This window comes from Cellulomonas sp. GbtcB1, from assembly GCF_019091725.1.
GTDB lineage: Bacteria > Actinomycetota > Actinomycetes > Actinomycetales > Cellulomonadaceae > Cellulomonas.
This window is the reverse complement of record NZ_JAGXJG010000001.1, coordinates 129599-186923: the sequence shown is the minus strand read 5'-3', so window position 1 is coordinate 186923 and position 57325 is coordinate 129599. Positions and strand designations below refer to the sequence as shown.

The 57325-nt window shown below is 74.7% G+C and carries 49 protein-coding genes, 1 rRNA gene and 1 other annotated feature (2 of these 51 cut by a window edge); of the genes, 31 read left to right on the top strand and 19 right to left on the bottom strand.

Annotated elements, in window-relative coordinates; all coding sequences use genetic code 11:
- From KVT14_RS00845 to KVT14_RS00835, 3 genes are all read right to left on the bottom strand, one after another.
- A protein-coding gene (locus KVT14_RS00845; RefSeq protein ID WP_217613901.1) for a ubiquinol-cytochrome c reductase iron-sulfur subunit crosses the window boundary here: on the bottom strand, window positions 1–929 show its 5' portion. Its footprint begins 97 nt before the window's first position; the window shows 929 of its 1026 coding nt (coding positions 1–929); its start codon is at window positions 927–929; its stop codon lies off the left edge, out of view.
- Entirely contained in the window at window positions 926–1729 is an 804-nt protein-coding gene (locus KVT14_RS00840; RefSeq protein WP_147796450.1) for a c-type cytochrome, read from the bottom strand. The genes KVT14_RS00845 and KVT14_RS00840 overlap by 4 nt, the downstream gene beginning before the upstream one ends.
- A 64-nt stretch (window positions 1730–1793) precedes the next feature.
- A complete protein-coding gene (locus KVT14_RS00835; RefSeq protein ID WP_210417475.1) occupies window positions 1794–2441 on the bottom strand; it encodes a heme-copper oxidase subunit III in 648 nt (215 codons plus the stop codon).
- Between the two features lie 187 nt (window positions 2442–2628).
- Here KVT14_RS00835 and KVT14_RS00830 point away from each other — a divergent pair, with 187 nt between their 5' ends.
- Both KVT14_RS00830 and trpD read left to right on the top strand, forming a co-directional pair.
- A complete protein-coding gene (locus KVT14_RS00830) occupies window positions 2629–3051 on the top strand; it encodes a two-component system response regulator (protein ID WP_217613900.1) in 423 nt (140 codons plus the stop codon).
- The gene (trpD, locus tag KVT14_RS00825) at window positions 3048–4100 is read left to right on the top strand and encodes an anthranilate phosphoribosyltransferase (protein WP_217613899.1); all 1053 of its coding nucleotides are present in this window, start codon (window positions 3048–3050) and stop codon (window positions 4098–4100) included. Before KVT14_RS00830 ends, trpD begins: the two co-directional genes overlap by 4 nt.
- A 256-nt stretch (window positions 4101–4356) precedes the next feature.
- On the opposite strand, the gene KVT14_RS00820 is transcribed toward trpD, so the two are convergent.
- Entirely contained in the window at window positions 4357–4638 is a 282-nt protein-coding gene (locus tag KVT14_RS00820) for an Lrp/AsnC family transcriptional regulator (protein ID WP_217613898.1), read from the bottom strand.
- Between the two features lie 7 nt (window positions 4639–4645).
- Window positions 4646–6667 carry a DEDD exonuclease domain-containing protein gene (locus tag KVT14_RS00815; RefSeq protein WP_217613897.1) on the bottom strand — a complete coding sequence of 674 codons (2022 nt, stop codon included), beginning with the start codon at window positions 6665–6667 and terminating at the stop codon, window positions 4646–4648.
- Window positions 6668–6743: 76 nt separating this feature from the next.
- Here KVT14_RS00815 and KVT14_RS23085 point away from each other — a divergent pair, with 76 nt between their 5' ends.
- Window positions 6744–8057 carry an NYN domain-containing protein gene (locus tag KVT14_RS23085; protein ID WP_217613896.1) on the top strand — a complete coding sequence of 438 codons (1314 nt, stop codon included), beginning with the start codon at window positions 6744–6746 and terminating at the stop codon, window positions 8055–8057.
- A gap of 180 nt (window positions 8058–8237) precedes the next feature.
- On the opposite strand, the gene KVT14_RS00805 is transcribed toward KVT14_RS23085, so the two are convergent.
- Window positions 8238–10046 carry a long-chain fatty acid--CoA ligase gene (locus KVT14_RS00805; RefSeq protein WP_217613895.1) on the bottom strand — a complete coding sequence of 603 codons (1809 nt, stop codon included), beginning with the start codon at window positions 10044–10046 and terminating at the stop codon, window positions 8238–8240.
- A 275-nt stretch (window positions 10047–10321) separates the two neighbouring features.
- Here KVT14_RS00805 and KVT14_RS00800 point away from each other — a divergent pair, with 275 nt between their 5' ends.
- The gene (locus tag KVT14_RS00800; RefSeq protein WP_217613894.1) at window positions 10322–11266 is read left to right on the top strand and encodes an ROK family glucokinase; all 945 of its coding nucleotides are present in this window, start codon (window positions 10322–10324) and stop codon (window positions 11264–11266) included.
- A gap of 81 nt (window positions 11267–11347) precedes the next feature.
- On the opposite strand, the gene KVT14_RS00795 is transcribed toward KVT14_RS00800, so the two are convergent.
- Complete coding sequence (locus tag KVT14_RS00795; protein WP_217613893.1) at window positions 11348–11995, bottom strand: hypothetical protein; 648 nt, start codon at window positions 11993–11995, stop codon at window positions 11348–11350.
- A gap of 83 nt (window positions 11996–12078) precedes the next feature.
- Here KVT14_RS00795 and KVT14_RS00790 point away from each other — a divergent pair, with 83 nt between their 5' ends.
- The 3 genes from KVT14_RS00790 (at window position 12079) to KVT14_RS00780 (ending at window position 15578) form a co-directional block, all read left to right on the top strand.
- The gene (locus tag KVT14_RS00790) at window positions 12079–12870 is read left to right on the top strand and encodes a 1-acyl-sn-glycerol-3-phosphate acyltransferase (protein WP_240934046.1); all 792 of its coding nucleotides are present in this window, start codon (window positions 12079–12081) and stop codon (window positions 12868–12870) included.
- A 135-nt stretch (window positions 12871–13005) separates the two neighbouring features.
- A complete protein-coding gene (locus tag KVT14_RS00785; RefSeq protein WP_166940381.1) occupies window positions 13006–14226 on the top strand; it encodes a pyrophosphate--fructose-6-phosphate 1-phosphotransferase in 1221 nt (406 codons plus the stop codon).
- Window positions 14226–15578, top strand: coding sequence for a class II 3-deoxy-7-phosphoheptulonate synthase (locus KVT14_RS00780; RefSeq protein ID WP_217613892.1), 1353 nt, complete (start codon window positions 14226–14228; stop codon window positions 15576–15578). Before KVT14_RS00785 ends, KVT14_RS00780 begins: the two co-directional genes overlap by 1 nt.
- Window positions 15579–15648: 70 nt before the next feature.
- Here KVT14_RS00780 and KVT14_RS00775 read toward each other — a convergent pair whose 3' ends face one another.
- From KVT14_RS00775 to KVT14_RS00760, 4 genes are all read right to left on the bottom strand, one after another.
- Window positions 15649–16062: a VOC family protein gene (locus tag KVT14_RS00775; protein ID WP_217613891.1), complete on the bottom strand. Its 414-nt coding sequence runs from the start codon at window positions 16060–16062 to the stop codon at window positions 15649–15651.
- Between the two features lie 5 nt (window positions 16063–16067).
- Window positions 16068–16448 (bottom strand): helix-turn-helix transcriptional regulator, encoded by a 381-nt coding sequence (locus tag KVT14_RS00770; protein ID WP_217613990.1) that lies wholly within the window; start codon window positions 16446–16448, stop codon window positions 16068–16070.
- 85 nt (window positions 16449–16533) lie between these two features.
- Window positions 16534–18555, bottom strand: coding sequence for a Stk1 family PASTA domain-containing Ser/Thr kinase (pknB, locus tag KVT14_RS00765; RefSeq protein ID WP_254630129.1), 2022 nt, complete (start codon window positions 18553–18555; stop codon window positions 16534–16536).
- A 39-nt stretch (window positions 18556–18594) separates the two neighbouring features.
- Entirely contained in the window at window positions 18595–20010 is a 1416-nt protein-coding gene (locus KVT14_RS00760; protein ID WP_217613889.1) for a LysM peptidoglycan-binding domain-containing protein, read from the bottom strand.
- Between the two features lie 262 nt (window positions 20011–20272).
- Between KVT14_RS00760 and KVT14_RS00755 the strand changes: the two genes are divergently transcribed.
- Window positions 20273–20692 carry an Rv2175c family DNA-binding protein gene (locus tag KVT14_RS00755; protein ID WP_308160795.1) on the top strand — a complete coding sequence of 140 codons (420 nt, stop codon included), beginning with the start codon at window positions 20273–20275 and terminating at the stop codon, window positions 20690–20692.
- A 21-nt stretch (window positions 20693–20713) separates the two neighbouring features.
- On the opposite strand, the gene KVT14_RS00750 is transcribed toward KVT14_RS00755, so the two are convergent.
- Together KVT14_RS00750 and KVT14_RS00745 are read right to left on the bottom strand one after the other, a co-directional pair.
- Window positions 20714–21832, bottom strand: a complete 1119-nt coding sequence (locus KVT14_RS00750) for a polyprenyl synthetase family protein (protein WP_217613887.1) — start codon at window positions 21830–21832, stop codon at window positions 20714–20716.
- A 17-nt stretch (window positions 21833–21849) separates the two neighbouring features.
- Window positions 21850–22368, bottom strand: coding sequence for a hypothetical protein (locus tag KVT14_RS00745; protein ID WP_217613886.1), 519 nt, complete (start codon window positions 22366–22368; stop codon window positions 21850–21852).
- A gap of 127 nt (window positions 22369–22495) precedes the next feature.
- Here KVT14_RS00745 and KVT14_RS22160 point away from each other — a divergent pair, with 127 nt between their 5' ends.
- From KVT14_RS22160 to KVT14_RS00725, 4 genes are all read left to right on the top strand, one after another.
- A complete protein-coding gene (locus tag KVT14_RS22160; protein ID WP_254630128.1) occupies window positions 22496–23854 on the top strand; it encodes a DUF4192 domain-containing protein in 1359 nt (452 codons plus the stop codon).
- Between the two features lie 128 nt (window positions 23855–23982).
- The gene (locus KVT14_RS00735) at window positions 23983–24381 is read left to right on the top strand and encodes a universal stress protein (RefSeq protein WP_217613885.1); all 399 of its coding nucleotides are present in this window, start codon (window positions 23983–23985) and stop codon (window positions 24379–24381) included.
- 291 nt (window positions 24382–24672) lie between these two features.
- Entirely contained in the window at window positions 24673–26235 is a 1563-nt protein-coding gene (locus KVT14_RS00730) for an RNA polymerase sigma factor (protein WP_308160794.1), read from the top strand.
- Window positions 26236–26428: 193 nt separating this feature from the next.
- Window positions 26429–27478: an alcohol dehydrogenase catalytic domain-containing protein gene (locus KVT14_RS00725; protein WP_217613884.1), complete on the top strand. Its 1050-nt coding sequence runs from the start codon at window positions 26429–26431 to the stop codon at window positions 27476–27478.
- Window positions 27479–27585: 107 nt separating this feature from the next.
- Here the strand turns inward: KVT14_RS00725 and KVT14_RS00720 are convergent, their stop codons facing one another.
- A complete protein-coding gene (locus tag KVT14_RS00720; RefSeq protein ID WP_230323286.1) occupies window positions 27586–27813 on the bottom strand; it encodes a hypothetical protein in 228 nt (75 codons plus the stop codon).
- A gap of 207 nt (window positions 27814–28020) precedes the next feature.
- Between KVT14_RS00720 and KVT14_RS00715 the strand changes: the two genes are divergently transcribed.
- From KVT14_RS00715 to KVT14_RS00705, 3 genes are all read left to right on the top strand, one after another.
- Window positions 28021–30168 carry a type IIA DNA topoisomerase subunit B gene (locus KVT14_RS00715; RefSeq protein ID WP_217613883.1) on the top strand — a complete coding sequence of 716 codons (2148 nt, stop codon included), beginning with the start codon at window positions 28021–28023 and terminating at the stop codon, window positions 30166–30168.
- A 101-nt stretch (window positions 30169–30269) separates the two neighbouring features.
- Window positions 30270–31319, top strand: coding sequence for a GNAT family N-acetyltransferase (locus KVT14_RS00710; RefSeq protein WP_217613882.1), 1050 nt, complete (start codon window positions 30270–30272; stop codon window positions 31317–31319).
- Between the two features lie 44 nt (window positions 31320–31363).
- Window positions 31364–31837 (top strand): helix-turn-helix domain-containing protein, encoded by a 474-nt coding sequence (locus KVT14_RS00705; protein ID WP_217613881.1) that lies wholly within the window; start codon window positions 31364–31366, stop codon window positions 31835–31837.
- 227 nt (window positions 31838–32064) lie between these two features.
- On the opposite strand, the gene KVT14_RS00700 is transcribed toward KVT14_RS00705, so the two are convergent.
- Window positions 32065–34578 carry a DNA topoisomerase (ATP-hydrolyzing) subunit A gene (locus KVT14_RS00700; protein WP_217613880.1) on the bottom strand — a complete coding sequence of 838 codons (2514 nt, stop codon included), beginning with the start codon at window positions 34576–34578 and terminating at the stop codon, window positions 32065–32067.
- A gap of 114 nt (window positions 34579–34692) precedes the next feature.
- Here KVT14_RS00700 and KVT14_RS00695 point away from each other — a divergent pair, with 114 nt between their 5' ends.
- From KVT14_RS00695 to KVT14_RS00680, 4 genes are read left to right on the top strand one after another with little or no spacing between them, the layout of a single operon-like run.
- Complete coding sequence (locus KVT14_RS00695) at window positions 34693–37482, top strand: GNAT family N-acetyltransferase (protein WP_217613879.1); 2790 nt, start codon at window positions 34693–34695, stop codon at window positions 37480–37482.
- A 52-nt stretch (window positions 37483–37534) separates the two neighbouring features.
- Window positions 37535–38104 (top strand): DUF5998 family protein, encoded by a 570-nt coding sequence (locus KVT14_RS00690; protein ID WP_217613878.1) that lies wholly within the window; start codon window positions 37535–37537, stop codon window positions 38102–38104.
- Between the two features lie 2 nt (window positions 38105–38106).
- Window positions 38107–39285, top strand: coding sequence for an alkaline phosphatase family protein (locus tag KVT14_RS00685; protein WP_217613877.1), 1179 nt, complete (start codon window positions 38107–38109; stop codon window positions 39283–39285).
- Between the two features lie 59 nt (window positions 39286–39344).
- Entirely contained in the window at window positions 39345–40004 is a 660-nt protein-coding gene (locus tag KVT14_RS00680) for a thymidine kinase (protein WP_217613876.1), read from the top strand.
- Window positions 40005–40051: 47 nt separating this feature from the next.
- Here the strand turns inward: KVT14_RS00680 and sepH are convergent, their stop codons facing one another.
- A complete protein-coding gene (sepH, locus tag KVT14_RS00675; RefSeq protein ID WP_254630126.1) occupies window positions 40052–41185 on the bottom strand; it encodes a septation protein SepH in 1134 nt (377 codons plus the stop codon).
- Window positions 41186–41277: 92 nt separating this feature from the next.
- Between sepH and KVT14_RS00670 the strand changes: the two genes are divergently transcribed.
- The 3 genes from KVT14_RS00670 to KVT14_RS00660 all read left to right on the top strand — a co-directional run bounded on the left by KVT14_RS00670 (window position 41278) and on the right by KVT14_RS00660 (window position 43393).
- The gene (locus tag KVT14_RS00670; RefSeq protein WP_308160790.1) at window positions 41278–42072 is read left to right on the top strand and encodes a TRIC cation channel family protein; all 795 of its coding nucleotides are present in this window, start codon (window positions 41278–41280) and stop codon (window positions 42070–42072) included.
- A 37-nt stretch (window positions 42073–42109) separates the two neighbouring features.
- The gene (locus tag KVT14_RS00665; protein WP_308160789.1) at window positions 42110–42964 is read left to right on the top strand and encodes an inositol monophosphatase family protein; all 855 of its coding nucleotides are present in this window, start codon (window positions 42110–42112) and stop codon (window positions 42962–42964) included.
- A 129-nt stretch (window positions 42965–43093) separates the two neighbouring features.
- Complete coding sequence (locus KVT14_RS00660; protein WP_146835284.1) at window positions 43094–43393, top strand: DUF4193 domain-containing protein; 300 nt, start codon at window positions 43094–43096, stop codon at window positions 43391–43393.
- A gap of 111 nt (window positions 43394–43504) precedes the next feature.
- Here KVT14_RS00660 and KVT14_RS00655 read toward each other — a convergent pair whose 3' ends face one another.
- Window positions 43505–43978, bottom strand: a complete 474-nt coding sequence (locus KVT14_RS00655) for a DUF3093 domain-containing protein (RefSeq protein ID WP_217613999.1) — start codon at window positions 43976–43978, stop codon at window positions 43505–43507.
- A gap of 40 nt (window positions 43979–44018) precedes the next feature.
- Between KVT14_RS00655 and dut the strand changes: the two genes are divergently transcribed.
- The 4 genes from dut (at window position 44019) to KVT14_RS00635 (ending at window position 46596) form a co-directional block, all read left to right on the top strand.
- A complete protein-coding gene (gene dut, locus KVT14_RS00650; RefSeq protein ID WP_308160788.1) occupies window positions 44019–44567 on the top strand; it encodes a dUTP diphosphatase in 549 nt (182 codons plus the stop codon).
- Window positions 44568–44767: 200 nt separating this feature from the next.
- Window positions 44768–45430: a DUF3710 domain-containing protein gene (locus tag KVT14_RS00645; protein WP_217613986.1), complete on the top strand. Its 663-nt coding sequence runs from the start codon at window positions 44768–44770 to the stop codon at window positions 45428–45430.
- 10 nt (window positions 45431–45440) lie between these two features.
- Window positions 45441–45809: an OB-fold nucleic acid binding domain-containing protein gene (locus KVT14_RS00640; protein ID WP_147797223.1), complete on the top strand. Its 369-nt coding sequence runs from the start codon at window positions 45441–45443 to the stop codon at window positions 45807–45809.
- Window positions 45802–46596: a DUF3159 domain-containing protein gene (locus KVT14_RS00635; RefSeq protein WP_308160787.1), complete on the top strand. Its 795-nt coding sequence runs from the start codon at window positions 45802–45804 to the stop codon at window positions 46594–46596. The genes KVT14_RS00640 and KVT14_RS00635 overlap by 8 nt, the downstream gene beginning before the upstream one ends.
- On the opposite strand, the gene KVT14_RS00630 is transcribed toward KVT14_RS00635, so the two are convergent.
- Both KVT14_RS00630 and KVT14_RS00625 read right to left on the bottom strand, forming a co-directional pair.
- A complete protein-coding gene (locus KVT14_RS00630) occupies window positions 46505–47203 on the bottom strand; it encodes a TrkA family potassium uptake protein (RefSeq protein ID WP_217613872.1) in 699 nt (232 codons plus the stop codon). The two genes, KVT14_RS00635 and KVT14_RS00630, sit on opposite strands and share 92 nt — an antisense overlap.
- Entirely contained in the window at window positions 47200–47850 is a 651-nt protein-coding gene (locus tag KVT14_RS00625; RefSeq protein ID WP_217613984.1) for a TrkA family potassium uptake protein, read from the bottom strand. The genes KVT14_RS00630 and KVT14_RS00625 overlap by 4 nt, the downstream gene beginning before the upstream one ends.
- A gap of 115 nt (window positions 47851–47965) precedes the next feature.
- On the opposite strand from KVT14_RS00625, the gene KVT14_RS00620 reads away from it, so the two are divergent.
- From KVT14_RS00620 to KVT14_RS00600, 5 genes are all read left to right on the top strand, one after another.
- The gene (locus tag KVT14_RS00620) at window positions 47966–49969 is read left to right on the top strand and encodes an APC family permease (protein WP_217613871.1); all 2004 of its coding nucleotides are present in this window, start codon (window positions 47966–47968) and stop codon (window positions 49967–49969) included.
- Window positions 49959–51242, top strand: a complete 1284-nt coding sequence (locus KVT14_RS00615) for a class I SAM-dependent RNA methyltransferase (protein WP_217613870.1) — start codon at window positions 49959–49961, stop codon at window positions 51240–51242. The genes KVT14_RS00620 and KVT14_RS00615 overlap by 11 nt, the downstream gene beginning before the upstream one ends.
- Window positions 51243–51521: 279 nt before the next feature.
- Window positions 51522–51707, top strand: coding sequence for a translation initiation factor 2 (locus tag KVT14_RS00610; protein WP_217613869.1), 186 nt, complete (start codon window positions 51522–51524; stop codon window positions 51705–51707).
- Between the two features lie 217 nt (window positions 51708–51924).
- Window positions 51925–54735: an aconitate hydratase gene (locus tag KVT14_RS00605; RefSeq protein WP_308160786.1), complete on the top strand. Its 2811-nt coding sequence runs from the start codon at window positions 51925–51927 to the stop codon at window positions 54733–54735.
- A gap of 790 nt (window positions 54736–55525) precedes the next feature.
- Window positions 55526–57047 (top strand): 16S ribosomal RNA (locus KVT14_RS00600).
- Window positions 57048–57213: 166 nt separating this feature from the next.
- Window positions 57214–57325 (top strand) — a sequence feature (mutual gap in cmsearch alignment for this rRNA model is longer than 100) (it continues 2918 nt past the right edge of the window).

Below are 57325 nucleotides of genomic sequence, written 5' to 3'. Positions count from 1 at the left end.
GGCAGCGGGCGGTGCGCGGGGCCGAAGACCACCTTGGCGCCGTCGGCGGCGTCGAAGGTCGACTGGTGGCACGGGCACAGGATGTGGTGCGTCTGCTGCTCGTAGAGGGCGACGGGGCACCCGACGTGGGTGCAGATCTTGGAGAAGGCCAGGATGCCGTCGTAGCTCCAGCCCTCGCCCTGCTCGGACTTGATGTCGCGCGGGTCCATGCGGACCATCAGCACGACGGCCTTGGCCTTCTCGTTCAGCGGGTGCTCGGCGTCCTCGAGGCCCTCGGGGATCACGTGGAAGGCCGAGCCGATGGTGACGTCGGACGCCTTGATCGGGCGGCCGGACGGGTCGATCGTCAGGCGGGTGCCGCGGCGCCACATCGTCCGCTTGGACTGCGAGACGTCCCAGCCGCCGCCGAGGTTGCCGACCAGCGGCACGGCGATCGCCAGCGGGAACAGCGCCAGGGAGGTGACCATCGCGCCCTTCAGCACGCCGCGGCGGCCGATGGACGAGTCCTTGGCGCCCTCGCGCAGGGCCTCGACGGCCTTGACGCGGACGGACTCCGACGACGCGGTGGGGTGGCGGTCCTCGGCGCGCTCGTGGTCGTTCATGAGCGCCTTGGCCCAGTGCACGGCGGCGAGGCCGATGCCGGCCAGGCCGAGGAACAGGCCCAGGCCGAGCAGGAGGTTCGACAGCCGCATGGTGCCGACGGTCTCGCCCGGGGGCACCAGCGCGTACGCGACGATCGCGCCGATGGTGCCGAGGATCGAGATCGTGAAGAGGACGACGACCTGCCGCTCGGCGCGCTTCTGCGCCTTCGGGTCGGTGTCGCCCACACGCGCGCGGTGCTCGTGCAGGCCCGGGTCGTCGAACCGCTCGGGGAGCGGGCCGTCGCCGCGGGTCGTGACGTCCGTGGACGGGTCGTGGTGCGTGCTCACGAGGACTTGGCTCCGATCCAGACCGAGGCGCCGATCAGCAGGCCGATGCCGATGACCCAGGCCCACAGGCCCTCGCCGACCGGGCCAAGCGAACCGAGGGTCAGGCCGCCGGGCGACCCGTCGCGCTGCTCGTCGAGGTAGGCGATGATGTCGCGCTTCTCGTCCGGGGTGATGTTGGCGTCGTTGAACACCGGCATCGACTGCGGGCCGGTCAGCATCGCCTCGTAGATGTGCGTGGGGGACGTCTCGGTGAGCGCGGGCGCCCACTTGCCCTGCGACAGCGCGCCACCGGCGCCGACCGCGTTGTGGCACATGGCGCAGTTCGTTCGGAACAGGGCCATGCCGTTGGCGGCGTCGCCCTTGCTCGGGTCGACCTGCTCCTCCGACGGGATCGCCGGGCCGGCGCCCAGGGACGCGACGTACGCCGCGAGCTGCGCGATCTGCTCGTCGTCGAACTGGACGGGCTTGGCCTGGATCTGCGCGCCGTTCATCTGCGCGGGCATGCGACCGGTGCCGACCTGGAAGTCGACCGCGGCGGCACCCACGCCGATGAGGGACGGGCCGCCGGCGCCGCCGTCGACGGCCTCCCGGCCCTCGGCGGAGACGCCGTGGCAGGTGGCGCAGTTGGCCTGGAACAGCTTCTGACCGGCGGCGACGTCGCTCTCGCTGGCCGCAGCCTGCGCCGCGTCGGCGCTGGCGGGCTGGGCGATCGCGTACACCGCTCCGGTCAGCAGCAGCGCCAGCAGGAGCAGCACGACCGGCGCTGACCGGTGGTGCCTGCGGGCGGCGAGTGCCTTCACGGATGGATCCTCGTCTCGGGCGTGCGGGGGGCTCTACGGGGGGACTGCGGGTGGTGCGGGCTGGTCACTTGATGAGGTAGATGGTCGCGAACAGCGCGATCCACACCACGTCGACGAAGTGCCAGTAGTACGAGGTCACGATGGCGGTGGTCGCCTCGTGGTGGCCGAACCGCTTCGAGGTGAAGGAGCGGCCCAGCAGGAACAGGAAGGCGATGAGGCCGCCGACCACGTGCAGACCGTGGAAGCCGGTGGTCAGGTAGAACACCGAGCCGTACGGGCTGGAGGAGATGGTGAGGCCCTCGTGCACGAGCTCGGCGTACTCGAAGACCTGCCCGCCGATGAAGAAGGCGCCCATGATGTAGGTGAGCGTCATCCACTCGTTCATGCCCCAGCCGCGCACGTTGAGCAGCGAGCCGGAGCGGACCGGCTGGAACCGCTCGGCGGCCCAGACGCCCATCTGGCAGGTCACCGACGACAGCAGCAGCACCGTCGTGTTGATCGCCGCGAACGTGACGTTGAGCTTCTCCGTCTGGAGCGCCCACTCCTCCGGCACCGTCGCGCGGAGGGTGAAGTACATGGCGAACAGGCCCGCGAAGAACATGAGCTCCGAGGCCAGCCACACGATCGTCCCGACCGACACGGGGTTCGGTCGGTTGACGCTCACGTGGGGAGCGGAGGCGGGGGCAGCCGTTGCGGTCGTCACGCCTGTCAGTATGGCTTATGACGGCTGTGCGTGGGTCCTTAGTCCCCGTACGTCGCCGAGGTTTCTGTCACATCGTCACCTCGTTCCGCGCGTTCGTGGGCAGGTCGGAGCGTCGCGACCGGCGTGTCGGCCGTCGTGCCAAGATGCAGGGCAGGGACGCGCGCGACACGTCCCCCCGCACGAGCGAAGGACCACCATGGCCGCTGACGCCACCCCCGCCGCGCCCGCCGAGGGCCCGCGCATCCTGCTCTACAGCGACGACGTCGACACGCGCGCGCAGGTGCGCCTGGGCGTCGGCCGCCGGCTCGGCCGCGGCGCGCCGGACATCCGGTGGAGCGAGGTCGCGACGCCGGAGGCCGCGCTCCAGCAGGCGGAGACCGGGACCTACGACCTGCTCGTGCTCGACGGCGAGGCCGCGAAGGTCGGCGGCATGGCGCTCGCGCGCCAGGTCAAGGACGAGGTGTTCCGCTGCCCGCCGGTGCTGGTGCTGACCGGCCGGCCGCAGGACGCGTGGCTCGCCGCCTGGTCCGACGCGGACGGCGTCGTCTCCCAGCCCCTCGACCCGGTCGAGCTGCACGACGCCGTCGTGGGCCTGCTCGCCCGGACCCCCGCGGCATGACCGAGCAGGTCACCTGGTCCGACCTGCTCACCACGCTCGTCGAGGGCCGGGACCTCGACGAGGCTCAGACCGCCTGGGCCATGGACGAGATCATGTCCGGCTCCGCCTCGCCGGCCCGCGTGGCCGGCTTCCTCACCGCGCTGCGCGCCAAGGGGGAGACGGTCGCGGAGCTGACGGCCCTGGCCGACACGATGCTCGCGCACGCCCTGCGGTTCGAGGTGCCGGGGCGGGCGGTCGACATCGTCGGCACCGGCGGCGACCGGGCGCACACCGTGAACGTCTCCACCATGGCGTCCGTCGTCGTCGCGGGCACGGGCGTGCGCGTGGTCAAGCACGGCAACCGTGCCGCGTCGTCGTCCTCCGGGTCCGCCGACGTGCTCGAGGCCCTGGGCATCCGGCTCGACCAGACCCCCGAGCGCGTCGCGCAGCTCGCGTCCGAGGTCGGCATCACGTTCTGCTTCGCCCTGACCTTCCACCCCGCGATGCGGCACGTCGCGGTCGCGCGGCGGGACCTCGGCATCAAGACGGTGTTCAACTTCCTCGGCCCGCTCACCAACCCGGCGCAGCCGGCCGCCGCCGCGATCGGCGTGGCCGACGCGCGGATGGCGGGCCTCGTCGCGGGCGTGCTCGCGCGGCGCGGCACCGAGGCGCTGGTGTTCCGCGGCGACGACGGGCTCGACGAGCTCGCGCCGACCGGGACGTCGCACGTCTGGCACGTGGAGGGCGGCGTGGTGACGGAGCACGTGCTCGACCCCGTGGCCGACCTCGGGCTCGCGCCCGTGACGGTCGCGGACCTGCGCGGCGCGGACGCGGCGTTCAACGCGGGCGTGGCGCGGGCCGTGCTCGCGGGCGAGGCGGTGGCGTCGCGGGAGACCGTGCTGCTCAACGCGGCGGCGGCGCTGGTCGCCGACGGCAGCCTGCCCGGGACCGGGGCGTCCGGGGGCGACCTCGTGGCGCGGCTGCGCGCGGGGCTGTCGCACGCGGCGACGGCCGTGGACTCGGGCGCGGCGGCGGAGGTCCTGGAGCGCTGGCGCGCGGCCTCGGCCTGACGCGCAGGGCGCGGGCGGCCTGCGGCGGCCCGCGCACGGCGGCCTGCCTGCGGCGGCCCGCCAGCGCCGCGACGGCCTGCCCGCGCCGCGACGGCCTGCCCGCGAGTGCCTATCGGACACGTCGAGTGCACACTCGCGCGTCGGGGCTCGCCACGCTGCCCTCGCTGACCGAGCAGCCGACGCGCCGAGCGAGCATCCGTCGGCTACTCGCTCGGCGCGTCCGCTACCCGCTCGGCGTCCGGGCGGCGCCGGGCGATCAGTCCTCGATGCCGAGGGCGAAGGCCTGCTCGAGGTCGTGCTGCGAGTAGGTGCGGAACGCGATGAACGTCTGCGTGCGGACGACGCCGTCCACCTTGCTGACCTTGTCCGCGATGATGTCCGCCAGCTCCTCGTGCTCGCGGACGCGCACCATGGCGATGAGGTCGACGCCGCCCGTGACGGAGTAGACCTCGCTCACGCCCGGGATGTTGGCGATGGCGGCGGCGGCCTCGGGGATGCGGTCGGCGTCGGTGTCGATGTGCACGATGGCGGTCAGCATGACGCCATCATGCCGCGCCGGCGGCTCCCTCGGCGGGGTCCTCGGGCCCGTGCGTCGCCGCGCCGGTCCGGCGCGGTGCGTGCAGGTCGGCCGCGCGGGCCAGCCCGGGGAGGTCGCGGAGGTCCGGGAGGCGCGCGCCGAGCCCGGAGGCACCACCCAGGCCGAACCCCGCGCCCGCCTCGGCGGCCTCGGCCGTGAACCGGGCGTCGCGCTCCGCCCACCCCGGCGCCGCCGTGCCGTCCCCGGCCACGGCGTCCACCGCCTCGCCCAGCGCGGCGGCCGCCTCCCGCCCGGCCGCGACGGCGTCGGCGGGGTCGGTCCGCGCCTGCGCCGAGCGCACCGGGTAGGCCCACGGCTCGCTCACGCTCACGATCCGCACGCCCGGCCGGCCGAGCCACGCCAGCACGAGGTCGGCCTCCTCGGGGTGCCCGGCGGGTGCCGGCGCGACGGGCGGCGCGACGTGCTCGCCGGTCACCCGCAGCGACTCGACGGCGGGCATCGGGTCGCTGCCCCGCGGCACCAGCGCCGTCCCGGCGAGCCGCCCGTGCCGGACGAGCACGACCTCCCAGCCGCCCGAGTCCGTGCGCCGCGCCGCGACCAGCTCCGCGCACGCCGCGAGCGGCGCCAGGCGCTGGGACCGCGCCGAGCCGCGCAGGAACGCCGCGAGCCGGTCGCGGACCGTGACGGCCTCCTCGAACCGCTCCCGGCCCACGAGGGCGTCGATCCGGGCGGTGTGGGCGCCGACGACCGCCGCCGGGTCGGCCAGCATCGCGTCCCGGACGGCCGCGACGGTCTCCGCGTACTCCGCGGCGGCCTCCGGGCGCACGCACGGCGCGGGGCAGCGGCCGATCTCGGCGAGGTGGCACGCGCTGGCCCCGGGCGCCGGGACGAGCGGCAGCCGCGCGGTGCACCGCCGGATCGCGAACGCGTCGTGCAGCGCCTCGACCGCGGACTGCGCGGCCGCGCGCGACGCGAACGGTCCGATGTGCGTGGCGTCGTCGCGGACCTCGCGCACGACGGACAGCCGCGGGAACGCCTCGGCGGTGAGCCGGACCCACGGCATCCGCTCGGGGGAGCGGGACCGGCGGTTGTACCGGGGGTTGTGCTCGGCGATGAGCCGGAGCTCACGCACCTGCGCCTCCAGCGGCGTCGCGCACACGACGGGCGTGACCGCCTGCGCGATGCGCACCATCTCCCGCATCCGGGACCGCTTCTCGGCGGCCGTGAAGTACGACCGGACGCGCTTGCGGAGCGACGTCGAGGTGCCGACGTACAGCACCTCGTCCTTCGGCCCCCGGAACAGGTACACCCCGGGCAGGTCGGGCAGGCCGTCGGCGAGCGTGCGCTTGCGCCGCACGTCGGCCGGCACGGCGTCCGCGGCGGTGGCCAGGTCCTCCAGGTGCGTGATGCCGAGCGGCGCGAGCCGGCCGAGCAGGGCGTGCAGCACGTCGACGGTGGCGCGGGCGTCGGCGAGCGCGCGGTGCTCGGGGGTCGTCGTCGCGTGGAACAGGCCGGCCAGGGTGCTGAGCTTGTGGTTCGGGGCCTCGTCCCGGGTGACCACGCGGCGCGCCAGCCGGACGGTGTCGACGACGGGGAACCCCGGCCACGCGTGCCCGGTCTCCGCGGCGGCGGCCTTGAGGAAGCCGACGTCGAACGGCGCGTTGTGCGCGACGAGGACCGAGCCGCGGGCGAACTCGAGGAACGAGGGCAGCACCTCGGCGATCCGCGGGGCGCCGATCACCATGGCCGTCGTGATCCCGGTGAGCACCTGGATCTGCGCGGGCACCGGGCCGCCCGGGTCGACGAGCGTCTGGAACTCGCCCAGCACCTCGCCGCCCCGGACCTTGACCGCGCCGACCTCGGTGATGGCGGACGCGCCGGGCGCGGCGCCGGTGGTCTCCAGGTCGACCACGACGAACGTGACGTCGTGCAGCGGGGTGCCGATGTCGTCCAGGGTCACCTGCACGGGCCGGCCGGTCTGCGGCGCCGCGAGGTCGGGGCGGGGCGGGACGGGAGACCGGTGGACCATGCGCCGCACGCTAGCCGCGCCCTCCGACACGCCCCGGCGGTCCCGGCCCCACCTGCGGACCCGTAGGGTGACGCGCATGCCCGAGCCCGCTCCCGACGCCGTGCCCGCGGCCGTGCGCGCCGCGGTGCTGCCGCTGGCCGCGGAGGTGCTGGGGGCGCTCGACCCGGGCGCGGTCCCGGCGTCGCTCGCCGCCGTGCGCCGGTTCGCCCCGCGACGCCGGGTGACCGCCGGGGCCGGACCGCTGTGGCTCGCCGTCGAGCGCGACGACGCGTTCCGCGCCCGCGTCGCGCGGGCCTGGTCGCACGCGCACCCGGACCTGGCGGCCGACCTGCTCGCCGACCCGCCCGCGCCCGGCGTGCCCGAGGCCCGGCTCGACCTCGCGGTGGGCGCCGCGCTGCTGCGCCCCGACGGCTGGGAGGCGCGGCTCTCGGCGCTCGGCACGCCGCCCGCCGGCGACGACGAGCCGGCGCAGCCCGACGCCGATCACGCGCACCGCGCCCACCGCGCCGAGGCCGAGGTCCGCCGGCTGGCCGCCCGGCTGACCGCCGAGACCGAGCGCGCGGACTCCGCCGAGGCGGAGCTGGTCTCGCTGCGTCGCGAGCTGCGCCGGCTGCGCTCCGACGCCGACCGGTCGCGCTCCGAGGCCCGCCGCGCCGCGGAGCACGCCGCCGAGGTCGCGGCCGCCGCCGAGCGCGTGCACGCCGAGACCGCCAAGGTGCGCGCGTCGGCCGACGACGACCGGCGCCGCGCCGAGGACCTGGCGCGCGTCGCCCGGGAGGACGCCGCGGCGCTGCGGGAGCTCGCCCAGGTCCGGGTCCGGCTGCTGCTCGACACGCTCGTCGAGGCCGGGTCGGCGCTGCGCGAGGAGCTCGCGCTGCCGCCGGCCGGCCGCATGCCCGCCGACCTGGTCGCGCCGCCCGTGCCGGCGCCCGGGGGAGCGGGCCCGCGCCCGACGTCCCGCGGTCGGTTCGCCGACGACCCCGCGCTGCTCGACGACCTGCTCGCGATGCCGCGCGCGCACCTGCTGGTCGACGGCTACAACGTGTCCAAGCTGGCCTGGCCGGACCAGCCGCTGACCGAGCAGCGTCGCCGGCTGACCGAGCGCCTGGCGACGCTCGCGGGCCGTACGGGCGCCGAGGTGACGTGCTGCTTCGACGGCCGGGAGTCCGAGGCCTCCGGGCGGGCGCCAGCCGCCCCGCGCGGCGTGCGCGTGCTGTTCTCCCAGGGGGAGATCGCCGACGACCTGCTGCGCCGCCTCGTCCGCGCCGAGCCGCCGGGTCGGGTGGTGGTGGCCGTGACGAGCGACCGGGCGCTGGGCGCCGACCTGGAGGCCGCGGGCGCCCGCGTGCTCCCGTCCGCGACCCTGCTGGCCCGCCTCGGCCGGGTCTGACGGCGCCTGGCCCCGGCGCACGCGGAAGTGCCCGCGCTGCTGCCGGCCGTGCAGCCGCTTCGGCGCGCGCCCGATGCGCCGAGGTCGTCACACGTCGGCGAGGTCGTCACTCGTCTGCGCCGACCTCGCCCACGTGTGACGACCTCACCGACCTCACCGGCCCACCGGCCGGCCGCCCGCTCAGCCCGCCTGGTCGCCCGCGTAGATCGCCTCGACGTCCGTCGCGAAGTCCTTGAGGACGTGCGTCCGCCGGACGCTCAGCTTCGGCGTCAGGTACCCGCCCGCGATCGTGAGGTCCCGGTCGAGGATGCGGTACCGCCGGATGGACTCCGCCCGGGACACCGCGCGGTTGGCCCGCTCGACGCCCTCGTCGATCGACGCGAGCACGTCCGGGTGCGCGGCGGCGTCCGCCACGGACAGCTCCGGCAGGCCGTGCGCCGCGCACCAGCCCGGCAGCCCCTCGGCGTCGAGCGTCACCAGGGCCCCGATGAACGGCCGCCCGTCGCCGACGACGACCACCTGGCTGATCAGCGGGTGCGCGCGCAGCCGGTCCTCGAGCACCGCGGGGGCGACGTTCTTGCCGCCCGCGGTCACGATGATCTCCTTCTTGCGCCCGGTGATCCGCAGGTACCCGTCCTCGTCGAGCGACCCGAGGTCGCCGGTGCGGAACCAGCCGTCGTCGAACGCCTCGGCGGTCGCGACCGGGTTGCCGTGGTACCGCCCGAACACCTGGTGCCCGCGGACCTCGACCTCGCCGTCGGCGGCGATCCGGACGGCGGTGCCGGGCAGCGGCGGGCCGACGGTACCGATGCGGGTCTTGCCCGGCATGTTCACCGTGGCGGGCGCGGTGGTCTCGGTCAGGCCGTAGCCCTCGAGCACCCGGACGCCGATGCCGCGGAAGAAGTGCCCGAGCCGCTCGCCCAGCGGGGCGCCGCCGGAGATCGCCCACTCGATCTGCCCGCCCATCGCGGCGCGCAGCTTGTGGAACACCAGCCGGTCGGCGACGGCCCGCTGCGCCCGCAGCCCGAGGGACGGCCCGCCGGCGTCCAGCGCCTTCGAGTACGCGATCGCGGTGCGCGCGGCCCACTGGAAGATCTTCAGCTTCCCGCCGGCCGCGGCCTTCTGCTCCGCCGAGTTGTAGACCTTCTCGAACACCCGGGGCACCGAGAGGATGAACGTCGGCCGGAACTCGCCCAGGTCCTGCAGCAGCTGCTTGGTGTCCGGCGTGTGCCCGAGAACGGCGCCGGCGGGCATGCAGAGCACCTCGACGAACCGGGCGAACACGTGCGCCAGCGGCATGAACAGCAGCGTCCGCGCGCCGGGGGTCGCGACCACCTCGTGCAGGCCCTCGACGGCGTTGCGGGCGAGCACCGCGAAGTTGCCGTGGGTCAGCTCGACGCCCTTGGGGCGGCCGGTCGTCCCGGAGGTGTAGATGATCGTCGCGAGGTCGTCCCGGCCGGCGTGCCGGCGCAGCCGGTCCACCTCCGAGTCGGGCACCGCGGCGCCCTCGGCGGCCAGGGCGTCCACCGCGCCGCCGTCGATCACGAGCACGTCCTGCAGCAGCGGCGCCTCCGGGCGGACCTCGGCGACCGTGGCGGCGTGCTCCGCGGTCTCGACGACCAGCAGCGTCACAGCGGCGTCGGTGAGGATCCAGTGCACCTGCTCGGCGGACGAGGTCTCGTAGACCGGGACGGGGACGGCGCCGGCGCTCCACAGCGCCCAGTCGAGCACGGTCCACTCGTACCGGGTGCGGGACATGATGCCGACCCGGTCGCCCGGGCGGACGCCGCGCGCGACGAACCCGCGCGCCACGTCGCGCACCCGGCGGTCGAACTGCGCGGCGCTCACCGTGCGCCAGGACGTCGTCCCGGGCGTCTTGTACTCCATCAGCGGGCCGTCGCCGGTCTCGGCCACGCGCGTGGCGAGCAGGTCGAGCAGGTTCTCCCGCGGCCCCGCCTCGATGAGCAGGGGTGTGCTGAACTCCTCCATGGCTGGCTCCGTTGTCAGGCGTCGGAAGGGTGTCAGGAGCATAGGGGACTTTCGTCCCGGTCGCGGCGCCCGACACGTCCCCCGAGCGGGTGGCCGGCGCGTGCGCCGGTGCGAGAACCGCCCGCGCGCTGGGAGCGTGTGCAGAGAAGGCCGCCCAGCACGCTAGCGTGGGGGCGCACGCGCGCAGTGTCGCCGCCGCGGCACCGGTGCAGCGTCCCGGTCCGGCGGTCCTCGCGGGTGCGCCACGCAGAGATCTCACGCGGAAGCAGGGAAGCATGCACGCCATCGGTGTGGACATCGGCGGGACGAAGATCGCCGCCGGTGTGGTCGACGAGGACGGCCGGATCATCGCGAAGACGCGTCGCGACACCGACCCCCGCGACTCCGGGAGCGTCGACCGCGGCGTCATCGAGGCCTGCCAGGAGCTCGCCGAGCAGTACGAGATCGGCGCGATCGGCCTCGCCGCCCCCGGCTTCATCGGCACCGACCAGGCCACCGTGCTGTTCACCCCGAACCTGCCGTGGCGCGAGCACCCGCTGCGCGACATCGTCGCCAAGGAGCTCGGCGACGAGGTCAAGATCGTCGTGGCGAACGACGCGAACGCGGCCGGCTGGGCCGAGTTCCGGTTCGGTGCGGCGCGGGACGAGCAGGACATGCTGCTGCTCACGATCGGCACCGGCCTCGGCGGCGCCATCGTGGTCAACGGCGAGCTCGTGCTCGGCGCCTGGGGCGTCGCGGCCGAGGTCGGCCACATGCGCGTCGTCCCCGGGGGCCACTACTGCGGCTGCGGGCACGAGGGCTGCTGGGAGCAGTACGCCTCCGGCAGCGCTCTGGTGCGCGACGCGCAGTCCGCGCTCATCACCGAGCCGGCCCGCGGCACCCGGCTGCTGGAGCTCGCCGGCGGCGACGCCGACGCGCTGACCGGCCCGCACGTCACTCAGGCCGCCCAGGAGGGCGACCCGCTGGCCGTCGAGCTGCTGGCCGAGCTCGGCCGGTGGATCGGCGAGGGCTCCGCGTCCGTCGCGGCTCTGCTGGACCCCTCGATCGTCGTCATCGGCGGCGGCGTCAGCGCCGCGGGCGACCTGCTGCTGGCCCCGGCCCGCCGCGCGTTCCTCGACCAGCTGTCGGCGCGCGGCCACCGCCCGGAGGCGACGTTCGCGCTCGCCTCGATGGGCAACGACGCGGGCATCGTGGGCGCGGCGGACCTCGCGCGCCGCTGAGGCCACCCGCACGTCCGCGACGGGCGCGCCGGAGCCGGGGGAGACCCCGCGCTCGGCGCGCCCGTCGCGCGTCCGGGTGCGTCAGACGACCGCGCCGTCCGAGTCGTCGTGCTCCGTGTCCCGCCGGTGCGGCATCCGCCAGAGCAGGACGACCAGGCCCAGCACGAACGTCACCACCGACGCCTGCATGACGACGGGCGGCGCGTCCCGCCAGAAGATCAGCACGACGAGCCACACCACGGGCATGAGCGCGATCGCCAGCCACGCCATCGTGAGCAGCGGGTCGCCGCCCAGCACCGGGCCCGGGTCCGGCGGCCGGAAGTGCTCGGCCTCGTCGACCCGGCGCTCGGCCTCGTCCATCTGGTCCGTTGCGTCCCAGTCGCGGCCGGACAGCGGCGGCGTGCCGGGGTCCGGGGGACCGGCCTCGGCGGGCGGCGCGGGCTCCTCGCGCGCGGGACGCACGACGCGCCGGTCGGTCACCCACGGCGCGACGGGGTAGGTTACGGCGGGACCGGACGACGTCCGCGGGTCGTCCTGGCCTGCGGCGGCGGCCGCCGGCGGCTCCGCCGGCCCGGTCGGGTCCGAGTCGCCGCGGGGCTCCCCGACGGTGGGGGGCCCCCGCTCCTTGGTGGGGCGGGCGCCGGGCGGGTCGTGCGGCCGGTCGGCGCGCGGGGCGTCGGGCTCGGCGCCGTCGGGCGACGGGTCGGGGCGGTCGGGACGCGGAGCCATGGCAGCACTCTAGAGTCGGCTAGGAGCGCCGGGCACCCGACGGGTGCCCGACGGCCCGCACGACGAGGGCGAGAGGTGGCAGGTTGTTCTACTGGTTCATGAAGCGGGTCCTGGTGGGCCCGCTGCTGCACCTGCTGTTCCGCCCGTGGGTGCGGGGCGCGGAGCACGTGCCGAGCAGCGGCGCGGCGATCCTGGCCAGCAACCACCTGGCGGTCGTCGACTCGTTCTTCCTGCCGCTGGTGCTGGACCGCGAGATCGTGTTCATCGGCAAGAACGAGTACTTCACGGGCCGCGGGCTCAAGGGCCGGCTCACCGCGGGCTTCATGCGCGGCGTCGGCACCATCCCGGTCGACCGCTCCGGCGGCAAGGCCTCCGAGGCGGCCCTGCGCACCGGCCTCAACCGGCTCGCCGAGGGCAAGCTGTTCGGCATCTACCCCGAGGGCACCCGCAGCCCCGACGGCCGCCTCTACCGCGGCAAGACCGGCGTGGCGCGCATGGCCCTGGAGTCGGGCGCCCCGGTCATCCCCGTCGCGATGGTCGACACGGACAAGGCGCAGCCGCTCGGCCAGCGCCTGCCGCGGCCGCGGCGCATCGGCATCGTCATCGGCGAGCCGCTCGACTTCAGCCGGTACAAGGGCATGGAGAACGACCGGTTCATCCTGCGCTCGGTGACCGACGAGATCATGTACGCGCTCATGGCGCTGTCCGGCCAGGAGTACGTGGACATCTACGCCGCGACCCAGAAGGCGCGCATCGCCACCGGGCACCCCGCGGCGACCGGCCCGGCGGCCCCCGAGCCGACCGCGCCCGGCGGCCGGGCCGTGCCCGATGTCCAGCCTCCGGTCCCGCCGGAGGAGGAGTCCGCGGCTCAGTAGGATGAGCCGCGTCCGTCGCGCACCGCGCGGCGCGACCCGAGGACCTCGGTCCCGGGTCCGGTCCCGCGGGGTGCCCTTCAGTGGCCCCGGGGCTGGGATGACCCAGCTGTGCTGTTCTATCGAGAGGTGTGTCTCATGTCGGTTCGTCGCGTCGCGCTCCTGACCGCGGGTGGCTTCGCTCCGTGCCTGTCCTCGGCCGTCGGTGGCCTCATCGAGCGCTACACCGAGATCGCCCCCGAGGTCGAGATCATCGCCTACCAGCACGGGTACCACGGGCTCCTGCGCGGCGACAAGATCGTGATCGACGCCGAGGGCCGCGCGCAGGCGCACCTGCTGCACCGGTTCGGCGGCTCGCCGATCGGCAACTCGCGGGTCAAGCTCACCAACGCGGCCGACTGCGTCAAGCGCGGGCTGGTCCAGGAGGGCCAGGACCCGCTGCAGGTCGCGGCCGAGCAGCTCAAGGCCGACGGCGTCGACGTGCTGCACACCATCGGCGGCGACGACACCAACACCACCGCGGCGGACCTCGCCGCGTACCTGGCGGACAACGACTACGGCCTGACCGTCGTCGGCCTGCCGAAGACGATCGACAACGACGTGGTGCCGATCAAGCAGTCGCTCGGCGCCTGGACCGCCGCCGAGGAGGCCGCCGGCTTCGCCGCGAACGTCATCGGCGAGCACCGCTCCGGCCCGCGCATGCTCATCGTGCACGAGGTCATGGGCAGGCACTGCGGGTGGCTGACCGCCGCCGCGGCCGCCGAGTACCGCAAGTGGCTCGACCGCCAGGAGTGGGCCCCGGCCCTCGGCCTGACGCGCGAGCGCTGGGACGTCCACGCCGTCTTCCTGCCCGAGCTCGCCCTCGACATCGACGCCGAGGCCGCGCGCCTCAAGGCGATCATGGACACCCAGGGCAACGTCAACATCTTCCTGTCCGAGGGCGCGGGCATGCACGAGATCGTCGAGCAGCTCGAGGCGTCCGGCGCCGAGGTGCCGCGCGACCCGTTCGGCCACGTCAAGCTCGACACGATCAACCCGGGCCAGTGGTTCGCGAAGCAGTTCGCGGAGAAGCTCGGCGCCGAGAAGGTCATGGTCCAGAAGTCCGGCTACTACTCGCGCGCCGCGGCCGCGAACGCCGAGGACCTGCGCCTCATCAAGTCGATGACCGACCTCGCCGTCGAGTGCGCGCTGCGAGGCGAGTCCGGCGTGATCGGCCACGACGAGGAGGACGGCGACCGCCTCAAGGCCATCGCGTTCCCGCGGATCGCCGGCGGCAAGGCGTTCGACGTCTCGCAGCCGTGGTTCGGCGCGATCCTGGAGGGCATCGGGCAGCCCCTGGTGCCCGCGACGGCGCACTGATGAGCGTCGAGGCGGACCCGCGGGTCCTGCAGGGGCTCGAGGCCTGGCGGGACCTGCCCGTGACGCAGCAGCCGGCGTGGCCGGACCGGGACGCGCTCCAGCGCGTGACCGACCGGCTCGCCGGGCTGCCGCCCCTGGTGTTCGCGGGGGAGGCCGACGCGCTGCGCGGCCAGCTCGCGGCCGCCGGGCGCGGCGAGGCGTTCCTGCTGCAGGGCGGCGACTGCGCCGAGACCTTCGCCGAGGCCACCGCGGACAACATCCGCGGCAAGATCATGACGGTCCTGCAGATGGCCGTCGTGCTCACGTACGGCGCCAGCCTGCCCGTCATCAAGATGGGCCGGATGGCCGGGCAGTACGCGAAGCCGCGGTCGTCGGACTCCGAGACCCGCGACGGCGTCACGCTGCCCGCGTTCCGGGGCGACATCATCAACGGCTTCGAGTTCACCCCCGAGGCCCGCACGCCGGACCCCGAGCGGCTGCTCGACGCGTACCACACGTCCGCGTCGACGCTGAACCTGATCCGCGCGTTCACCACCGGGGGCTTCGCGTCCCTGCTGCGGGTGCACGAGTGGAACCGCGGGTTCACCGCCAACCCGGCGTACGCCCGTTACGAGGAGATCGCCGCCGAGATCGACAGGGCCATCCGGTTCATGGCGGCGTGCGGCGCCGACTTCGACGCCCTGCGCACCGTCGACTTCTACGCGAGCCACGAGGGGCTGCTGCTCGACTACGAGCGGCCCCTCACCCGCATCGACTCGCGGACCGGCCTGCCGTACGACTGCTCGGCGCACTTCCTCTGGATCGGGGAGCGCACCCGGCAGCTCGACGGGGCGCACGTCGACTACTTCAGCCGCGTGCACAACCCGCTCGGCATCAAGCTCGGCCCGACGTCCACCGCGGACGACGCGCTGCGCCTGATCGACAAGCTCAACCCGAGCGCCGAGGCCGGCCGGATCACGTTCATCACCCGCATGGGCGCCGGCAAGATCCGCGACCTGCTGCCCTCGCTGGTGGAGAAGGTCACGGCCGACGGCCGCCCGGTCACCTGGGTGTGCGACCCGATGCACGGCAACGGCATCACGTCCGCCTCGGGCTACAAGACCCGCCGGTTCTCCGACGTCATGGACGAGGTCGCCGGGTTCTTCGAGGTGCACCGCGCGCTCGGCACCGTGCCGGGCGGCCTGCACATCGAGCTCACCGGGGACGACGTCACCGAGGTGCTCGGCGGCGCCGAGGAGATCGACGACGCCGGGCTGGCGCGCCGGTACGAGACGCTGGTCGACCCGCGGCTCAACCACCAGCAGTCGCTGGAGCTCGCGTTCCAGGTCGTGGAGCTGCTCCGGCGCTCCTGACCCCCGCGCGCGACGACGGCCGCCGACCCCTTCCGCCAGGGACGGCGGCCGTCGTCGTGCGGGGCGGGCGTCAGGCCGCGCGCTGGTTGAACCGCAGCATGTTGCCCGACGGGTCGCGGAACGCGCAGTCCCGCACGCCGTACGGCTGGTCGATGGGCTCCTGGAGCACCTCGCCACCGGCGGCGCGGATGTGCTCGAAGGTCGCGTCGACGTCGTCGGTCTGGAAGATGACGCCGCGCAGCAGACCCTTGGCGAGCAGCTCGGCCATGGCCTGCTTGTCGGCGTCCGACGCGCCCGGGTCCGCGAGCGGCGGCTCGAGCACGATCGTGACGTCCGGCTGGTTCGGCGGGCCGACGCTCAGCCACCGCATCCCCTCGAACCGCACGTCGTTGCGCACCTCCAGGCCCAGCACGTCCCGGTAGAACGCCAGGGCCAGGTCGTGGTCGTGCACGGCGATGAAGCACTGCTGCAGCGTGATGTCCATGGCCGTCACGCTAGAGGGACCGGGTCGCGCGGCGCTTCTCCGTTCCTGACCGGTCGGGTGCGGACCTTCGCGACGCACGCGGGAACCGCCGCGCCGGCGTCGTGCTGCTGCGCGCGGTAGGCGGACGGGCTCATCCCCACCAACTCGGAGAACCGCGCGCTGAAGGAGCCCAGGGAGGTGCAGCCGACCTCGACGCACACGTCGGTGACGCTGAGGTCGCCGCGCCGCAGCAGGGCCTTGGCCCGCTCGATCCGCCGGGTCATCAGGTACCCGTAGGGCGTCTCGCCGTACGCCGCGCGGAACGACCGGGAGAAGTGGCCGGCGGACATCAGCGCGTCGCGCGCGAGCGTGGGGACGTCGAGCGGCTGGGTGTAGTCGCGGTCCATCCGGTCCCGCGCGCGGCGCAGCCGGACAAGGTCGTCCAGGGACGGATGGGGCACGTCGCGCCTCCTCGCTCGCCGCTGCGGGGGTCTAGACGACCGTCAGCGTGATCGTCGTGCCCTTGGCCACCTGCTGCTCGGCCGGGACGCTCTGGTCCCGGACGGTGCCGAACAGGCCGCCGAGCACGTTGCGCCGCTCCGCTTTCAGCCCGAGCGCCTCCAGCGCGGCGGCCGCCTCGTTGTACTGCTTGCCGGTGAGGTTCGGCATCGCGACCGTCTCGGGGCCCTTCGACACCTGGAGCGTGACGGTGTCCGTGCGCTTGCCCTGGGCGCCGCCCTCGGGGCTCTGGGAGATGACGCGGCCGGCCTCGACGGTGTCGCTGAACGCCTCCTCGGGGGCGACGACCAGCCCGAGGCCCTCGAGCTGGGCGGTCGCCTCGTCGAGCGTGGCGCCGACGACCGAGACGACCCGGACGGGCGCGGGGCCGTCCGACAGCGTGAGCAGCACGGTCGAGCCGCGCTTGAGGCTCTGGCCCGGCTCCACGGCTCTCCCGTCCGCGTCCGTGACGGAGAGCACCGAGCCGATCGCGGCGCCGTCGTCCCAGTGGTCCCCGTCCACGTAGTCGGTCTCGAGCCCGGCGGCGGTGAGCGCGGCCTCGGCGTCGGCCTGCATCGTCCCGACCAGGGTCTCGGCGGGCATCGCCACCAGGTCGACGCCCTTGGACACCGTGAGCGTGACCGTGCCGTCCTTGCGGACCCGCTCGCCGTCCCCGGGGTCGGCGGAGACGACGTCGCCCGAGGGCACGGTGTCGTCGAAGGCGCGGACGACGTCGGACGCGAGCTCCGCGGCGTCCAGCGCCCCCAGCGCGTCGTCCTCGGCGAGGCCGGAGACCGCCGGCACCGTGGTGTACGCGCCCGGGCCGACCGCCAGGTACCACCAGGTGCCGCCGCCGACCGCGGCGAGCAGCAGGACCGCCGCGACGACCCAGCGCCATGGGCGGCGCCGCCGGGCGGTCGCCGCGGCGGGGGAGCCGGACACGGTCACCGCGCCGATGGGCAGCGCGACCGTGCGGCCGGGCGTCTCGAGCCGGGTGGTGGCGTCGCCGGGCTCCGCGGGCTCGTCGGCCGGGTCGCCGGCGGCGCGCGCGCCGACCGCGGAGGAGCCGGTGTCCTGCTCGGGGTCGGTGGCCTGGGGGAGGGACACGACGGGGTCGCGGTCCACCCGGCGCGCGAGCGTCGCGGGGTCCAGCGCGGTGCGGGTGCGGCGCAGCAGGGCCAGCGCGGCCCCGGCGTCGGCGGGGCGGTCCTCGGGCTCGCGGGCGGCCAGCGCACCGACCAGCTCGTCGACCTCGACCGGGAGCCAGGAGGCCCCGTCGGCGTCGGACGGGGCGGGCACGTCGTTGTTGACGTGCTGGAACGCGATCTGGATGGGCGTCTCGCCGGTGAACGGCTGCGCACCCGTCAGCATCTCGTAGAGCAGGACCCCAGTGGCGTACACGTCGGTGCGGGCGTCGCTCTCGCCGCGGACGACCAGCTCCGGCGACAGGTAGGCGACCGTGCCGAACACCGTGCCGGTGGTCGTCGACGTCACCTCGGTGACCGCCCGGGCCAGCCCGAAGTCGGCGACCTTGATCCGCCCGTCCGTCGCCATCAGCACGTTCTCGGGCTTGACGTCGCGGTGCACGAGGCCGGCGCGGTGCGCGGCGCCGAGCGCGTCGAGGACCTGCTCGGCGACCCCGAGCGCCTCGCCCACGCTCAGCGAGCCGCGCTCCGAGAGGTGCCGACGCAGGTTGACGCCGTCGACGTACTCCATCGTCAGGTACGAGGTGTCGCCGTCGAGGCCCTGGTCGTACACGCCGACCAGGCCGGGGTGGGTGAGCCGGGCCGCCGCGCGCGCCTCGCGCCGGAACCGCGCGACGAAGTCGGCGCCCGCCCGGCCCTCGGCCAGGTGCGGGTGCATGACCTTGAGCGCGACGTCGCGGTCGAGCCGGCGGTCGACCGCGAGGTACACCGTCGCCATGCCGCCGCGCGCGATGCGCTGGACGACCTCGTAGCGCCCGTCGACCAGGCGGCCGACGAGCGGATCGGTGACGGTGGCTCCCACGGGCGGCATTCTACGGGCGAGGACGCCCCGGACCCCGGAGGCCCGCGGTCAGTAGCGCGCCATGTGCGTCTGGACGTTCGCGACGTACCGGCGGGTGTCGCTGAACATGCCGTTCCGCTTCACCGAGGACGCCCCCTGGTAGTAGGACGCGACGGCCGTCGACAGGTCGGGCGACGTGCGGACGAGCTGGCGGATGATCGCCACGCCGGCCACGACGTTGTCGTCGGGGTCGAGCAGGTTGAGGTCGCGGCCCACGAGCTGCGAGGCCCACTCGCCGGAGCTCGGGATCACCTGCATCGTGCCGATGGCGTTCGCGGGGGAGACCGAGGTGTGGTTGAAGCCGGACTCCTGGAACGCGATCGCCTGCGCCAGCGCCGGGTCGACGCCCATCGAGCGGGCCGTCGCGGCCACCTTGGCCTGCATCGCGGCCTTGGACGGCACGCCCATGGCGATCAGCGCGGCCTTGTTCGCGTTCGCGGAGGCGACGACGGTCGGTGCGTAGGTGCGGCCGAGGAACGTGTTGCCCACCAGCTGCGCGCCGCCGGTCGCGGCCGGGGCGGCGGCCGCCGCGGCGCCGGACGCGCCGGGGATCGTCAGGGTCTGGCCGACGCGGATGAACGCGCGGGAGTCGAGCCCGTTGGCGGAGGTGATCGCCGCGACCGTGGTGCCGTAGCGCTTCGCGATGGCCGAGACGGTCTCGCCGGAGGCGACGGTGTGCTTGCCGCCCGCGGAGGTGGGCGCGGCGGCGGCGGTCGTCGCGGCGGCGCCGGACGCGCCCGGGATCGTCAGCGTCTGGCCGACGCGGATGAACGCGCGGGAGTCCAGGCCGTTCGCGGAAACGACCGCGGCGACGGTGGTGCCGTAGCGCTTCGCGATGGCGGACACGGTCTCGCCGGAGGCGACGGTGTGCGCGCCGCCGGTCGCTGCCGGGGCGGCGGCCGCCGCGGCACCGGACGCCGTGGCACCGGCCGCGCCCGGGATCGTCAGGGTCTGGCCGACGCGGATGAACGCGCGGGAGTCGAGCCCGTTCGCGGACGTGATCGCCGCGACCGTGGTGCCGTACCGCTTCGCGATGGCGGACACGGTCTCGCCGGAGGCGACCGTGTGCGCGCCGCCCGCGGAGGCGGGCGTGGCGGCGGTGGTGGCCGCTCCGCCGCCGGCGGTCGGGATCGTCAGGCGCTGGCCCTCGCGGATGAAGGCGCTGCCGTTCAGCCCGTTGGCGCTGCGCACCGCCGTCACGCTCGTGCCGTACTTCGCGGCGATGTGGCTGACGGTGTCGCCGGAGCGCACCGTGTACTGCTCGTCGGCGTGCGCGGCGGGGGCCGCGGCGGTGGCCGCGACCGCGGCGATGGCGAGCGCGCCGGTGCTGGTGGCGAGGCGCCGACCGCGGCGGCCCGCGGCGCGGGCCGGGGCGCCGAGGGCGCGCGCGGCCTGGTCCGTGAGGGCGAGGGCGGGCTGCGACATGGTGGGGACCCCTGGTGCTGAGACGGCGTGGTGCGGTGGCGGAACGCGCCGGCGGCGCGTGACTGGTGTGACTCGTGTGACTGGAGTGACCAGTGCGACGGTAGTGCACGTCCTGTGGCCTGGGAAGCCGGGGGCGCCATTTGGTGCAATGACCAGGACATTTCGGACGCATTCCTCACGCCCCCGGGCGAGCGCGCTGCACCACCAGGGTGAACGGGGGACGGTGCGCGCGCCGGGCCCGCGCGTCAGTACGCTGGCCCGCGTGACTGCGCAGATCCCCGATGACCTGGTCGACTCCTGGCTGACCGTGCCGGACGTGGCGGAGGAGCTCGGCGTCGACGCCGGGAAGGTCCGCCGCCTGCTCAAGGAGCGCCGCCTCGCCGGCGTCCGCCGCGGCGACCCGCCCGTCCTGAGCATCCCCGCCGCCTTCCTCGTGCCGGTCGACGCGCGGAACCCCGCCACCGCGCCGGAGGGATACGCCGAGGAGGCGCCCGAGGCGCGCTCGGCCGTGCTCGCCTCGCTGCAGGGGACGCTGTCGGTGCTCGGGGACGTCGGCATGCCCGACGCCGAGGCGATCGCCTGGCTGTTCACGCCCGACGAGTCGCTGCCGGGCCGGCCGGTGGACGCGCTGCGCGCGGGCCACAAGACCGAGGTGCGGCGCCGGGCGCAGGCGCTGCTCTGACGCGCGCGCCGGCCGCCGGGCTCAGGCCCGGCGGTCGACCGCCGCGTGGCCGAGGGCGACGAGCATCGCCCGGCCGTCCTCGGTGAGCTCCGCCCGGGCGAGCGCGGCGAACCCGCGCGCGCTGAGGTCGGCGATGAGCCCCTCGACCTCGGCCACGGCGCCGCTGGCCTCGATCCGGGCGGCGAGCGACCGGCACGCCTCGTCGTCGAGCGTGCGGTCGCCGAGCCCGGTGTGCAGCGCGCCCGCGAGCCCGGCGTCGCCCGCGGCCCGCGCGCGGGCCATCGCCCGCGCCACCAGCACGGTCCGCTTGCCCTCGCGCAGGTCGTCGCCCGCCGGCTTGCCCGTCGTGGCGGGGTCGCCGAACACGCCGAGCAGGTCGTCCCGGAGCTGGAACGCCTCGCCGAGCGGCAGGCCGTACGCGGCGGTGGCGGCGAGCGCGTCCTCGCCGGCGCCGGCGAGGACGGCGCCGAGCAGCAGCGGGTGCTCCACGCTGTAGCGCGCCGCCTTGGCGACGATGACCTCGCGGGCGCGCTGCTCGTCCGCCGCCGGGTCCTCGCCCCAGGGCAGCACCTCGGCGAGCAGGTCGAGGTACTGCCCGACGGTGACCTCGGTCCGCATCCGCTCGAACACCGCGTGCGCGGCGGCGCGCCGGTCCGCCGCGAGGTCCGCCACTGCGCGCGCGAACTCCCGCTCGCTCGCGACGAGGGCGAGGTCGCCGAGCAGGATCGCCGCGGACTCGCCGAACCGGTCGGGGTCGCCGGACCAGCCCTGCTCGGCGTGCCGGGCGGCGAACCGCCGGTGCGCCGCGGGCTGCCCGCGCCGGGTGTCGGAGTCGTCCATCACGTCGTCGTGGAACAGCGCCGCCGCCTGGAACAGCTCGAGCGCCGCCCCGACGCGGAGCACCACCTCCGCCTCGGGGGAGTCGGGGTCGCCGCCGTGCGCGCGCCACGACCACCAGCAGAACGCCGCCCGCAGCCGCTTGCCGCCGCCGAGCATGTGGCTCAGGCCCTCGGCGAGCGGCGCCGCGCCCGCGCCGGACCGGACGAGCTCGGGCAGCAGCGCCTCGACGTGCTCGGTGAGCAGGGCGTCGACCCGGGTGCGGAGGTCCTCGGCGTCGACGAGTGCGGGGGCGGTGCTCACCCGGCGAGCCTAGGGCCTCACAGCCGGACGGTCCCGCCCAGCGTGAGCGTGCGGACGCCGTCGCGGTCGAGCACGCCGAGCGTCAGCAGCTCCGCGGCGCCGTCCCCGCGGACGAACGTCGACGTCGCCGCCAGGCCGGTGGAGCCGGGGTCGACCACCGTCTCGGCGAAGCCGGCCGCGACCAGCTGGTCCCGCACCGCCTGGACCAGCTGGTCCGTCGCGAGCGGGCTGCGCAGGTTGAGGCTGATCGTCGTCAGCCCGGTCGCCGCGTCGGTGTCGGCGCTCGAGACCAGGATCTCGCTGCCCTCGGGCGGGGACACCAGGTCCGACGGGAACCCGGCCGCCAGGTCGCCGACCGCGGACCCCGTCGACGTCGGGCTCGGCAGGAGCGACTCGGTGGGCGCCGGCGCGGGTGCCGTGGCGGCGCCGGTCGCGGCGGTGCCGGTCGGCCGAGCGGCGTCGTCGTCGCCGGTGCAGCCCGCCGTGCCGAGAGCCACGAGGGCGAGGAGGACGACGGCGGCGGGACGGCGGAGCACGGGCGCCACAGTAGCGCCGCTCGGTGAGCGGGTGCCGAGCCCTCCACAGGCACGGAGGTGGTGCGCCGTCCCCAGGGCGGGGCCGGTGGCGCGGCGGGTGATGCCCGCGGTGCGGTCGGGTGGGGCCATGACGACCACAGCGCCCCGGCCGGGCTCCCGGCCCGACGACCCTCCCGCCGACGCCCCCGCCGCCGGCCTCTCCGACCCCCGCGCCACGCTCCGGCTCGGGCACCCCCGCGAGCTGCTCGCGCTCGTGCCGTACCTGCTCGGCTTCCCGCCGCGGGACTCCGCCGTGCTCGTGTCGCTCCGGCCGCCGGGCCGCCGGCTCGGGGTCGTCGTGCGCACCGACCTGGCCGACGTCGTGGGACCGGACGGCGCGCTGCTCGCCGACTCGCTCGCGGGTCATCTGCGCGCGGACGGCGCCGCGGAGGTCGTCGTCGTCCTGCACGCGGGGGAGGGCGACCCGCGCGACCCCGACCGCGGCCTGCGGGTCGCCCGCGGCTCCCGTGCCGGGCGCGCCGCGGACGTGCTCCGGCGCGCCGTCGCCGACCTCGCGCCGCTGACCGTCTGGTCCGTCGACGAGGGGCGCTACGTCGGGCTGGACTGCCGGGACCCCGGCTGCTGCCCGGTGGGTGGCCACCCGCTCGCCGACCTGTCGGGCGGGGAGCTCGCGGGTCGGCTGGTCGGCGCCCGCGGAGGGGTGGCCGGGTCGCGCGAGGAGCTCGGGCTGGTGCGCCCGGCGGCCCCCGGCCCGCGCCGGTCCGCCGCGGCCGCCCGGTCGCGCTGGCTCGACGCCCTGCTGCGCGCCGACGGACCGGACGCGGTCCTGCGCTGGCGGCGGCGGTCGCTCGACGCGTGGCGGACCGCGGCCGGCGCGAGCCAGGACCCCCTGGGGCCGCGTCCGTCCGCAGCGGTGCTCGGGCGGCTCGAGGCCGCGCTGCTCGACCCGGTCGTGCGCGACGCCGTCGTGCTGACCCTCGTCGACCCGGACGACGCCGGGCTGCCGGAGGCGGTGCTCCGCACCGGTGTGGCGGGCCCGGGCCTCCCGGGCGTCCCGGGCGGCCCGGGGCCGGGTGAGGACCAGTGGCCCGAGGAGGCCGGCGAGCAGGTCCCGGGCGCGGAGGGCGGACGGGTCGGGGACGGCGCCGACCGCGGGTCCGGGCCCGACGCCACCGACGTCTCCGACCGGGTGCGCGCCGCGCTCGACCTGGTGGTCGACCCCGTCCGGGGCCGTGAGCCCCGCGAGGACGTCACGGCGGCGGGGCGGGCCCTCCTCGAGCAGGTCGTCGCGCACGGGCGCCGCGACCAGCAGGCGCCCGCCCTCACCGTGCTCGCCCTCCTGGCGTGGTGGGACGGGGACGCCGTCCGGGCCTCGGTCCTGGTCGAGCGGGCGCTCGACCAGGACCCCGGTCACCGGCTCGCCGAGCTGCTCGACCGGGCCCTCGGCGCAGGGCTCCCGCCCGGGTGGGTGCGTCGCCGCTGCTGAGCGCCCCGCGGCCGGTCGTGCGCCCCGACCCCTTCCGGTACGGTCGGACCACGGTCCACGGCCCGCACCCGCGCGACGGCGCACCGGTGCGCGCCCGAGGACGCACAGCGCACGTGCGAGGAGCACACATGAGCATCGTGGTCGGGTACCTGGCGACGGTCGAGGGGCGTGCCGCCCTCGCCGCGGCGACGGGCGAGGCGGTCCGGCGGTCCGAGCCGCTGGTCGTCGTCGTGAGCGAGCGCGGGGACGAGACCGACGAGCAGCGGGCCGAGCTCGCCGCCGCGCTCGACGAGGTCCGCGCGTCGCTCGAGTCGGAGGACGTCCCGCACGACGTCCGCGTCATCACCGGCGGGCGCGACGTCGCGGAGTCGCTCATCGGCACCGCGGAGGAGACCGACGCCACCCTCATCGTCATCGGCCTGCGCCGGCGGAGCCCGGTGGGCAAGCTCATCCTCGGCGCCAACGCGCAGCGCATCCTGCTCGACTCCCCGTGCCCGGTCCTGGCGGTCAAGCCCGACCCGAGCTGACCCGGGGCTCCGGGCACGCCCCGGCACGTCGGCGCCGACGCGCCCCGGCACCTCGGCGCCGACACGCCCGGGTGCCCGGGACACGCCGGGACCTGCGACCCGCGCACCTCCGACGCCCGCCACGGGAATCCGTGGCGGGCGTCGTGCGTTGAGCACCTACGACAGGTCATCCGGCCTGCCGGACCGAGGCCTCGCCGCCCGTCCGGGGGCATCCCGAGGTGGGTGCGGGCCGGTACAATATCGAGGTACCCGATGCGCCGAACCGGGTCCCTTGCTGCCGAAAGGTCATTCGTGACGCCCCAGACTCCCACCCCCACTCTCCCGCGTGAGTTCGAGCACCCCGCCCTGCAGGACCTCGTGCGCGCCGGGCGCACCAACGGCAGCGTCGACGCCGCTGCGCTGCGTCACGCGTGCGAGGCCGCTCAGGTGGAGGACGCCCGGCGGCTGAAGGCCGTCGTGCGCGGTCTGGCCAACGCCGGCATCACCATCGAGGAGCCGACCGCCGCGCCCGCCCGCGCCGTCGCGGCCACCACCGCCAAGGCGCGCCCGTCGGCCAAGGCCGTCGTCGCGGCCGAGGACGGCGACGAGGCGGCCGAGAAGCCCGCCCGCAAGACGCGCGCCGCCGCCGCCAAGCCGGCCGCCAAGAAGGCGACCGCCGGCAAGGCCGCCACCGCCAAGCCCGTCAAGGCGACGAAGGCCACCAAGGCCAAGTCGGACGAGGACGGCGACGAGGAGGACGTCGAGCTCGAGGACGTCGAGATCGACGACACCGAGATCGAGGCCGGCGACGACGCCGAGGAGACCACGGAGGACGGCGAGTCCGAGGAGACCCCCGCCGCCGCCACGAAGGCCCCCGCGGCCGAGGAGTCCACGGACACCGGCTTCGTCGTGTCCGACCGCGACGAGGACGACGCCCCGGCCCAGCAGGTCGTGACCGCGGGCGCCACCGCCGACCCGGTCAAGGACTACCTCAAGCAGATCGGCAAGGTCGCGCTGCTGAACGCCGAGCAGGAGGTCGAGCTCGCCAAGCGCATCGAGGCCGGCCTGTTCGCCGAGGAGCGCCTCGCCGCGATCGGCGACGACCTCGAGCCGAAGGCGCGCCGCGAGCTCCAGTGGATCGCGCAGGACGGCCGCCGCGCCAAGAACCACCTGCTCGAGGCCAACCTCCGCCTCGTCGTCTCGCTCGCCAAGCGTTACACCGGCCGCGGCATGCTGTTCCTGGACCTGATCCAGGAGGGCAACCTCGGTCTGATCCGCGCGGTCGAGAAGTTCGACTACACCAAGGGCTACAAGTTCTCGACGTACGCCACGTGGTGGATCCGCCAGGCGATCACCCGCGCGATGGCCGACCAGGCCCGCACCATCCGCATCCCGGTGCACATGGTCGAGGTCATCAACAAGCTGGCGCGCGTGCAGCGGCAGATGCTCCAGGACCTCGGCCGGGAGCCCACGCCGGAGGAGCTCGCCAAGGAGCTCGACATGACCCCCGAGAAGGTCGTCGAGGTCCAGAAGTACGGCCGCGAGCCCATCTCCCTGCACACCCCGCTCGGCGAGGACGGCGACAGCGAGTTCGGCGACCTCATCGAGGACTCCGAGGCCGTCGTGCCCGCGGACGCGGTGAGCTTCACGCTGCTCCAGGAGCAGCTGCACCAGGTGCTGGACACCCTGTCCGAGCGCGAGGCCGGCGTCGTCTCGATGCGGTTCGGCCTCACGGACGGCCAGCCGAAGACGCTGGACGAGATCGGCAAGGTCTACGGCGTGACCCGTGAGCGGATCCGCCAGATCGAGTCGAAGACGATGTCCAAGCTGCGCCACCCGAGCCGCTCCCAGGTGCTGCGCGACTACCTGGACTGAGCCGGTACCACGAAGGGCCCATCCCGCACGGGGTGGGCCCTTCGTCGTACCCGGGGGCGGCGGGATGTCCGGATCGGGACCTCGGTCCCACTCGGGGCCGCGCGCGCCGGAGGTGGATGGGGGACGAAGGTCACCTCGACGGCGAGGCGACCCAGGCAGGCGGGCGACGGCGCCCGCCGGAGGAGGTCCCGCGATGAAGGCACTCGTCTACCACGGCCCGGGACGCAAGGAGTGGGAGGACGTGCCCGACGCGCACGTCGTCGACGCGACCGACGTGGTCGTCCGGGTCGACACGACCACGATCTGCGGCACGGACCTGCACATCCTGCTCGGCGACGTCCCCGCGGTCACGCCCGGGCGCGTCCTGGGCCACGAGGCCGTCGGCACCGTGGTCGAGGTCGGTGCGAGCGTCGGGAAGTTCGCGGTGGGGGACCGCGTCGTCGTGCCGGCCATCACGTCGTGCGGCACGTGCCGCTACTGCCGGGTCGGCCGGGCGAGCCACTGCCAGTCGGTCGGCGGGATCGGCTGGGTGCTCGGGCACCTGGTGGACGGCACCCAGGCGGAGCTGGTCCGGGTGCCGTTCGGCGACACGTCGCTGCACCGCGTGCCGGCGGGCCTGTCCGACGAGGAGGTGATCTTCCTGTCGGACATCTTCCCGACCGGCTACGAGATGGGCGTCCGCAACGGCGCGGTCTCGCCCGGCGACACGGTGGTCTGCATCGGCGCCGGTCCGGTCGGGCTCGCGGCCATGGCGACCGCGCACCTGCACGGCGCCCGCCGGGTGGTCGCGGTCGACCTCGACCCGTTCCGGCTCGACCGGGCCGTGCAGGATTTCGGCGCGACGCACGCCGTGAACTCGGGTGCCGCCGGCTGGCAGGACGAGGTGCGGGCGCTCTGCGGCGGGCGCGGCGCGGACGTCGTGATGGAGGCCGTCGGCCTCCCGCCGACCCTGGAGGCCGCGTTCGACCTCGTGGTCCCGTACGGCCACGTCGCCAACATCGGCGTGCACGGGCACCCGGTGACGCTGCCGATCGACCGGCTGTGGATCGAGAACATCACCGTCACGATGGGCCTGGTCGACGGCGTCACGGCGCCGATGCTGCTGGATCTCGTGGCGGAGGGCTCGCTCGACATCCGCCCGATGGGGACCCACACGTTCGCGCTCGACCAGATGCACGAGGCGTACGAGGTGTTCGGCGCCGCCGCGCAGCACGACGCGCTCAAGGTCGTCCTGCGGCGGTGACCGCACACGGAAGGGGCCCGTCCGGCTGCAGCCGGACGGGCCCCGTTCTTCGTGTCGTCGCGGCGTGCGGCACCGGTCCCCGGTGCGCCGCCGGTCTCGTGGCGCGCTCAGCGAGCGGCGCCGGCTCCGGCTCCGTGCTCGGCGAGCAGTTTGTCCGTCTCGTCCTGCACGTGGGTCGCGACCTGCGAGTACTTCGGCGCGTGCTCGCGCGCGTGGTGCGCGCAGAACAGGAGCTCGCCCACGGGCAGCTGCACGCGGACGTAGGCCTGAGCGCCGCAGCGGTCGCAGCGGTCGGCTGCGGTCAGCGGGTTCGTGGTCTCGATCGTCTCCGTCACGTTGTCATACAACCATCTCCGGCCGGGATCCTTCCCGTCGAGGGCGGGTGGTTCGCTCACCGCGTACGCCGGATCACCCGACGTCATCGACCTGTCACGCGACCGACACCGGATCGTGACCGCGCGCGCACGGCGTCCTGAGGAACGGCGCCCGGGAGCGGCATGGTGCCGCGGTTCTGTCGGTCCGAGCGATTACCCTCGGGACTCGTGTCGACCGCTTCCGCCGAGTCCAGCTACACCGCCCGTCACCTCTCCGTGCTGGAGGGGCTCGAGGCGGTCCGCAAGCGCCCGGGCATGTACATCGGCTCCACCGACTCCCGGGGCCTCATGCACTGCCTCTGGGAGATCATCGACAACTCGGTCGACGAGGCCCTGGCCGGCCACGGCGACCGCATCGACATCGTGCTGCACGCCGACTCGTCGGTGGAGGTCCGCGACAGCGGCCGCGGCATCCCGGTCGACGTCGAGCCCAAGACCGGCCTGACCGGCGTCGAGGTCGTGCTCACCAAGCTGCACGCGGGCGGCAAGTTCGGCGGCGGGTCCTACGGCGCGTCCGGCGGCCTGCACGGCGTCGGCGCCTCGGTGGTCAACGCGCTGTCCGAGCGCCTCGACGTCGAGGTGGATCGCGGCGGCAAGACGCACCGCATGACGTTCCACCGCGGCGAGCCGGGCGTGTTCGACGACGCGGCGGGCCGCAGCCCCGAGTCGCCGTTCGAGCCGTTCGTCGCCCGCTCGCAGCTCGACGTCGTCGGCAAGGTCGCCAAGGGCCGCACGGGCACCCGCATCCGGTACTGGGCCGACCGGAACATCTTCCCGACGTCGGCGGTGTTCTCCTACGACGAGCTCGTGACCCGCGCGCGGCAGACCAGCTTCCTGGTGCCGGGCCTGACGATCACGGTCCGCGACGAGCGGGGCCTGCCCGGCACGCCCGCGGCCGAGGGCCCGCACGAGGAGGTGTTCCGGCACGACGGCGGCACGGTCGACTTCGCCGACTTCCTCGCCCCGGACGCCCCGGTCACCGACACCTGGCAGCTCACGGGCTCGGGCACGTTCTCGGAGACGGTGCCGGTCCTCGACGCGCGCGGGCACATGACCCCGCAGGAGGTGCAGCGCGACTGCGAGGTCGACGTGGCGCTCCGCTGGGGCACGGGCTACGAGACCGAGGTCCGCACCTTCGTCAACATCATCGCGACGCCCAAGGGCGGCTCGCACCTGGCGGGCTTCGAGACCGCGGTGCTCCGCACGATCCGCAAGCAGGTCGAGGCCAACGCCCGCCGGCTGAAGATCTCCGCCAAGGAGGGCGGGGAGAAGATCGAGAAGGACGACGTCCTCGCCGGCCTCACCGCCGTCGTGACCGTCCGGCTGGCCGAGCCGCAGTTCGAGGGCCAGACCAAGGAGGTGCTCGGCACCGCCCCGGTCCGGAACATCGTCGCGAAGGTCGTCGACACCGAGCTCGCCGCGCTGATGACGTCGGCCAAGCGCGAGCACAAGGCCCAGTCGGCCGCGCTGCTCGACAAGGTCGTGGGGGAGATGCGTGCCCGCGTCTCGGCGCGCAAGCAGAAGGAGATCTCCCGCCGGAAGACGGCGCTGGAGTCCTCGTCCCTGCCCGCGAAGCTCGCCGACTGCCGCAGCGACGACGTGTCGCGCAGCGAGCTGTTCATCGTCGAGGGCGACAGCGCGCTCGGCACCGCCAAGCTCGCGCGGTCGTCGGACTTCCAGGCGCTGCTGCCGATCCGCGGCAAGATCCTCAACGTCCAGAAGGCGTCGATCTCGGACATGCTGCGCAACGCCGAGTGCGCCGCGATCATCCAGGTGATCGGCGCGGGCTCCGGCCGCACGTTCGACCTCGACGCCGCGCGGTACGGGAAGATCGTGCTGATGACCGACGCCGACGTCGACGGCGCGCACATCCGCACCCTGCTGCTCACGCTGTTCTTCCGGTACATGCGCCCGCTGGTCGAGGCCGGCCGGGTGTACGCCGCGGTCCCGCCGCTGCACCGCATCGAGGTGATCGGCGCCGGCAGCCGGAAGAACGAGTACATCTACACATACTCCGAGGCCGAGCTCACCGCGACGCTGAAGAAGCTCGACAAGGCCGGCAAGCGCTACAAGGAGGACATCCAGCGCTACAAGGGCCTCGGCGAGATGGACGCGGACCAGCTGTCGGAGACGACGATGGACCCGCGGCACCGCACGCTGCGCCGGGTGACCCTGCCCGCCGCCGAGTCCGCCGACGCGCTGGTCCGCAGCGCGGAGGAGACGTTCGAGCTGCTCATGGGCTCGGACGTCGCGCCGCGCAAGGACTTCATCGTGGCCGGCGCGTCGACGCTGGACGCCTCGCAGATCGACGCCTGACGTCGCGGGTCCCGTGGGCGGGCGCCCGTGACCTGCGCCTCCGGGGCGTCAGCGGCGATTCCGCGTGACAGGGCGGGCGGCGGTCGGGCACCGTGTCCCGCATGCCCGAGACGCCTGAGACGCCCGCCGCCGTCCCGCCGCTCGCGGTGCGCGCCGCCGCGCCCGCGACGCTCCCCGAGCCCGACCCCGCCGCCACGGGCCTGACCTGGCGGCCGCTGACCCGCGACGACGTCCCCGTGCTGGCCGCGCTGGTCGCGCGCGTCGAGGCCGCCGACGCCCAGCCGTTCCGCACCAGCGAGACCGAGGTCGGCGAGGGCTTCGACGGCGACTGGAAGAACCCGGCGCGGGACACGCGGGTCGGGCTCGACGCCGACGGGGTCCCGCGCGCGTGGATCAGCCTCGACGCGCCGCCCGGGGACGTCCGGGTCATCCGCGTGTGGGTGCAGGGCGGCGTGGACCCGGAGTGGCGCGGTCGCGGCATCGGGCGCGCGGTCCTGGCCTGGGCGACCGCCCGGGCCCGGCAGAAGCTCGCGGAGTCCGGCAAGGACGCCCCGGGACGCATCGCCGCCTTCCTCGAGGACCACCGCGCCGACGCCCTCGCCCTGCACGCCGCCGCGGGGTTCGCGCCGATCCGGTACTTCACCGACATGCGCCGGGACCTGTCCCGGCCGCTGCCGGAGCCCCGCCCGCTCGACGGCGTGCGCGTCGTGCCGTGGTCGGCCGAGCTCGACGACGCCGTGCGGCTGGCGCACAACGAGGCGTTCGCCGACCACTGGGGGAGCGAGCCCCGGACGGCGGAGCACTGGCAGCAGGGCCGCGCGATGTTCGCCCCGCAGTGGAGCCACGTGGCCCTCGACGAGGCCACCGGCGACGTCGCGGGCTACACGATCTCCGGCCGGTACGAGCACGACTGGGAGATCGCGGGGTTCACGTCGGGCTACACCGAGCTGCTCGGCGTGCGGCGCGCGTGGCGCGGACGCGGCCTCGCGCCGGCGCTGCTGACCGCCGCCATGGCGTCGTTCCGGGCGGACGGCATGCAGTACGCGGAGCTCGACGTCGACACCGAGAACCCGTCGGGCGCGCACGGCCTGTACGCCAGCCTCGGCTACGAGGTGACGCACGGCGCGATCATGTACACGATCGAGGTCTGACGGAACGGCCCCGTCGCGCGACGGCGGGGCCCTACGCTGTGCCCATGGCTCCAGAGGACGGGCGCGCGCAGGTCGACGAGGACGCCACCTGGCGCATGTACCTGGGACTCTCCCGGGAGATGTTCACGGCGCTCGAGCGCGGGCTCGGCGCCGACGCCGGCGTGTCCGTCGCCGACCTCGAGCTGCTCGAGCCGCTGCTCGCGGCCGGGCACCCCGGTCTGCGGGCCAAGGACCTCGCCGCCGCGGCCGAGTGGCAGGACAGCCGGGTCTCGCACCAGCTGCGCCGCATGGAGTCCCGCGGGCTCGTGACGCGCAGCCGCGACCGCCAGGACGGCCGCGGCACGGTCGTCTGCCTCACCGAGGCGGGCGAGGCGGCCGCGCGGGCCGCGCAGCAGACCCGCCGGGTGCTGGTGCGCGACCTGCTGCTGTCGCCGCTGGACGACGCGCAGGTGGCGTCGCTGGTCGAGGTGTCGGGCCTGGTCCGCGCGCGCATCGCCGCCACGGGCCAGGCCCGCTGACCCGCGCCCGTCGGCGCTGCGCCGGCGGGTCGCCCTGGAGGCCGCGAGCTCGGCCCGTGCGCCCGTCCGCCCGCGTGGCCCCGCGAGTGCCTATCCGACACGTCGAGTGCCTATCCAGGGGACAGGCACTCGACGTGTCGCGTACACACTCGGCGCGGTGGCGCGGTGGCGCGGTGGCGCGGTGGCGCGGTGGGGCCGTGGCGCGGTGGCGCGGTGGGGCCGCCGGGTCAGCCGATCGCCAGGGGCGGGGCCGCCAGGGGCTGGCCCGAGCCGTCGCGGCGGTCGTCCGGCTCCGGCAGGTCGACCGGCTGGCCCGCCGAGCCCGTCGCGCGCGCGGGGGCCGGGCCGACCCAGGCGAGGAACAGCGCGTCCTCGCCCTTGAGGAACCGGTGCGCCCGGACGCCGCCGGTGGCGCGGCCCTTGCCGGGGTACCGGGAGAACGGCGTGACCTTGGCCGAGCCCGCCTGCGTGCCCGGGAGCGCGTCCGACGCCCCGGCGACGGTCACCACGACCGGGCCCTCGGCGTCGTCGACCGCGTCGGAGCCCGCGGGCAGCGCGCCGAAGTGCACCACCCGCTGGCCGGCGGCGAGCTTGATGCCCGCCATGCCGCCCGCGGGCCGGCCCTGCGGGCGCACGGACGCCGCCGGGAAGTGCAGCAGCGCGGCGTCGGAGGCGACGAACACGAGCTCGTCCTCGTCGGTCACGGTCGCGCAGCCGACCACCTCGTCGCCGTCCTTGAGGCCGATGACCTCCCAGGAGTCGCGGTTCGCGGGCGCCTCGCCGGAGCTGACCCGCTTGACCACGCCCTGCGCGGTGCCGACCGCCAGCGTCGGGGCGTCGGCGGTCACGGGGACCAGCCCGACGACCTTCTCGCCCCTGTCGAGCGCGAGGAGCTCGGAGAGCGGGAGGCCGCCGGAGAGGTTCGGCGCGCCGTCGGTCGGCGGCAGGCCCGGCAGGTCGAGCACGGACACCCGCCGGACGACGCCGCGGGACGTCAGCACGCCGACCTCGCCGCGCACGGAGGTCGCGACGGCGCCGGCCAGCACGTCGTGCTTGGACCGGCCTGCGCCGGGCGCGGGCCGCAGCTCGACGTCGGTGCTGCCGGTGCGCGCGACCAGGCCGGTCGCGGACAGCAGCGCGTAGCAGGGGGAGTCCTCGATCTCGAGCGACAGCGCGGGGGCGGCGGACCGGCCGGACCGCGGCGCGGGCGCGCCCTCGGCGGCGGTGGCGACGCCGCCCGCGGACTCCAGCAGGATCGTGCGGCGCGGGGTGCCGTAGGTCGCGGCGACCTCCGCCATCTCGTCGCTGACCGTGGTCCGCAGCAGCGCCTCGTCGCCGAGGATCGCCTGCAGCGCCTCGATCTCGCCGAGCAGCTCGTCGCGCTCCTTCTCCAGCTCGATGCGGGAGAACTTGGTCAGCCGGCGCAGCCGGAGCTCGAGGATGTACTCGGCCTGCGGCTCGGACAGGTCGAACACCTGGCGCAGCCGGGTGCGCGCGGCGTCCGCGTCGTCGGAGGACCGGATGACCTGGATGACCTCGTCGATGTCGACGATGGCGATGAGCAGGCCCTCGACGAGGTGCAGCCGCTCCTGCTTCTTCCGCAGCCGGAACTGGCTCCGGCGCCGCACCACGGAGATCCGGTGGTCGACCCACACCTGGAGCAGGTCGCGCAGCCCGAGGGTGCGGGGCTGGCCGTCGACCAGGGCGACGTTGTTGATCGAGAACGAGTCCTCGAGCGGGGTGTACCGGTAGAGCTGCTCCAGCACGGCCTCGGGGTTGAACCCGGTCTTGACCTCGATGACGAGGCGCAGGCCGTGCTGCCGGTCGGTGAGGTCGAGGGCGTCCGAGATGCCGGAGAGCTTCTTGGACTGCACGCCCTCCTTGATCTTCTCGATGACCTTCTCCGGGCCGACGGTGTACGGCAGCTCGGTGACGACGATGCCCTTGCGGCGCGGGGTGACGTTCTCGATCCGGGCGGTGGCCCGGGTGCGGAACGCGCCGCGGCCGGTGCGGTAGGCGTCGCGCACGCCCTCCAGGCCGACGATCTTGCCGCCGCTGGGCAGGTCGGGGCCGGGCACGAACCGCATGAGCTCGTCCAGCGTCGCCTCGGGGTGCAGCACGAGGTGCCGGGCGGCCGCGACGACCTCGACCAGGTTGTGCGGGGCCATGTTCGTGGCCATGCCGACCGCGATGCCGGACGCGCCGTTGACCAGCAGGTTGGGGATCGCGGCGGGCAGCACGCCGGGCTGGGTCAGCTTGTTGTCGTAGTTCGGGACGAAGTCGACGACGTCCTCGTCCAGGCTCTGCGTCATCGCGAGCGCGGACGGCGCCATGCGCGCCTCGGTGTACCGGGGGGCGGCGGGCCCGTCGTCGAGCGAGCCGAAGTTGCCGTGCCCGTCGACCAGCGGCAGCCGCAGCGAGAACGGCTGCGCCATGCGGACCATCGCGTCGTAGATCGCGGTGTCGCCGTGCGGGTGCAGCTTGCCCATCACCTCGCCGACCACGCGGGCCGACTTCACGAACGGCCGGTCCGGGCGCAGGCCCATGTCGGACATCTGGAACAGGATGCGGCGCTGCACCGGCTTGAGGCCGTCGCGGGCGTCGGGCAGGGCGCGCGAGTAGATGACCGAGTAGGCGTACTCGAGGAACGAGCCCTCCATCTCGGTGGCGACGTCGATGTCGACGATGCGCTCGACGACGTCCTCCGGCGGGACGTCGGGTGTGCTGCTGCGGCGCGCCATGCTGGGGGCTGCTCCCGGGATCGGCGGTGCGGGTGGTCGGCGCCCATTGTCGCCGCTCCGCGAGCCTGTGGACCACCACGACGCGCGGCGCGCCGGTTGGTTAGGCTCGTGGGCATGGCCGAGAGCACCGGGGGCGCGCCCGACGAGGCGGCGGACTACCCGGAGAGCTGGGAGGCCGACGTCGTCCTCCGCGACGGCAGCACCACGCACGTGCGGCCGATCCGCCCCGAGGACGCGGACGCCCTGCAGTCGTTCCACGTCGGCCAGTCCGAGGCGTCGATCGTGTTCCGGTTCTTCGCCCCGCTGGAGCGGCTGGGCGACCGGGACCTCGCGCGGTTCACCCGCGTCGACCACCGGGACCGGGTCGCGCTGGTGGCGGTGACGGGGGACGACGCGATCATCGGCGTCGCCCGGTACGACAAGGTCGGCCCCGACGAGGCCGAGGTGGCGTTCAACATCGCCGACGCGCACCACGGCCGCGGGCTCGGCTCGGTGCTGCTGGAGCACCTGGCCGCGGCGGCGCGCGAGCGCGGCATCCGCCGGTTCACCGCCGACGTGCTGCCGCAGAACGGCCGGATGATCGCGGTGTTCCGCGAGGCCGGGTACTCGCTGCAGCAGCGCCTGGAGGACGGCGTGGTGACGGTGGGCTTCGACATCGACCCGACGGACCGGTCGCTCGCGGTGATGATGGCCCGCGAGCACGCCGCGGAGGCGCGCAGCGTCCAGGCGCTGCTGACCGCCCGGTCGGTGCTGGTGCTGTCGTCGCCGAACGCCGAGCCGGGGTCCCTGGACGACCGCCGCGCCGAGCGCGTGCTGGCGGACCTGGTCGGCGGCGTCCCGTCCGCCGAGGACCCCGCGCACCGCACCGGCGCCGTCACGGCGGCCGGCGGCGACGAGCGCGGCGTCGAGGTGCACGTGGTCGGGCGCCCGGCGCCCGACGGCGCCGACCCGCGCCCGACGGTGCACCACTGGGACCGCCTCGACGACGTCCCCGGCCCCGTCGACCTCGCGGTGCTCGCGCTGCCCGCCGCGGAGGCCGTCGTCGCGGTCCGTGTGCTCGGCCGGCTCGGCGTCAAGGGCGTCGTCGTGCTGTCGGGCGGGTACGCCGAGCAGGGCCCCACCGGCCTCGCGCTGCAGCGTGCCCTGCTGCGCGCCGCGCACGCCGCCGGGCTCCGGGTGGTCGGCCCGCGGTCGTACGGCCTGCTCGCGCACGCCGCGGGCGGCCTGCTCAACGCCTCGCTCACCGAGGACCCGCCGCCGCCCGGGCGCATCGGGCTGTTCTGCCAGTCCGCCTCGACCGCGGTGTCGATCCTCGGCTCGGTGCGCCGCCGGCACCTCGGCCTCGCGCACCTCGTGTCCGCGGGCAACCGTGCGGACGTGTCCGGCAACGACCTCATGCAGTTCTGGCAGGACGACGACGCGACGGACGTCGTGGCGCTGTACCTGGAGTCGATCGGCAACCCGCGCAAGTTCTCCCGCGTCGCCCGGCGCCTGGCCGCCGCGAAGCCCGTCGTCGTGGTGACCGCCGGCCGGTCCGGCCACGTCGTGCCGCCCGGGCACGCCGTCCGGCCCACGCAGGCCTCGCGGCAGACGCTGCAGGAGGTGATGCGGCGCTCGGGCGTCGTGCTGGTCGACAACGTGCACCAGATGCTCGAGGTGTCGCAGCTGTTCGCCCTGCAGCCGCTGCCCCCGGGCCGCCGCGCCGCGGTCGTCGCCTCGTCGTCCGCCGCCGCGTCGCTGGTGTCCGAGGCGCTCGCCGCCGCGGGGTTCACCGTCGCCCGCGCGCCGGCGATCCTGCACGAGGACGCCGACGACGCGAAGGTCGAGCGCACGTTCGCCGCGGTGTACGCCGACCCGGACGTCGAGGTCGTCGTCACCATGCACGTCCCGACCGTGGGACCGCGGGACGACCGCGTCGCCCAGGCGCTCGCCCGGCACGCCGCCGGGTCGGGCCGGACGTCGGTGGCCTGCCTGCTGGGGCTGCACGGCGCGACGCCCGCCCTCACCGCGCCGGACGCGGACGGCGCCCTGCGCACGGTCCCCGCGTACACGACCCCGGAGGACGCCGTCCTCGCGCTCGACCAGGCGGCCCGGTACGCCGCGTGGCGGGCGGCCGACCGCGGCCGGCTCGTCGCGCCCGAGGGCATCCACGCCCGCACCGCGCGCCGCCGCATCGCGGGCTGGCTCGACGAGGCCGGCAGCCGGGCGTCGCTCGACCTCACGCACGAGCAGGTCGCCGAGCTCCTGGGCCTCGCCGGGGTGGAGGTGTTCCCGACGGTCGGCGTGCACGACGCGGACGAGGCCGTCGCGGCCGCGGACCGCCTGGGCTGGCCGGTCGCGCTCAAGTCGACCGTCCCGGCGCTGCGGCACCGGTCGGACCTCGGCGGGGTGCGGCTCGACGTGCACGACGAGGCCGAGCTGCGCGCCGACGTCGACCAGGTGCTCGCGCTCGCCGCGGGCCGGGAGCCCGAGCCGGGGCGCGCGCCGCTCGAGGTGCAGGCGATGGCCCCGCACGGGGTCGCCTGCGTCATCCGGTCCGCGGAGGACCCGCTGTTCGGCCCGGTGCTCGGGTTCGGGCTCGGCGGCGACACCACGGACCTGCTCGGCGACGTGGCCTGGGCGGTGCCGCCGCTCACCGACGTGGACGTGTCCGACATGGTGCGCGCGCCGCGGTCGTCGCCCCGGCTGTTCGGCTACCGGGGCGTGCCCCCGCTCGACGTCGCCGCGCTGGAGGACGTGCTGGCCCGGGTGGCCGTGCTGTCGGACCAGCTCCCGGAGCTGCTGCACCTGGAGCTCAACCCGGTCGTGGTGGCCGAGCGCGGCGCCTACGTGCTGGGCGCGACGGCCCGCGTCGGGGTGGCCGGCACCCGGGCGGACGGCCCGCGCCGCGCGCTGCCCGCCTGACGCTCCCGGCCGGGGTGTGACGGCGCCGCCCCTCGGGTGGGAGGATGTCCGGGTGCCTGCACCCTCCACCGACCTGCTCCGTGACCTGCACCGCGCCGGGTACTACCCCGACCTGGTCGCCGACGTCCTGGACGTCGCGCTCGCGGACGAGCCCGTCGAGGCCTACCTCGTGCACCCCGAGACGACGTTCGACGCGCAGGAGGTGCGCCGGCACGTCACGGTCCTGGCGCTGACCCCGACGCGGCTCGTGGTCGCGCACGTCGACGACCACCCGGCCGACAGCGAGCACCCGTCGGCCAGCGCCGCGGCGACCACCGAGGCCGTGCCGCTGTCCGAGCTGCGCTCCGTCGCGCTCACGCACGTGATCGCGAGCCCGGAGCAGCACCGCCCGGGCACCGCCGCCGCCGAGCTCACGCTCGCCGTCGGCTGGGGCGCGGTGTCCCGGGTCGACCTGGAGCCCGCGACCTGCGCGGACCCGGCCTGCGAGGCGGACCACGGCCTGACCGGCACGCTGACCCCCGACGACGTGGTCGTCCGGGTGTCCGCGGTCGCCGAGGGCGAGGGCGCGGTCCGCGACGCCGTGGCGTTCGCGAAGCGGCTGTCCGCGGCGAGCGCGCGCTGACGATGACCGCCGCCGCGTCGTCCACCGTGCCGGCCCGGCTCGCGGACGCGGGCCTGGTGCCGCCCGACTACGAGGGCCCGTCGCTGTCCGGCCTGCTGCCCGCGGTCGCCGACGCCCTCGGCGCGCCCGTGCCCGACGGCCCGGCCCGGCGCGCACAGCTCGGGCTGCCGGAGGCGCACCGGGTGTGCGTCGTCCTGGTCGACGGCCTGGGCTACGAGAACCTCACGGAGCGCGCCGGGCACGCCCCGTTCCTGCGGTCGCTGCTGAACGGCTCCGGGCCGCTGTCCGCGGGCTACCCGTCGACGACGGCCGCGTCCATGGGCTCGTTCGGCACCGGTACGGGCCCGGGTCGCACCGGCCTGGTCGGCTACACCGTCCGCAACCCCGCGAGCGGCGGCCTGGCCAACATGGTGTCGTGGGACGGCCTCGGCCCCGCCCGCGAGTGGCAGCGCGAGCCCACCGTGTTCGAGCGGCTGGTCGCGCAGGGCATCACGGTGACCACCGTCGGGCCCGCCAAGTTCATGGGCTCCGGCCTGACCGAGGCGGCGCTCCGCGGCGGCGGGTACCGCGCGGCGGAGTCGCTCGCCCAGCGGGTCGACGCGGCGCTGCGGCTGCTGCGGGAGCCCGGCCTCGTCTACCTGTACTGGGGCGACGTCGACAAGACCGGCCACCACGAGGGGGCCGGCTCCTGGCAGTGGGGCGACCAGCTCGAGGCGCTCGACGGCGAGCTGCGCCGGCTGGTCCGGTCGCTGCCGAAGAACGCCACCGTCGTCGTCACCGCCGACCACGGCATGGTCGACGTGGACCCCGCCCGGCGCCGGGACGTCGCGACCACCCCGGGGCTGGCCGAGGGCGTCGCGCTGGTCGCGGGGGAGCCGCGCGCGGTGCACGTGCACCTCGAGCCCGGCGTCGACCCGCGCGCGGCGGAGGCCCGGTGGGCCGACGTGCTCGGCGACGACGCGGTCGTGCTCACCGGGGACGACGCCGTGGCGGCCGGGCTGTTCGGCCCGGTGTCCGCGCACGTGCGGCCCCTGATCGGCGACCTGGTGGTCGCGGCGACGGGCCGGGCCACGGTGGTGGACTCCCGGACCCAGACCGCGGCGTCGCTGCAGCTGGTCGGCGTGCACGGGTCGCTGACCCCCGCGGAGCTGCGGGTCCCGCTGCTCGCGGTGCACACCTGAGCCGGCGCGCCGCCCGCACCCACCCCCGCACACCGAGCACGACGAGGAACGAGGAGCACGTGGCCGAGCTGGTCTTCTTCTGCGGCACCATGGACTGCGGCAAGTCCACCCTGGCGCTGCAGATGCACCACAACCACACGGCCCGCGGCCGGGGCGGGGTGCTGTTCACCCAGAACGACCGCGCGGGGGAGCACGTGCTGTCCTCGCGGCTCGGCCTCTCGGTGCCCGCGCACGAGGTCACGCCCGCGACGGACTTCTGGGACGAGGTCGTGCTGCGGCGCAGCCGCGGAGCGCGGGTGGACTTCCTCATCTGCGACGAGGCGCAGTTCTACTCCGCCGAGCAGGTCGAGCAGCTGGGCCGGGTCGTCGACGACCTCGACGTGGACGTCTTCGCCTTCGGGATCACCACCGACTTCCGGACCCGGCTGTTCGCGGGGTCGGCGCGGCTGCTCGAGCTGGCGGACCGCGTCGAGACGCTGCAGGTCCAGGCGCTGTGCTGGTGCGGGGCGCGCGCCACGCAGAACGCCCGCACCGAGCACGGCGTCATGGTCGTCGAGGGCGCGCAGGTCGTCGTCGGGGACGTCGCGGTGCCGGACGACGGCGACGCGGTGGGCTACGAGGTGCTGTGCCGCAAGCACCACCGGCTGCGGATGACCGCGCGCACCTCGGGCGCGCCGGCGCTGTCGCCCCAGACGCTCGGGCTGCTCGCGGGGGACTGAGCCCGGACCGCGCCCGCGGGGGCGGCGTCACCGCCCCCGCGCGGACCTCACTCCGGCTTCGCGCCGAAGACGATCTCGTCCCAGCTCGGCACCTTCGGCCGGCCCCGGCGCCCGCCGGAGCGCGGCTTCGGCTGGTCCTCGGGCCGCGTCGGCGTCGTGTCCTCGTCCGGCGCGGGCGCGGGCTCCGGCTCGCCGGGCTCGAGCGCGACCGGGGTCTCCGGCTCGTCCTCGGCCGGGCGCGGGCGGGTCGGCGCCGGGTAGATCCGGGCCTCGGCGGCGGGCTCGGCGTCCACCGGGTGCGCCCCGGGGGCCGCGGGCTCGTCGAGCTGCCCGAAGTCGAACGCGTGCTGCGGCCCGAAGCCGCCGAAGGCGTCGCCGTCCTCGTCGTCCTCGAGGTCGAGCGTCTGCCGCACGCCGCGCCGGGCGCGCAGGTCGTCCAGCAGCTCGTGCGTGGCCCGCAGGTCGTCCGCGGGATCCTCCTCCTCGCGGTGCTGCGCGCGCCCGGGGGCGTCGACCGCCGCGAGCACGGGGCGCACGTCGGCGTCCACGTCGTACACGAGGTCGCGCACGGCGGACAGGTGCCGGCGGGGGACCGGGCCGTCGGCGATCTCCGTCTCGGAGAGCCAGCGGGCCTCGTCCTCCTCCGCGTGCACCGCGCGCGCCTGCGCGTCGTAGGTCCAGCGCGCCTCGCGGGCGTCGTCCTCCACGCGGAACCGCGCGATGACCACCCAGCCGCCGCCGTTCTCGCGGTACGCGTCCCAGGTCACGGCGGCCGTGTCGACGCCGCGCGCCGCCAGGCGGTCGACCACCAGCTCGCCCAGCACCGGAGCGCCGACGTCGCGGCCCACCCGGGTCCCGCGGGCCTGCTCGGCCACGAACTCGCGCTCGGCGAGCACGGGGCCCTCGAACCGCCGCACGTGCTCGACGGGCAGACCCGACTCCTCGGCGATCTGCTCCGCGGACTGCCCAGCGCGCACGCGCGCCTGGATCTCCCGCGGGCTCGGCACGCCCGACTGCTCGGCGCGGATCTGCTCCAGCTGCGGGCGGTCGCGCCGCACCGCGGCACGCAGCGGCTCGTCGATGCGCAGGCGGTAGCGCTGCCCGTCGGCCGCGGCGAGGACCAGGTGCTCCCCGTCCTCGTGCAGCCCGATCAGCTCCAGCTCGGCCATCACCTCTCCCATCGTTCCGCGGACGAGCCTGCCATCGCCGGGGCCCGATCCCGGGGAGGCTCGGCGGTGCGCCGCCGGAACTCCCGGCTGCCATGATCTCCCCTGTGCACGTCGACCTCCCCCTGCAGCCCGTGCTCGAGCTCCTGGGCGTGTTCGTCGGCGCCCTGTCCGGTGGCCTGGCCGCGGTGCGCAAGGGCTTCGACATCTTCGGCATCGTCGTCCTGGCCTGGGTCGCGGGCCTCGGCGGCGGCCTGCTGCGCGACGTGCTGATCGGCGCGATCCCGCCCGTGGGGATCGCGCGGTGGGAGTTCGTCGCGACCGCCTGCGCCGCGGGCCTGCTCACCTGGGCCGCGCACCCGGCGCTGCACCGGTTGCGCCGCCTGGTGCTGGTCCTCGACGCCGGGGCGCTGGCGCTGTTCACGGTCGTCGGGACCGTCAAGGCGCTGGAGTACGGCGTCGGCGCCACCGCGGCGGTCTTCGCCGGCATCGTCACGGGCGTCGGCGGCGGCGTGCTGCGGGACCTGCTCACCGGCGAGCTCCCCGCCGTGCTGCACCAGCGCCAGCTCTACGCCATCCCGTCGCTGCTCGGGGCGCTCGTGCTCGCCGTGCTGTGGCGCGAGGACGCGCTGTCCGAGGGCACGGTCGTCGCCGTGGTCGTCGGGGTGCTCGGCGTCCGGCTGGTCGCGCTGCGGTTCGGCTGGCAGGCGCCGGGGCCGTGGGACCGCGAGGCCGCCCGGGCCCGGCTCGGCCGGGTCGGGGGCGTGGGCCGGGCCGGGCGGGCGCCCCGCGAGCAGCCGGCGCCGCTGCTGCGCTGGGTGGCCCGGCTGCGCCGGTCGCGCGCGGCGGGCCGGGAGGGCGCGGGTCCGGGCGGCGGCGCCGGCGGGCCGGACGCAGGCTGACCCCCGCGCCCGGGCCCGCTCGGGCAGGATGGGACGCGTGACGAGCGCCCCCGTGTCTCCCGCCGCCCTGCCGGACCCCGTCGAGGTCCGCGCCCTCACCGAGCTCGCCGAGCGCCTCGCGCGCTCCGCGGGCGACCTGATCCGCACCACGAGCCCCGAGCGGGTGCAGGTGGCCGCCACCAAGTCCAGCGACGTCGACCCGGTCACGGCGATGGACCTCGCGTCCGAGACCCACCTGCGCGCCCTGCTCGCCGAGCACCGGCCCCAGGACGGCGTGCTCGGCGAGGAGCACGGGCTGGAGCCCGGCACCAGCGGGCTCACCTGGGTGCTGGACCCGATAGACGGCACGGTCAACTACCTGTACGGCGTCCCGGCGTTCGCGGTCTCGGTGGGCGTCGTCGCCGGCGACCCCGACCCGGAGCGCTGGACCCCCGTCGCCGGCTGCGTGCACGCGGTCGCGGACGGCCGCACGTACACCGCCGGCCGCGGGCAGGGCGCGTTCCGCGACGGCCGGCGCATCGAGGCCAACCCGGCGCGCCCGCTCGCCACGTCGCTGGTCGGCACGGGCTTCGGGTACCTCGAGCAGCGCCGCCGCGCGCAGGGCCGGGTGCTCGCCGCGCTCCTGCCGCAGGTCCGGGACATCCGGCGCATCGGCTCGGCGGCGCTGGACCTGTGCCGGGTGGCCGAGGGGTCGCTCGACGCGCACTACGAGCGCGGCCTCAACCCGTGGGACCTCGCGGCCGGGCAGATCATCGCGATCGAGGCGGGTGCGCAGGTCAGCGGCCTGCGGGGGCGTCCGGCGGGCGTCGAGATGTCCGTCGTCGGGCCCGCCGCGACGGTCCACGCACTGGCCGCGCTGCTCGCCGACCTGGGCGCCGACGCGGACGACTGAGCCGGGCGTGCACGCCGCCCCGAAATGAGGCACAATCCGGGGCGCCTGACCGGGAACAAACGGCGACCCCCGTTCGCTTGATCCCGCGTACGCCGATCCCGACCACCAGACGGAGCGTGACCACACCACATGGCAACCGACTACGACGCCCCGCGCAAGACCGAGGAGGACCTCAGCGAGGACTCGCTGCAGGAGCTCCAGGCCCGGCGCTCCGACAAGAACTCGGGCGTGGTGGACGAGGACGAGACCGAAGCGGCCGAGGGGTTCGAGCTCCCGGGCGCGGACCTGTCGGGCGAGGAGCTCTCGGTCCGGGTGCTGCCGCGCCAGGCCGACGAGTTCACCTGCTCGAAGTGCTTCCTGGTCCACCACCGCAGCCAGCTCGCCTACGAGAAGGACGGCATGCCCGTCTGCTCGGAGTGCGCGGCCTGAGCTGCCGACCGGGCGCGCACGCCTGATCGGCAGGCGAGCGCGCCCCACCCAGCCGTCACGACGCCGGCCGGACCCCGACGGGTCCGGCCGGCGTCGTCGTCCCGGGCGGGGTCAGGCGGCCGGGTGCCCGCCCTCGACGGTCCCGCCGAGCGCCGCGACCAGCTCCGCGGGCCGCCGGGTCGAGACCACCCAGTAGGGCGTGGGGTCCGCCGGGTCGTCCAGCTCGACGCGCACCGCGGTCCGCACCCAGCCGCGCAGGCACACGTGCGCGCGCGCGTCCAGGCCGGGGCCGAGCTCGTGGCGGGTCTCGTCCGCGTCGAGCGCCCGCGGCGCCCGGAGCAGCGCGACCGGGACGTGCGCGTCGCCGGCGTGCAGCTCGCCGCCCTCGACGCGGACCCGCGTGGCGAGCCGGGCCGCGGCGAGCGCGGCCGCCACCAGGCCCAGCGCGGCGCCCACGCCCGCCGCCGCCGGCGACAGGGGCAGCAGCACGATGCCGAGCATCGCGGCGAGGGCGGGCACGGCGACCCAGCCGGCGGGGGAGGGCCAGAGGCGCTCGGCGAAGGCGGGGGCGGTCGTCGTCTGCACGGCCCCAGCATCCCACCTGCGACGGGTAGGGTCGGGGCCCGTGACGGACGACGCGCCCGCCCCCGTGGCCCCCGAGACCCTGACCATCGGCCTGCGCCGCCTCGACGAGGGCGTGCCGGTCCCGGCCTACGCGCACCCGGGCGACGCCGGCGCGGACCTGGTGACCCGGGTCGACGCGACGATCGAGCCCGGCGAGCGGGCCACCCTGCCGACGGGGATCGCGATCGCCCTGCCCGAGGGCTACGCCGCCTTCGTGCACCCGCGCTCCGGCCTCGCCGCGCGGCACGGCCTCACGATCGTCAACGCGCCCGGCACGGTGGACGCCGGCTACCGCGGCGAGATCGCGGTGACGCTCCTCAACACCGACGCGCGCGAGCCCGTGGTGCTGCACCGCGGCGACCGGGTGGCCCAGCTGGTGATCCAGCGGGTGGAGCGCGCGCTGTTCGTCGAGGTCGACGAGCTGCCGGACTCGGTGCGCGGCACGGGCGGCTTCGGGTCGAGCGGCGGCTGGCGGGCCGCCGGTGCGCCCACCGAGGCGGCGGGCGCGACCACCGGTGCGCCCACGGCGGACACGCAGGCGGCCCGCTAGGTGGTCCGTGGCGTGCGGACTATCGTGGTGACGAACGCGCCCGCGACGCGGGCGACCCGGAGAGGGGACTGAGGGTGGCGCTATTCCGGCGCGGTGCGAAGGACCGCACCGCCCAGGACCAGACCGCGGCCGGCGTCGACGCAGCCGAGGGGGCCGCCGACCCGGCGGGCACCGCGGCCGCCGCGGGCGACGGACCCGCGGTGCAGGACGCGACCCCGGAGGACCCGGCCCCGGCCGCCGTCGACCGGTCCGCCGGCCCCTGGGACTCCACCGAGGAGATCCCGCCCGGCCCGCGCGTCGACCTGGGCGCCCTGCGGCTGCCCGGCGTGCACGGCATGGAGCTGCGCATGGAGATCGACAAGAAGTCCGGCACGGTGACGGCCGTCGGCGTGACGATCGACGGCTCGACGCTGCAGATGCAGGCGTTCGCCGCGCCGCGGACCGACGGCATCTGGGACGAGATCCGCGAGGAGATCGGCGAGTCCGTGCGCAAGCAGGGCGGCGCCGTCGACGACGTGCCCGGCCCGTTCGGCCGCGAGCTGCTCGCCCGGCTGCCGGTCCGCACCCCGGAGGGCCGCACCGGCCACCGCCCGGCGCGGTTCGTCGGCGTCGACGGCCCCCGCTGGTTCCTGCGCGGCGTCATCACCGGCCGCGCCGCGGTCGACGAGGAGGCCGCGGGCACGCTCGAGAACCTGTTCCGGACGACCGTCGTCGTGCGCGGCACCGAGGCGCGCGCCCCGCGCGACCTGCTCGCGCTCACGCTCCCGAACCAGGCGGACGGCGTGGCGCCCCAGCCCGCCGCCCCCGCCGCACCCACGTTCGACCCGCTCAAGCGCGGGCCGGAGATCACGGAGATCCGCTGACATGTCGCCGCTGTCGCTGCGGGAGGGCCTGCGCCGGGCCGTCGCGTCGCAGGAGGAGATCGAGGCCTCGGAGGAGCGCGAGGACGCGGTCCGCGCGAAGGGCTGCGTGCCCGTCGCGCAAACCCCGGACCGGCACCGCGTGAAGGTCTCGGGCGTGATCCGCTCCGTCGTGCTGCGCCCGCGCCAGGGCGTGCCCGCGCTCGAGGCCGACCTGTACGACGGCAGCGGCAACCTGGTGCTCGTCTGGCTGGGCCGCCGGGAGATCGCCGGCATCGAGCCGGGCCGCCGGCTCAAGGTCGAGGGGCTGGTGTGCACCCGCGAGGGCCGGCGCTCCATGTTCAACCCGCGCTACGAGCTGCGGCCCCGTCCGGGTGAGTGAGCCGACGCCGGCCGGCGGCCGCGAGCCGTCGGTGACGCCGGACCCGTCCGCCGCGGCCGACACCCCCGTGCCGCCCGCGGCCGCGCCCGAGGACGCCGTCCCCGCCCGCGGCATGCGCGCGATCGAGGCCGAGAGCTTCTCGATCGCCGAGTCCGTCGGCGGTGTCCGCGGCGCGGTCGAGTCGGTCCTGCCCGGCCTGCTCTTCGTCGTCGTGTTCGTCGCGTCCGGCCAGCAGCTGCGCCCCGCGCTGATCGCGTCCGTCGCCGCCGCGGTGCTCGCGGTCGTCGCGCGCCTCGTGCAGCGCAGCCCGCTCACCCAGGCGCTGTCCGGCGTCCTCGGGGTCGGCATCGGCGTCGTCTGGGCGTGGCGCACGGGCGACGCGAGCGACTACTTCGCCTGGGGCCTGCTCACCAACGTCGCCTACCTGCTGGCGTTCGTGGTCTCGGTGCTGGTCCGCTGGCCGCTGGTCGGCGTCGTGCTCGGGCTGTTCCGCGGCGACGGCCCGATGTCCGAGCAGGGCTCGTGGGCCGGCGCCGTCGCCTGGCGGAAGGACCCGGCGCTGCTGCGCCGGTACGCCCTCGTCACCTGGCTGTGGGCGGGGATGTTCGCCGCACGGCTGGTCGTGCAGGTGCCGCTGTACTACGCCGACGAGGTCGCGTGGCTCGGCACGGCGAAGCTCGTCATGGGCGTGCCGCTCACGGCGCTGGTGCTGTGGGCGAGCTGGATCCTGGTACGCGGCTCGACAGCAGCGCGGCCAGGTCCTCCTCGGACGCGTCCCGCCCCGTGACGAACAGCAGCTCGTCGCCGCCCTCCAGGGTGTCGTCCCCGGACGGCTGGAACGGGCGGTCGTCCCGGACGATCGCCGCGAGCACGGTGTCGGCCGGCCAGTCGATCTGACCGACCAGCGAGCCGGCGAGCGGCGAGCCCTCGGGGAGCGTCAGCTCGAGGATGTCCGCGCCGGACTGGTGGAACGTGAAGATCCGCACCAGGTCGCCGACGGAGACGGCCTCCTCGATCATCGCCGTCATGATGCGCGGGGTGGAGACGGCGACGTCCACGCCCCACGCCTCGTCGAACATCCACTCGTTCTTGGGGTTGTTCACCCGGGCGACCGTGCGCGGCACGCCGTACTCGGTCTTGGCGAGCAGCGAGATGACCAGGTTGGCCTTGTCGTCGCCGGTGGCGGCCACGACCACGTCGCACTCGTCCGTCCGCGCCTGGGTCAGCGTGGGCAGCTCGCACGCGTCGGCCAGCAGCCAGTCCGCGTCGGCCACCTGCGCGACGCGCATGGCGGAGGGCTGGCGGTCGATGAGCGTGATCTCGTGCCCGTTGGCGAGCAGCTCGCGCGCGATGGAGCGGCCGACCGAGCCGGCGCCCGCGATGACGACCCTCACGCCTGCACCTCCGGCGCCACGGTGAGGGTCCGCTCGACGGCGGCGGACTCGTCGGTCCGGAGCAGCAGGTGCACGATGTCGCTCTCCTGGAGGACGGTCTGCGCGTCGGGCAGCAGCCCGTCGCCGTAGCGGGTGAGGTACGCGACGCGGGCGCCCGTGGCCTCCTCGATCAGGCGCAGCGGCTTGCCGACCCAGCCGGCGTGCACGTCCACCTCGGACAGGCTGATCTTGCCGGACGCGTCGGTGAACTGGCTGGTCGCGCCCATCGGCAGCAGCCGGCGCAGCACCTGGTCGGCGGTCCACCGCACGGTCGCGACCGTGGGGATGCCGAGCCGCTGGTAGATCTCCGCGCGGTGCGGGTCGTAGATCCGGGCGACGACGTTCTCGACGCCGAAGGTCTCGCGCACGACGCGCGCGGCCAGGATGTTCGAGTTGTCGCCGTCGGACACGGCCGCGAACCCGAACGCGTCGTCGATGCCCGCCTGGCGCAGCGTGTCCCGGTCGAAGCCGAGGCCGGTGACCTTGCTCCCGGCGAACTCCGCGTCGAGGCGGCGGAACGAGTCCGGGTTCTGGTCGATCACCGCGACGGAGTGCCCGTGGGACTCGAGCGACTGGGCGAGCGTGGCGCCGGCGCGGCCGCAGCCCATGATGACGAAGTGCACAACGCGGAACGCTATACCCCGCGCGGACCGCCGGGCACGCCGGTGGTCCCGGGTGGTGTCCGGTGCCGGAACGCCCCGGGTGCGCCTAGCATGGTCGCTCGTGCCGGATCTCGCGGATGCCGCCAAACGCTTGCTGCTGGGCCGACCGGTCCGCAGCGAGAACCTGGGGCACACCCTCCTCCCGAAGCGGATCGCCCTGCCGATCTTCGCGTCGGACGCGCTGTCGTCCGTCGCCTACGCCCCCGACGAGGTGCTGCTGACGCTCGCCCTCGCCGGCGTGAGCGCCACCGTCATCTCTCCGTGGGTCGGCCTGGCCGTCGTCGTCGTGATGATCACCGTCATCGCGTCGTACCGGCAGAACGTGCACGCCTACCCCTCGGGCGGCGGCGACTACGAGGTCGCCACCGTGAACCTGGGGCCGAAGGCGGGCGTCACCGTCGCCAGCGCGCTGCTCGTCGACTACGTGCTCACCGTCGCGGTGTCCGTGTCGTCCGGGGCGCAGTACGCGGCGTCGGCGATCCCGGCGCTGCGGGGGCACGAGGCGCTGTTCGCCGTGGCCATCGTCGTGCTGCTCACCCTCGCGAACCTGCGCGGCGTCCGGGAGTCCGGCAACGCGTTCGCGATCCCGGTGTACCTCTACATGGTCGCCGTCGGCAGCACCGCGATCTTCGGGTTCGTGCAGTACCTGACGGGCGACCTGCAGCCCGCGGCCTCCAGCGCGTTGACGATCGTCCCCGCCGACGGGTTCGACCAGGGGCTCATGGGCGCCGCGGGCGCGTTCCTCGTGCTGCGGGCGTTCGCGTCCGGGTCCGCCGCGCTCACCGGCGTCGAGGCGATCAGCAACGGCGTCCCGTCGTTCCGCAAGCCCAAGTCGAAGAACGCCGCGACCACCCTGCTCCTGCTGGGCGGGCTGTCGGTGTTCCTCATCATGTCGATCCTGACGCTCGCGCGGCTCACCGGCGTGCACTACGTCGAGGACCCCTCGACGCAGCTGCTCGACAACGGCGTGCCGGTGGGCGAGGAGTACGTGCAGGACCCGGTCATCGGGCAGCTCGCGCAGACGATCTTCCACTCGTTCCCGCCGGCGTTCTACCTGGTCTCGGTCGTCACCGGCCTCATCCTGATCCTCGCCGCGAACACGGCCTTCAACGGGTTCCCGGTGCTCGGCTCGATCCTCGCGAAGGACGGCTACCTGCCGCGGCAGCTGCACACCCGCGGCGACCGGCTGGCGTTCTCCAACGGCATCATCGCCCTGGCCGCCGGCGCGATCGCGCTGATCCTGGCCTTCGACGCCCAGGTCACCCGGCTCATCCAGCTGTACATCGTCGGCGTCTTCGTGTCGTTCACGTTGTCCCAGCTCGGGATGATCAAGCACTGGACCCGCGAGCTCCGCACCCAGCCCGACCCCGACCGCCGGCGGCAGATGCTCCGGTCCCGGGTGATCAACGCGATCGGCTTCGGCATGACCGCGACCGTGCTGGTCATCGTGCTCATCACCAAGTTCACGCACGGCGCCTGGATCGCCATCCTCGCGATGATCATCGTGTTCATCGGCATGCAGGGCATCCGCCGGCACTACGACGCGGTCAAGGCCGAGCTCGCGCTCGGCGCCGACCCCGCGGCGGCCCGCGCGCTCCCGAGCCGGGTGCACGCGCTCGTGCTCGTCTCGCACCTGCACCGGCCGACCATGCGGGCCATCGCGTACGCCCGGGCGTCGCGGCCGCAGACCATCGAGGCCGTGACCGTGGGCGTGGACCCCGAGGACGCCGCGGCGCTCCGCGCGCAGTGGGAGGCCATGGACCTCCCGGTGCCGCTGCGGGTGCTGGACTCGCCGTTCCGCGAGATCACCCGGCCCGTCATCACCTACGTCCGCTCGATCCGGCGGGAGAGCCCGCGGGACCTGGTGGTCGTCTACATCCCCGAGTACGTCGTGGGCCACTGGTGGGAGCAGCTGCTGCACAACCAGAGCGCCCTGCGGCTCAAGGGGCGTCTCCTGTTCACGCCGGGCGTCGTGGTGGCGTCCGTGCCGTGGCAGCTCGCATCGACCGAAGGGCAGACCGGCATGGAGGACCACGTGCGCAGGACGATCTCCCGTGGGCTCTGAGGCGCGCGGCGCCGCGGTGGCGCCGGGGGACCTGGTCGAGCTCGAGGTCGGTCCGGTCGCGCACGGCGGGCACTGCGTCGCCCGGCTGCGGGCGCCCGGCGAGGACGGCCCCGGGCGGGTGGTGTTCGTCCGGCACGCGCTGCCGGGCGAGCGGGTCGTGGCGCGGCTGACCGACGCCGGGCCGAAGGCGAGGTTCTGGCGGGCCGACGCCGTCGAGGTGCTCGAGGCGTCGCCCGACCGCGTGGAGTCCGCGTGGGCCGAGGCGGGCCCGGGCGGCGTCGGGGGCGGCGAGCTCGCGCACGTGCGGCCCGACGCCCAGCGCGCCTGGAAGGCCGCCGTGCTGGCGGAGCAGCTGCAGCGGCTCGCGCGCGTCGAGCGGGAGGTGCCCGTGCGGGCGCTGCCCGGCGACGACGAGCGGGCCGGCCTCGGCTGGCGCACCCGGGTCGGCTTCCTCGCCGACCGGGAGGGCCGCGCCGGCATGCGCCGGTTCCGGTCGCACGACGTCGTGCCGGTGACGACGATGCCGCTGATGAGCGACGCGCTGGCGGAGCTCGACCTGCTCGGGCGCCGCTGGGCCCCGGGCGCCCGGATCGAGGCGGTCGCGCCCGCCGGCGGGGACACCCCGGTCGTGCTCGTCGACGACCAGCCGTTCGACCTCCGCCGCGGCAAGGTCGACCCGCGGCCGAACGCCCGGTCCGCCGTCCGCGAGCAGGTGCGGGTGGGGGAGCGGGAGTGGGGGTACCGGGTCGCGGCCGCCGGCTTCTGGCAGGTGCACCGCGAGGCCCCGGCCGCGCTCACCGGCGCCGTGCTCGACGCCCTGGGCGACGTCGACGGTGCGCGAGTGCTGGACCTGTACTCCGGCGCGGGCCTGTTCACGCTGCCCCTGGCCGACGCGGTCGGCGGCGCGGGGTCCGTGGTGGCCGTCGAGGGCGACGCGCGCGCCGTGCGGGACGCGCGCCGGAACCTGCACGACCGGCCGCGGGTCGAGCTGCACGGCGGCGACGTGGCCGGCGCGCTCGCGTCGGGCGCTGCGGGTGCCGGGGTCGACGCCGTCGTGCTCGACCCGCCGCGCGTAGGTGCCGGGCGGGACGTCGTGCGGGCGGTCGCGGGGCTCGCGCCGCGGCGCGTCGTCTACGTCGCGTGCGACCCCGCCGCACTGGCGCGGGACGTGGCGTACCTCGCGGAGGAGGGCTACGCGCTGGCCGACGTGACGGGGTACGACCTGTTCCCGATGACGCACCACGTCGAGGCGGTCGCGGTCCTGGAGCGTTGAGCCGCCGCCCGCGGGCCGCGGCCTGCGGGCGGCCCTCGGGCACCCCGGTTCGGTGGTCCCAGCTGAGTTCGGTGCCTGCAGCCACCGAACTCGGCCGGGAGCACCGAACTCGGCCGGGAGCACCGAACTCGGCCGGGGGCGCCGAGCTGCGCGTCCCCGGCGTCTCCGGATCGCCGCAGGTCGGGGGCGCCGATGCCCTCGCGCGGGGCCGCGCGTCGGCCTAGCGTGGGGACCGGGCACCGCGGCCCGCGGCGCCCGCCCCACCGGAAGGAGCCGACGATGACGACACCGCACGAGGGTGACGCCCGCGAGTCCGCCGCCGAGGCGACGCGCCGGGTGGCCGAGGCCGGCCGCCGCGCGACCGCCGAGCTGCACAAGCAGGGCACCCCGGACTACGACCCCCGCCAGCACCAGAAGGCCGTCGAGCGCGAGCGCCGGGCGGTCGAGAGCACCGCCGGGGACTGAGGGCCCCGCCTCCCGGTCGGCCGTGCGCGGCCCGGCGCGCCCGTCGACCCCGGCGCGCCGGGCCGCGCGGGCGCCGCGACGCACAGGGCCGCGTCGGGGTAGGATGTATCTCGACATCAAGATACTTCGGCGGACGAGCCCGGGCACCAGGCCCCGGGGCGCCCGTCTCCCAGCGGCCGTCCCCCAGCGGCCGGACTCGCCAACGAAGGAGCCAGAAGTGAGCAGCGTCGACAGCTTCGGGTCGAAGGCCCGGCTGCAGGTCGGGGACGACACCTACGAGATCTTCCGGCTGGACGCGGTCCCCGGGACGGAGAAGCTGCCGTACAGCCTCAAGGTGCTCGCCGAGAACCTGCTGCGGACCGAGGACGGCGCGAACATCACCGCCGACCACGTCCGCGCTCTCGCCGGGTGGGACCCGTCCGCCGAGCCGGACACCGAGATCCAGTTCACGCCCGCCCGCGTGATCATGCAGGACTTCACCGGCGTGCCCTGCGTCGTCGACCTCGCCACCATGCGCGAGGCCATGGCCGACCTGGGCGGCGACCCGACCCGGATCAACCCGCTCGCGCCCGCCGAGCTGGTCATCGACCACTCCGTGCAGATCGACGTGTTCGGGCGCGAGGACGCGTTCCGCCGCAACGTCGAGATCGAGTACCAGCGCAACCACGAGCGCTACCAGTTCCTGCGCTGGGGCCAGACCGCGTTCGACGACTTCAAGGTCGTCCCGCCGGGCACCGGCATCGTGCACCAGGTCAACATCGAGTACCTGGCGCGCGGCATCATGACGCGTGAGGTCGACGGTGCGCTGCGCGCCTACCCGGACACCTGCGTCGGCACCGACTCGCACACCACGATGGTCAACGGCCTGGGCGTGCTCGGCTGGGGCGTCGGCGGCATCGAGGCCGAGGCGGCCATGCTCGGCCAGCCCGTCTCGATGCTCATCCCGCGCGTCGTCGGCTTCAAGCTCACCGGCTCGATCCCGTCCGGCGTGACCGCGACCGACGTGGTGCTCACCATCACGCAGCAGCTGCGCCAGCACGGCGTGGTCGGCAAGTTCGTCGAGTTCTACGGCGAGGGCGTGGCCCAGGTGCCGCTCGCGAACCGCGCCACCATCGGCAACATGTCGCCGGAGTTCGGCTCCACCTGCGCGATCTTCCCGATCGACGACGTCACGCTCGACTACCTGCGCCTGACCGGCCGCTCCGAGCAGCAGCTCGCGCTCGTCGAGGCGTACGCGAAGGAGCAGGGCCTCTGGCACGACCCGTCGCGCGAGCCGGCGTACTCCGAGTACCTCGAGCTCGACCTCGGCACGGTCGTCCCGTCGATCGCCGGCCCGAAGCGCCCGCAGGACCGCATCGAGCTGTCGGAGGCCAAGGAGTCGTTCGCGACCTCGATCCTCGACTACGTGTCCGACGCCGAGAAGGCGCCGTTCACCGGGCTGGACGAGTCGGTGGACGAGACGTTCCCCGCCTCCGACCCGATCGCGGCGGGGGAGCACACCGACTCCTCGGACGCGCCGGCCCACGTCGCCGCGGGCGACTCGGCCCGCCGTCCGCACCGGCGCGTGCCGGTGACGCTGGCGGACGGCACCACGACCGAGCTCGACCACGGCGCCGTCGTGATCGCGTCGATCACCTCGTGCACCAACACGTCGAACCCGTCGGTCATGCTCGCCGCGGCGCTGCTCGCGCGGAAGGCCGTCGAGCGCGGCCTCACCTCGCAGCCGTGGGTCAAGACGTCGATGGCCCCGGGCTCCCAGGTCGTCACGAACTACTACGAGAAGGCCGGCCTCTGGCCCTACCTCGAGAAGCTCGGGTTCCACCTGGTCGGGTACGGCTGCGCCACCTGCATCGGCAACTCGGGCCCGCTGCCCGAGGAGGTCTCGGCCGTCGTCAACGAGCACGACCTGTCCGTGGTGTCGGTGCTCTCCGGCAACCGGAACTTCGAGGGCCGCATCAACCCCGACGTCAAGATGAACTACCTGGCGTCCCCGCCGCTGGTCATCGCGTACGCCCTCGCCGGGACGATGGACTTCGACTTCGACAACCAGCCGCTCGGCACCGACACCGACGGGAAGCCGGTGTTCCTCGCGGACATCTGGCCCACCCCGGAGGAGGTCCAGGCGACCATCGACGCGAGCATCGACCGCTCGATGTTCGAGTCCGACTACGCCGACGTCTTCGCGGGCGACGAGCGCTGGCGCGCCCTGGACACCCCGGAGGGCGACACGTTCGCCTGGGACGGCGGGTCCACCTACGTGCGCAAGCCCCCGTACTTCGACGGCATGGCCGCGGAGCCGGCGCCCGTCGTCGACGTCACCGGGGCGCGGGTCCTCGCCAAGCTCGGCGACTCGGTCACCACCGACCACATCAGCCCCGCGGGGTCGATCAAGGCGGACAGCCCGGCCGGGCAGTACCTCGCCGAGCACGGGGTGGAGCGCCGGGACTTCAACTCCTACGGGTCCCGCCGGGGCAACCACGAGGTGATGATCCGCGGCACGTTCGCGAACATCCGGCTCCGGAACCAGCTGGTCCCGGGCGTCGAGGGCGGCTACACCGTGAACCACCTGTCCGGGGAGCAGACGTCGATCTACGACGCCGCGCAGGCGTATGCCGAGGCCGGCGTCCCGCTCGTGATCCTGGGCGGCAAGGAGTACGGCTCCGGCTCGTCCCGCGACTGGGCGGCCAAGGGCACCGCGCTCCTGGGCGTCAAGGCGGTCATCACCGAGTCGTTCGAGCGCATCCACCGGTCGAACCTCATCGGCATGGGCGTCCTCCCGCTGCAGTTCCCGGCGGGGGAGTCGGCGGACTCGCTCGGCCTGGACGGCACCGAGACGTTCGACATCGCCGGCGTGGCGGCGCTGAACGAGGGCACGACGCCCCGGACGGTGCATGTCACGGCCACCAAGGGCGACGGCTCGGTCGTCGAGTTCGACGCGGTCGTCCGCATCGACACCCCCGGTGAGGCGGACTACTACCGGAACGGCGGCATCCTGCAGTACGTGCTGCGGTCGCTCGTCGCGGCCTGACGCACCGCGCGTCGACGACGCCCCCGTCGCCTGTTCCCGCAGGTGACGGGGGCGTCGTGCTGCCCGGGGCGGGGGCGCCGGGCCGGGAGTTGACGGCGGAGGGCTCCGCGCGTAATGTTCTCCGAGCTGCCCGGACGGGAGGCACGGACTTCGCGGCTCGACCCGAAGGCCGGTCCCGCAGGCAGCCACCCCCCGGTACGTGCTCCAGGCGCTTCGTTGCGTCCGGTTCGTCGTGCCGGACCGGGCCTCCCGAGGAGCAATGTCGTGTGAATCACGCACAAAGCACTCCGGAAAGCCTGGTAGTGTTCTCCAGGTCGAAAGCGGTGAAGAGATTCACCGAAAACGACCGGCCAGAACATCTGGTAGAGTTTCGGAACGTCGGAGCCGCTCGGAAGGGCGAATCGGGCAGGAAAGAAGCTCTGGTAGAGTTCAGGAACGCGAGGAAACGCCGGAAGGCGCGAAACGCGGGCCAGGAACTCTGGTAGATTGGAACCGAGCCTCCGGCCGAACGCCCTGAAGAGGGTGGACGGGGGATGCGCGTCTGTTCTTTGAGAACTCAACAGTGTGCCTAGTAGTTGATGCCAAGATGGTTCATCGGCTCGGGTGGCCGCCCTCAGTCTGGGGGTGGTTGTTCGGTGTCGGTGGGTCTTGGTTGATACGGAAGTCGTTCCCGACCCCGTCGGGCGGCTTCCTTAGCAGCCGAATTGACTGATCTCCGCTCGCCAGCGGGTGGGGGTCGTTTCGTGTGTCGGTGGATCGCCGCCTTCGGGTGGTGGTTGCCAATGAGACATCTACGGAGAGTTTGATTCTGGCTCAGGACGAACGCTGGCGGCGTGCTTAACACATGCAAGTCGAACGGTGAAGCCCAGCTTGCTGGGTGGATCAGTGGCGAACGGGTGAGTAACACGTGAGTAACCTGCCCCTGACTCTGGGATAAGCCTTGGAAACGAGGTCTAATACCGGATACGTGACGCTCAGGCATCTGATGCGTCTGGAAAGATTTATCGGTCAGGGATGGACTCGCGGCCTATCAGCTTGTTGGTGGGGTAACGGCCTACCAAGGCGACGACGGGTAGCCGGCCTGAGAGGGCGACCGGCCACACTGGGACTGAGACACGGCCCAGACTCCTACGGGAGGCAGCAGTGGGGAATATTGCACAATGGGCGCAAGCCTGATGCAGCGACGCCGCGTGAGGGATGAAGGCCTTCGGGTTGTAAACCTCTTTCAGCAGGGAAGAAGCGCAAGTGACGGTACCTGCAGAAGAAGCGCCGGCTAACTACGTGCCAGCAGCCGCGGTAATACGTAGGGCGCAAGCGTTGTCCGGAATTATTGGGCGTAAAGAGCTCGTAGGCGGTCTGTCGCGTCTGCTGTGAAAACTCGAGGCTCAACCTCGGGCTTGCAGTGGGTACGGGCAGTCTAGAGTGCGGTAGGGGAGACTGGAATTCCTGGTGTAGCGGTGGAATGCGCAGATATCAGGAGGAACACCGATGGCGAAGGCAGGTCTCTGGGCCGCAACTGACGCTGAGGAGCGAAAGCATGGGGAGCGAACAGGATTAGATACCCTGGTAGTCCATGCCGTAAACGTTGGGCACTAGGTGTGGGGCTCATTCCACGAGTTCCGTGCCGCAGCAAACGCATTAAGTGCCCCGCCTGGGGAGTACGGCCGCAAGGCTAAAACTCAAAGAAATTGACGGGGGCCCGCACAAGCGGCGGAGCATGCGGATTAATTCGATGCAACGCGAAGAACCTTACCAAGGCTTGACATACACCGGAAACTTCCAGAGATGGTTGCCCCGCAAGGTCGGTGTACAGGTGGTGCATGGTTGTCGTCAGCTCGTGTCGTGAGATGTTGGGTTAAGTCCCGCAACGAGCGCAACCCTCGTCCTATGTTGCCAGCGGGTCATGCCGGGGACTCATAGGAGACTGCCGGGGTCAACTCGGAGGAAGGTGGGGATGACGTCAAATCATCATGCCCCTTATGTCTTGGGCTTCACGCATGCTACAATGGCCGGTACAAAGGGCTGCGATACCGCGAGGTGGAGCGAATCCCAAAAAGCCGGTCTCAGTTCGGATTGGGGTCTGCAACTCGACCCCATGAAGTCGGAGTCGCTAGTAATCGCAGATCAGCAACGCTGCGGTGAATACGTTCCCGGGCCTTGTACACACCGCCCGTCAAGTCACGAAAGTCGGTAACACCCGAAGCCGGTGGCCCAACTGTTCGCAGGGGGAGCCGTCGAAGGTGGGACTGGCGATTGGGACTAAGTCGTAACAAGGTAGCCGTACCGGAAGGTGCGGCTGGATCACCTCCTTTCTAAGGAGCTTCTGACACGCTCGCTTCGGTGGGTGTGTGCAGAGACCAGGCCCGAGCCGTACGCGTTCGGGGTGGTGCTCAAGGGTGGAACATCAACTACGGCGGCCATCATCGGCCGGCATCGCGCCAGTACACCTCGACTTGTCGGGGACGGAACGCGCACAGCCGGCAGGAGGTGGTCGCCTAGGCACGCTGTTGGGTCCTGAGGGAACAGCCCGCTAAGGGAGGTTGCTTCATGACGGGCCCGGTCGGTCGGACGAACCGCTGACTCCTCTTCG

Coding starts and splice junctions, on each gene's coding strand:
- KVT14_RS00830 (WP_217613900.1), top strand. CDS start 2,629: ATGGCCGCTGACGCCACCCCCGCCGCGCCCGCCGAGGGCCCGCGCATC.
- trpD (WP_217613899.1), top strand. CDS start 3,048: ATGACCGAGCAGGTCACCTGGTCCGACCTGCTCACCACGCTCGTCGAG.
- KVT14_RS00820 (WP_217613898.1), bottom strand. CDS start 4,638: ATGCTGACCGCCATCGTGCACATCGACACCGACGCCGACCGCATCCCC.
- KVT14_RS00815 (WP_217613897.1), bottom strand. CDS start 6,667: ATGGTCCACCGGTCTCCCGTCCCGCCCCGCCCCGACCTCGCGGCGCCG.
- KVT14_RS23085 (WP_217613896.1), top strand. CDS start 6,744: ATGCCCGAGCCCGCTCCCGACGCCGTGCCCGCGGCCGTGCGCGCCGCG.
- KVT14_RS00805 (WP_217613895.1), bottom strand. CDS start 10,046: ATGGAGGAGTTCAGCACACCCCTGCTCATCGAGGCGGGGCCGCGGGAG.
- KVT14_RS00800 (WP_217613894.1), top strand. CDS start 10,322: ATGCACGCCATCGGTGTGGACATCGGCGGGACGAAGATCGCCGCCGGT.
- KVT14_RS00795 (WP_217613893.1), bottom strand. CDS start 11,995: ATGGCTCCGCGTCCCGACCGCCCCGACCCGTCGCCCGACGGCGCCGAG.
- KVT14_RS00785 (WP_166940381.1), top strand. CDS start 13,006: ATGTCGGTTCGTCGCGTCGCGCTCCTGACCGCGGGTGGCTTCGCTCCG.
- KVT14_RS00780 (WP_217613892.1), top strand. CDS start 14,226: ATGAGCGTCGAGGCGGACCCGCGGGTCCTGCAGGGGCTCGAGGCCTGG.
- KVT14_RS00775 (WP_217613891.1), bottom strand. CDS start 16,062: ATGGACATCACGCTGCAGCAGTGCTTCATCGCCGTGCACGACCACGAC.
- KVT14_RS00770 (WP_217613990.1), bottom strand. CDS start 16,448: ATGGACCGCGACTACACCCAGCCGCTCGACGTCCCCACGCTCGCGCGC.
- pknB (WP_254630129.1), bottom strand. CDS start 18,555: ATGCCGCCCGTGGGAGCCACCGTCACCGATCCGCTCGTCGGCCGCCTG.
- KVT14_RS00760 (WP_217613889.1), bottom strand. CDS start 20,010: ATGTCGCAGCCCGCCCTCGCCCTCACGGACCAGGCCGCGCGCGCCCTC.
- KVT14_RS22160 (WP_254630128.1), top strand. CDS start 22,496: ATGACGACCACAGCGCCCCGGCCGGGCTCCCGGCCCGACGACCCTCCC.
- KVT14_RS00735 (WP_217613885.1), top strand. CDS start 23,983: ATGAGCATCGTGGTCGGGTACCTGGCGACGGTCGAGGGGCGTGCCGCC.
- KVT14_RS00725 (WP_217613884.1), top strand. CDS start 26,429: ATGAAGGCACTCGTCTACCACGGCCCGGGACGCAAGGAGTGGGAGGAC.
- KVT14_RS00710 (WP_217613882.1), top strand. CDS start 30,270: ATGCCCGAGACGCCTGAGACGCCCGCCGCCGTCCCGCCGCTCGCGGTG.
- KVT14_RS00705 (WP_217613881.1), top strand. CDS start 31,364: ATGGCTCCAGAGGACGGGCGCGCGCAGGTCGACGAGGACGCCACCTGG.
- KVT14_RS00700 (WP_217613880.1), bottom strand. CDS start 34,578: ATGGCGCGCCGCAGCAGCACACCCGACGTCCCGCCGGAGGACGTCGTC.
- KVT14_RS00695 (WP_217613879.1), top strand. CDS start 34,693: ATGGCCGAGAGCACCGGGGGCGCGCCCGACGAGGCGGCGGACTACCCG.
- KVT14_RS00685 (WP_217613877.1), top strand. CDS start 38,107: ATGACCGCCGCCGCGTCGTCCACCGTGCCGGCCCGGCTCGCGGACGCG.
- sepH (WP_254630126.1), bottom strand. CDS start 41,185: ATGGGAGAGGTGATGGCCGAGCTGGAGCTGATCGGGCTGCACGAGGAC.
- KVT14_RS00660 (WP_146835284.1), top strand. CDS start 43,094: ATGGCAACCGACTACGACGCCCCGCGCAAGACCGAGGAGGACCTCAGC.
- KVT14_RS00625 (WP_217613984.1), bottom strand. CDS start 47,850: ATGGGCTGCGGCCGCGCCGGCGCCACGCTCGCCCAGTCGCTCGAGTCC.
- KVT14_RS00610 (WP_217613869.1), top strand. CDS start 51,522: ATGACGACACCGCACGAGGGTGACGCCCGCGAGTCCGCCGCCGAGGCG.